The 57,671-nt window shown below is 43.5% G+C and carries 42 protein-coding genes; 25 read left to right on the top strand and 17 right to left on the bottom strand.

Annotated features, from left to right (window positions below; translation table 11 throughout):
• Positions 1-236: 236 nt before the first annotated feature.
• Together HYN43_RS16895 and HYN43_RS16890 are read right to left on the bottom strand one after the other, a co-directional pair.
• Positions 237-1,280, bottom strand: coding sequence for a sterol desaturase family protein (locus HYN43_RS16895; protein WP_119410464.1), 1,044 nt, complete (start codon positions 1,278-1,280; stop codon positions 237-239).
• A 322-nt stretch (positions 1,281-1,602) separates the two neighbouring features.
• The gene (locus HYN43_RS16890; protein WP_119410463.1) at positions 1,603-3,477 is read right to left on the bottom strand and encodes a M1 family metallopeptidase; all 1,875 of its coding nucleotides are present in this window, start codon (positions 3,475-3,477) and stop codon (positions 1,603-1,605) included.
• 139 nt (positions 3,478-3,616) lie between these two features.
• On the opposite strand from HYN43_RS16890, the gene HYN43_RS16885 reads away from it, so the two are divergent.
• Positions 3,617-3,859 carry a hypothetical protein gene (locus tag HYN43_RS16885; protein ID WP_162996529.1) on the top strand — a complete coding sequence of 81 codons (243 nt, stop codon included), beginning with the start codon at positions 3,617-3,619 and terminating at the stop codon, positions 3,857-3,859.
• Positions 3,860-3,881: 22 nt separating this feature from the next.
• Here the strand turns inward: HYN43_RS16885 and HYN43_RS16880 are convergent, their stop codons facing one another.
• Complete coding sequence (locus tag HYN43_RS16880; RefSeq protein ID WP_119410461.1) at positions 3,882-4,643, bottom strand: NUDIX hydrolase; 762 nt, start codon at positions 4,641-4,643, stop codon at positions 3,882-3,884.
• 189 nt (positions 4,644-4,832) lie between these two features.
• Here HYN43_RS16880 and bglX point away from each other — a divergent pair, with 189 nt between their 5' ends.
• From bglX to HYN43_RS16840, 8 genes are all read left to right on the top strand, one after another.
• Complete coding sequence (bglX, locus tag HYN43_RS16875) at positions 4,833-7,139, top strand: beta-glucosidase BglX (RefSeq protein ID WP_119410460.1); 2,307 nt, start codon at positions 4,833-4,835, stop codon at positions 7,137-7,139.
• 930 nt (positions 7,140-8,069) lie between these two features.
• On the top strand, positions 8,070-11,318 hold the full coding sequence (locus HYN43_RS16870) for a SusC/RagA family TonB-linked outer membrane protein (protein WP_119410459.1): 3,249 nt from the start codon (positions 8,070-8,072) through the stop codon (positions 11,316-11,318).
• Positions 11,319-11,346: 28 nt separating this feature from the next.
• Positions 11,347-13,119 carry a RagB/SusD family nutrient uptake outer membrane protein gene (locus HYN43_RS16865; protein ID WP_119410458.1) on the top strand — a complete coding sequence of 591 codons (1,773 nt, stop codon included), beginning with the start codon at positions 11,347-11,349 and terminating at the stop codon, positions 13,117-13,119.
• A gap of 77 nt (positions 13,120-13,196) precedes the next feature.
• Positions 13,197-16,808: a VCBS repeat-containing protein gene (locus tag HYN43_RS16860; protein ID WP_119410457.1), complete on the top strand. Its 3,612-nt coding sequence runs from the start codon at positions 13,197-13,199 to the stop codon at positions 16,806-16,808.
• Between the two features lie 10 nt (positions 16,809-16,818).
• Entirely contained in the window at positions 16,819-18,141 is a 1,323-nt protein-coding gene (locus HYN43_RS16855; RefSeq protein ID WP_119410456.1) for a vanadium-dependent haloperoxidase, read from the top strand.
• 17 nt (positions 18,142-18,158) lie between these two features.
• A complete protein-coding gene (locus tag HYN43_RS16850) occupies positions 18,159-19,724 on the top strand; it encodes an FG-GAP repeat domain-containing protein (RefSeq protein ID WP_119410455.1) in 1,566 nt (521 codons plus the stop codon).
• 18 nt (positions 19,725-19,742) lie between these two features.
• Positions 19,743-21,281, top strand: coding sequence for an FG-GAP repeat domain-containing protein (locus tag HYN43_RS16845; RefSeq protein ID WP_119410454.1), 1,539 nt, complete (start codon positions 19,743-19,745; stop codon positions 21,279-21,281).
• A 309-nt stretch (positions 21,282-21,590) separates the two neighbouring features.
• Positions 21,591-24,386 (top strand): glycoside hydrolase family 2 protein, encoded by a 2,796-nt coding sequence (locus HYN43_RS16840; RefSeq protein ID WP_119410453.1) that lies wholly within the window; start codon positions 21,591-21,593, stop codon positions 24,384-24,386.
• 213 nt (positions 24,387-24,599) lie between these two features.
• Here HYN43_RS16840 and tyrS read toward each other — a convergent pair whose 3' ends face one another.
• Positions 24,600-25,883: a tyrosine--tRNA ligase gene (gene tyrS / locus HYN43_RS16830; RefSeq protein ID WP_119410451.1), complete on the bottom strand. Its 1,284-nt coding sequence runs from the start codon at positions 25,881-25,883 to the stop codon at positions 24,600-24,602.
• A gap of 240 nt (positions 25,884-26,123) precedes the next feature.
• Here tyrS and HYN43_RS16825 point away from each other — a divergent pair, with 240 nt between their 5' ends.
• The 8 genes from HYN43_RS16825 (at position 26,124) to HYN43_RS30435 (ending at position 33,852) form a co-directional block, all read left to right on the top strand.
• A complete protein-coding gene (locus HYN43_RS16825; RefSeq protein WP_119410450.1) occupies positions 26,124-26,795 on the top strand; it encodes a hypothetical protein in 672 nt (223 codons plus the stop codon).
• A 201-nt stretch (positions 26,796-26,996) separates the two neighbouring features.
• The gene (gene rpsA / locus HYN43_RS16820; RefSeq protein ID WP_119410449.1) at positions 26,997-28,949 is read left to right on the top strand and encodes a 30S ribosomal protein S1; all 1,953 of its coding nucleotides are present in this window, start codon (positions 26,997-26,999) and stop codon (positions 28,947-28,949) included.
• Between the two features lie 171 nt (positions 28,950-29,120).
• Positions 29,121-29,516, top strand: coding sequence for an ACT domain-containing protein (locus HYN43_RS16815; RefSeq protein WP_119411262.1), 396 nt, complete (start codon positions 29,121-29,123; stop codon positions 29,514-29,516).
• A gap of 90 nt (positions 29,517-29,606) precedes the next feature.
• On the top strand, positions 29,607-30,155 hold the full coding sequence (gene pyrR, locus HYN43_RS16810) for a bifunctional pyr operon transcriptional regulator/uracil phosphoribosyltransferase PyrR (protein WP_119410448.1): 549 nt from the start codon (positions 29,607-29,609) through the stop codon (positions 30,153-30,155).
• A 165-nt stretch (positions 30,156-30,320) separates the two neighbouring features.
• A complete protein-coding gene (locus HYN43_RS16805; protein WP_119410447.1) occupies positions 30,321-31,253 on the top strand; it encodes an aspartate carbamoyltransferase catalytic subunit in 933 nt (310 codons plus the stop codon).
• Positions 31,254-31,268: 15 nt separating this feature from the next.
• Positions 31,269-31,811, top strand: a complete 543-nt coding sequence (locus HYN43_RS16800) for a hypothetical protein (RefSeq protein ID WP_119410446.1) — start codon at positions 31,269-31,271, stop codon at positions 31,809-31,811.
• A gap of 11 nt (positions 31,812-31,822) precedes the next feature.
• On the top strand, positions 31,823-33,241 hold the full coding sequence (locus tag HYN43_RS16795; RefSeq protein WP_119410445.1) for a serine hydrolase domain-containing protein: 1,419 nt from the start codon (positions 31,823-31,825) through the stop codon (positions 33,239-33,241).
• A 392-nt stretch (positions 33,242-33,633) separates the two neighbouring features.
• Positions 33,634-33,852 (top strand): hypothetical protein, encoded by a 219-nt coding sequence (locus tag HYN43_RS30435; RefSeq protein ID WP_162996528.1) that lies wholly within the window; start codon positions 33,634-33,636, stop codon positions 33,850-33,852.
• Between the two features lie 206 nt (positions 33,853-34,058).
• On the opposite strand, the gene HYN43_RS16785 is transcribed toward HYN43_RS30435, so the two are convergent.
• From HYN43_RS16785 to HYN43_RS16775, 3 genes are read right to left on the bottom strand one after another with little or no spacing between them, the layout of a single operon-like run.
• On the bottom strand, positions 34,059-35,192 hold the full coding sequence (locus HYN43_RS16785) for an efflux RND transporter periplasmic adaptor subunit (RefSeq protein WP_119410443.1): 1,134 nt from the start codon (positions 35,190-35,192) through the stop codon (positions 34,059-34,061).
• Positions 35,179-38,430 (bottom strand): efflux RND transporter permease subunit, encoded by a 3,252-nt coding sequence (locus tag HYN43_RS16780; protein ID WP_119410442.1) that lies wholly within the window; start codon positions 38,428-38,430, stop codon positions 35,179-35,181. Before HYN43_RS16780 ends, HYN43_RS16785 begins: the two co-directional genes overlap by 14 nt.
• Before the next feature lie 18 nt (positions 38,431-38,448).
• Complete coding sequence (locus HYN43_RS16775; RefSeq protein WP_119410441.1) at positions 38,449-39,852, bottom strand: TolC family protein; 1,404 nt, start codon at positions 39,850-39,852, stop codon at positions 38,449-38,451.
• Between the two features lie 90 nt (positions 39,853-39,942).
• On the opposite strand from HYN43_RS16775, the gene HYN43_RS16770 reads away from it, so the two are divergent.
• A complete protein-coding gene (locus HYN43_RS16770) occupies positions 39,943-40,893 on the top strand; it encodes a LysR family transcriptional regulator (protein ID WP_162996527.1) in 951 nt (316 codons plus the stop codon).
• On the top strand, positions 40,847-42,097 hold the full coding sequence (locus HYN43_RS16765) for a family 8 glycosyl hydrolase (RefSeq protein WP_119410439.1): 1,251 nt from the start codon (positions 40,847-40,849) through the stop codon (positions 42,095-42,097). Before HYN43_RS16770 ends, HYN43_RS16765 begins: the two co-directional genes overlap by 47 nt.
• Positions 42,098-42,234: 137 nt before the next feature.
• Here HYN43_RS16765 and HYN43_RS16760 read toward each other — a convergent pair whose 3' ends face one another.
• Positions 42,235-43,425, bottom strand: a complete 1,191-nt coding sequence (locus tag HYN43_RS16760) for an IS256 family transposase (protein WP_245447287.1) — start codon at positions 43,423-43,425, stop codon at positions 42,235-42,237.
• 147 nt (positions 43,426-43,572) lie between these two features.
• Positions 43,573-44,883: a flavin monoamine oxidase family protein gene (locus HYN43_RS16755; RefSeq protein WP_119410438.1), complete on the bottom strand. Its 1,311-nt coding sequence runs from the start codon at positions 44,881-44,883 to the stop codon at positions 43,573-43,575.
• Between the two features lie 162 nt (positions 44,884-45,045).
• Here HYN43_RS16755 and parS point away from each other — a divergent pair, with 162 nt between their 5' ends.
• Complete coding sequence (parS, locus tag HYN43_RS16750) at positions 45,046-45,540, top strand: type II RES/Xre toxin-antitoxin system antitoxin (protein ID WP_245446933.1); 495 nt, start codon at positions 45,046-45,048, stop codon at positions 45,538-45,540.
• On the top strand, positions 45,540-45,992 hold the full coding sequence (locus HYN43_RS16745) for an RES family NAD+ phosphorylase (protein WP_119410437.1): 453 nt from the start codon (positions 45,540-45,542) through the stop codon (positions 45,990-45,992). Before parS ends, HYN43_RS16745 begins: the two co-directional genes overlap by 1 nt.
• Positions 45,993-46,069: 77 nt before the next feature.
• Here the strand turns inward: HYN43_RS16745 and HYN43_RS16740 are convergent, their stop codons facing one another.
• Together HYN43_RS16740 and HYN43_RS16735 are read right to left on the bottom strand one after the other, a co-directional pair.
• Positions 46,070-46,795 (bottom strand): PH domain-containing protein, encoded by a 726-nt coding sequence (locus HYN43_RS16740; RefSeq protein ID WP_119410436.1) that lies wholly within the window; start codon positions 46,793-46,795, stop codon positions 46,070-46,072.
• A 195-nt stretch (positions 46,796-46,990) separates the two neighbouring features.
• Positions 46,991-47,977, bottom strand: a complete 987-nt coding sequence (locus tag HYN43_RS16735; protein WP_119410435.1) for a LuxE/PaaK family acyltransferase — start codon at positions 47,975-47,977, stop codon at positions 46,991-46,993.
• A gap of 217 nt (positions 47,978-48,194) precedes the next feature.
• On the opposite strand from HYN43_RS16735, the gene HYN43_RS16725 reads away from it, so the two are divergent.
• The gene (locus HYN43_RS16725) at positions 48,195-48,875 is read left to right on the top strand and encodes a lipid-binding SYLF domain-containing protein (protein WP_119410433.1); all 681 of its coding nucleotides are present in this window, start codon (positions 48,195-48,197) and stop codon (positions 48,873-48,875) included.
• Positions 48,876-48,935: 60 nt separating this feature from the next.
• Here HYN43_RS16725 and HYN43_RS16720 read toward each other — a convergent pair whose 3' ends face one another.
• From HYN43_RS16720 to HYN43_RS16710, 3 genes are read right to left on the bottom strand one after another with little or no spacing between them, the layout of a single operon-like run.
• Positions 48,936-49,274 (bottom strand): hypothetical protein, encoded by a 339-nt coding sequence (locus tag HYN43_RS16720; protein WP_119410432.1) that lies wholly within the window; start codon positions 49,272-49,274, stop codon positions 48,936-48,938.
• Between the two features lie 7 nt (positions 49,275-49,281).
• Positions 49,282-51,717, bottom strand: a complete 2,436-nt coding sequence (locus tag HYN43_RS16715) for a penicillin acylase family protein (RefSeq protein ID WP_119410431.1) — start codon at positions 51,715-51,717, stop codon at positions 49,282-49,284.
• Positions 51,718-51,749: 32 nt separating this feature from the next.
• Positions 51,750-52,328, bottom strand: coding sequence for a thermonuclease family protein (locus HYN43_RS16710; RefSeq protein ID WP_119410430.1), 579 nt, complete (start codon positions 52,326-52,328; stop codon positions 51,750-51,752).
• A 162-nt stretch (positions 52,329-52,490) separates the two neighbouring features.
• Between HYN43_RS16710 and HYN43_RS16705 the strand changes: the two genes are divergently transcribed.
• Positions 52,491-53,681, top strand: a complete 1,191-nt coding sequence (locus HYN43_RS16705) for an IS256 family transposase (protein ID WP_245447287.1) — start codon at positions 52,491-52,493, stop codon at positions 53,679-53,681.
• 171 nt (positions 53,682-53,852) lie between these two features.
• Here HYN43_RS16705 and HYN43_RS16700 read toward each other — a convergent pair whose 3' ends face one another.
• Positions 53,853-54,203, bottom strand: a complete 351-nt coding sequence (locus tag HYN43_RS16700; RefSeq protein WP_119410429.1) for a glyoxalase superfamily protein — start codon at positions 54,201-54,203, stop codon at positions 53,853-53,855.
• 114 nt (positions 54,204-54,317) lie between these two features.
• Between HYN43_RS16700 and HYN43_RS16695 the strand changes: the two genes are divergently transcribed.
• Together HYN43_RS16695 and HYN43_RS16690 are read left to right on the top strand one after the other, a co-directional pair.
• Positions 54,318-55,469, top strand: a complete 1,152-nt coding sequence (locus HYN43_RS16695; protein ID WP_119410428.1) for a DUF3095 domain-containing protein — start codon at positions 54,318-54,320, stop codon at positions 55,467-55,469.
• 80 nt (positions 55,470-55,549) lie between these two features.
• Positions 55,550-55,810, top strand: coding sequence for a (2Fe-2S) ferredoxin domain-containing protein (locus HYN43_RS16690; protein ID WP_119410427.1), 261 nt, complete (start codon positions 55,550-55,552; stop codon positions 55,808-55,810).
• Positions 55,811-55,932: 122 nt separating this feature from the next.
• Here HYN43_RS16690 and HYN43_RS16685 read toward each other — a convergent pair whose 3' ends face one another.
• Together HYN43_RS16685 and HYN43_RS16680 are read right to left on the bottom strand one after the other, a co-directional pair.
• Positions 55,933-56,463, bottom strand: coding sequence for a ferritin (locus HYN43_RS16685; protein ID WP_119410426.1), 531 nt, complete (start codon positions 56,461-56,463; stop codon positions 55,933-55,935).
• A gap of 131 nt (positions 56,464-56,594) precedes the next feature.
• Positions 56,595-56,954, bottom strand: a complete 360-nt coding sequence (locus HYN43_RS16680; RefSeq protein WP_119410425.1) for a hypothetical protein — start codon at positions 56,952-56,954, stop codon at positions 56,595-56,597.
• Positions 56,955-57,671: the final 717 nt, after the last annotated feature.

Here is a 57,671-nt window from a genome sequence, read left to right as displayed (position 1 = left end):
GGCAATATAGGGGCGACTGCTTGTCGCCTAAACCCGATATCTGGTTGAAGTTTAGCGATAGCGTAACTTCGACCTAAACTGTGTTAAGCTTTCAGCTTAACTTTTACAAATTTCACTTAATCTTTTCAGGCTTGGAAGGTATTTGATGCAGCAACCCGGAAGCAGAATGCTTCCGCCACTTTAGGACGAAGTTACGCTATCGCTAAACTTCGACCAGTGCTTTAATTCTTGCGATTTTATATAACCTCCGCCTTTTCTCCTTGCCCCACAGTGTCCTTTTCCTCTCCATCATTCTTAACCAACGATTCAAAATAAGCCTTCTTCACCACCGTAGTCATTTTATGATCGCCGGTATGGCTCCAGCCGGGAGGCATCACGATGTACAGGAATTTATTTTTAATGCCCGGTGCTTTATGAACATCTTTAGCCAGGGCGATGATCTCTCCAAAATAAGCATCCAAAAAACTGTTTTTAATCATTGGGCGACTGATGCCATATTCTATCGGGATCTTCCTGTCCTCATTCTGAAAAGTTCCGAACACTTTATCCCAAATGGGCAGCAAATTGCAAAAATTGGTATCCATATACAGCGGGTTACGCGCATGGTGCACCCGGTGGTGCGAAGGGGTAAGTACTATCTTATTTAAAAAACCTAAGCGCCCGTCTTCAATCAAATTTTCGCCTATGTGGATCATTGATCCCCAAAAACCATCCACAAACATAATTACAAACAGCATGGGCGGATTTACGCCTAATAAAATGCAAATGCTGGTGCGGATCAAATCGGCATAAGGAGCTTCTAAAAAGAAATGTGCAAAGGTAACCGAAAGATTCATGCTTTCGGGAGCGTGATGGGTGGAGTGGAGGCACCACAGGATGCGTACTTTGTGTGCAAGGTAGTGGTACCAGAAATGGGCAAACTCCCAAACAATATATCCGTAAATAAACCAGTACCAGGTAAAGGTGGTGTTGAATAAAGCAAACCGCGAGAAGAAGCCTATGCACAATGTTACCATAGCGATTGATAACACTGTGCCGATAAAAGCATTTAGCACATAAGTCCAGAACGAGATTTTGTAGTGGATAACCTTAAATTTTTTATAAAAGGCACCGCGGATAATTTCAACAACTAACAATACAGGCAGCATTGGCCCCAAAACGGCTGTAACACCATCCCAGGATAAAAATTTGCTATAATCGCCGGATTTGATGATGTTGTATAAGTTTCCTAAGCCAAAAAAGCCGGTTATATGATCATATATCGCCTTTAAAAAATCCATAAATAAAAATTTTTAGGTTAACTGGTGGATGCGTAATTCAAATTTATAAAATTTGATTGTAAGTATGTAAGTACATATACCTGTTTTTTTAAATAATTGATAGGTCAGGTCTGTGTATTGTAGATGCCTAAATAAAAAGGGATCGAAAAGCTCCCTTTTTATTCTCTCGCAGGTCCACGACTACAATCCTTTTAGCAACCGGGCGTGAAGACACGCCCGGTGAGGTGGAGGTGAATATTTTTCCCTGCGGCTCCTGTCTTCACGACCGCAAGCCTTTATAGCAGCCAGACGTGAAGACGCGAACTGCGAGGAGGAGAGCTAATTAGTTGGCTTTCATCCACACATTGTCTTTCTTGTTACTATCCGGATCATAAGTTGTACCTAACACCAGTTTTTTAACAGCTTTTTTAGCTGCAAAATCAACCCTGGTACTGGTGTTGCCTGTTCGCCATACGGCAATGCTTTTATGTACAAGTTGGGTGCTTCCATCCGCATAATAAACGGTTAAATTAACCGGTATGGGTTTACTGCCAACTTTGTTAATCACTACGCTGTATTTATCGCCTGTGTTATTTACTTTTCCAATACCCAAATCTGTTACCCCGTTATCAAAAAACCAGGCCTTCCAAAACCAGTTCATATTAACACCCGCACCAGTGTTCATGCAGTTAAAAAAATCATAAGGCATAGGGTGTTTACCATGCCATTGGGCAATGTAGTAGTGCAGGGCCTTGTTAAACAGTTCATCGCCCAGCATATCTTTAACATATAAATACGCCATTGCAGGCTTCGGGTAGCTATCGGTAAAACCGGCCGCGCCAATAAGGGCGGGGGTAAGCGTCATAACCGGCACATCAACTTCCTGTCCTGCAGTTTGTTCAACAGCGGCTACTCCGTAAGGGTCAACAATCGAGTGATCTATCTCGGGGCTTACCAGCCATTCGCCAATGGTGGCCCAGCCTTCGTCCATCCAGCCGTACTTGGTTTCGTTAATACCCATATAAAACGGAAACATGGTATGGAATATTTCATGATCGGTTAAGGTGATGGCATCTGTTTTATCCTCCAGCGGATTATCGTTCACCATCATGGGGTATTCCATCTGGTCTAATCCGTCAAAAACGGTTTCGTGCTGGTATGGAAATGGCCATTTCGGAAATTTGTAGCTCATCACCTCTACGGTTTTGCGGGCGTAATCAACCACGGCGTAGTAATCCTTGTGGCTGGGGTTAAACACAGCGTCAACACGTGTACGTCTGCCGGTTTTAGGATCGACAACCAGGCTGGATGCTTTCCATAAATAATGATTGCTTGTGGCAAAAACAAAATCGGTAACGCTGTCGGCTTCAAACTTCCAGGTATGGGTTGGCGCTTTTTTGGTGATATCGCCGGCTTTAACATCTTCCTCAGTAATTACGTCCGTCACTTTATCGCTTACACAAGCGTCGGCTATTCGTTTAATAATGCGGGAGTTGTAAACATCATCAGGGTTTTTCAAATCGCCGGTTGCCCATACTTTATAATCGCCGGGAACCGTGATCTCGGCGCTGAAATGGCAAAAATCGTTATAAAATTCCTGCGAACCTGTGTATGGATAATCATTCCATCCGTCAATATCATCATAAACGGCCACCCGCGGAAAGAAATATGCTACGAAGAATGCACCGGTATCAATTTGCCCGGTGCGGATATGCGAACCTTGATTTAAGGTATATGAGTAAGCAATATCAAAATGCACTTTTTGTTTCGGGGCGATGGGTTTAACGCGCAGCGTCATATTGGTGCCGTTAACGCGGCGATGGGTGCTATCCTGCGGCTGATTATTTATGCTTAGGCTACTGATGTGTACGCCATCGGTTAAATCGGCAGGTGAGATGTTTGACTGATGCGGAACAGCCTTTTTGTACAGGTTGGGATAAAGTTTAAACTGCACTCTTTTTAAACTATCGGGACTATTGTTAATATAATCGATACCAACGGTACCGCTTACCAGGTGTGTTTTGGGATCGAATTTTACTTTAATGGCATAGTCGGCAGTGTTTTGCCAGTAGTTTTTACCGGGGGCTCCGGCTGGGGTGCGTGTGCCTTTGGTGTAGGTTTTTTGCAGATTAACAGCAATAGGCAATGTTTGCTGCGCGAAAATTGTGGTGCTGCCAAATAATAAAAATACCGGCAGTAAATTTTTTATCCTGATCATTTATGCGGATGTATATGAGTTATATTTGAAGTAAATATAACAAACCCTATCCTAAAGCGTATATGCTATAATTTTGCGATTATACAGTTTGCGGTAAAAGCAACGGATGGGGTACTTCAACAACAATAAACTTAATACGATGACTGCCGAAAAAATGATCATAATAACAGGTAAGCAATATCTTGTACTAAAGCAACAATTAGAGAGCAGCGAAGGCCTTACCTATAATATAGGTACTGATAAACATCCCGAATTGGTGCGCATCACCAATATTTATATGGATACCGATGCCGATTTTACCCGTAACCCCAAACAATTTGCCAGCATGCACGAGGATTTGAATGTGCAGGTGAAACTGGAGTATACGCCCCCGGCCGTTTAAAGCGGGAGCGATAAGCAGATTTTTACCATCCCCCCTTAAATCCTTCGGTTAAAGCGTGCTGATAATTCTCCAAATCAAACGAATATAAATAAGGAGCCTTATGCGCGCCGCCTTTGCGTGGTTGTTCAGATCTGTTCAATATGCCGAAACCTAATATGCGGCGTTGAAAATTACGCCTGTCCAGCTTTTTACCCAAAATGGTTTCATATAGCTTTTGCAACTCGGGCATGGTAAACTCCTTAGGCATCAAGTTGTAACCTATGGGCTGATAGTTAAGTTGCAGCCGCAGTGTATCCAATGCAGTTTTGTAAATATTTTCATGATCAAGCTCCATTTCGGGCATGTCATCAAGGTCGCGCCAGGTACATAGTTCTGAAAACTGATCCTGTTGCGGGCTTACACCAAAAAAATCAACCAGGGCATAGTATCCGATGGATATAAACCGGCCCGAAAACCAGTTTTGTTCCTGGGGAATCAAGCCCTGGTACATGTCATTATGCACTTTTGAGCGGTCAGGATCGCCAAATACCTTGAATTGCTGTAAAAAAATCTTGTCCAAACCGGTGCGCTCCTTCAAAATCCTGTCGGCAGCATCGTCTATCGGTTCCTGTTTCAATACAAAACCTCCGGGCAGGTACCATTTCTCTTCGTTGTGAGTTTTTAATAACAGCACTTTCATTTGCCCTTCATGAAAACCAAATACAACACAATCAATAGAAATATGGTTCACGTAGTTTTTACGGGCATCCTCGCTGTATTCAATAAGTTGCTGTTTACTTAACATTTGCGCTATTGTACAAATAAAGTTTGATTTTTTAATTATAATATTTACAATTGTGTACTTAATACACTATGATAAATGCTGTAATTTCGACATTTAAAATTTACCAAAAATATTTATGCAGGTGCTGAAATGCCCTGATTATTAGTCATATTTGTTAACCAATTATTTACTACCCAATAAATTCAAAAAATGAAAAAGTATTTTTCGAGCCGGCTGGCCGTTGCCGTAATGCCGCTTTGCGTGGCGCTGTTGCCTTATAATAAGGTGTCGGCCCAAAACAAAACTGAAGACGCAAAAATGAACACCTATGTAAAAAGCCTGATGAGCAAAATGACGGTTGATGAAAAAATCGGTCAGCTTAACCTGGTAACAATCGGTGCGGCAACAACAGGTTCGGTAGTAAATAAAGGTGTTGAAGAAAATATTAAAAAAGGATCGATAGGTGGTGTGTTTGGTGTTTGGGGTACGGCGCAAACCCGACAAATCCAGGATATAGCAGTAAAAAACTCAAGGTTGCACATTCCGCTAATTTTTGGTTTGGATGTGATCCACGGTCACCGCACCATTTTCCCCATCCCTTTGGGTATGTCGGCAACCTGGGATATGAACCTGATTAAACAATCGGCACAAATTGCAGCAAAAGAAGCAACCGGCGAGGGCCTTAACTGGGTATTTTCGCCTATGGTTGATATAGCCCGCGATCCGCGCTGGGGCCGCATTTCCGAAGGTTCGGGCGAGGACCCATGGTACGGCTCGCAGGTGGCCAAAGCTATGGTGCAGGGTTACCAGGGTGCCAGCATGAAAAATGCCGATGCGGTTATGGCTTGCGTAAAACACTTTGCGCTGTATGGCGGTGCCGAGGCAGGTCGTGAATATAACACGGTAGATATGAGCCGTATTAAAATGTACCAGGATTACCTGCCGCCATACAAAGCTGCTGTTGACGCCGGTGCAGGTAGTTTCATGAGTTCATTTAACACAGTAGATGGAGTACCGGCAACCGGTAACCAATGGTTATTAACCGATTTGCTAAGGAGGCAATGGGGTTTTAAAGGTTTCGTAGTGTCTGATTATACTGCCGTAAACGAAATGACAGCCCACGGTCTTGGCGATCTGCAAACTGTATCTGCTTTAGCATTAAAAGCAGGTTTGGATATGGATATGGTGGGAGAGGGCTTCCTGAAAACACTGAAAAACTCGCTTGCACAGAAAAAAATCACCCAGCAGGAAATTGATCTGGCCTGCCAGCGTGTTTTAGAGGCTAAATATAAATTAGGCCTGTTCGAAAATCCATATAAATCGATGGATGCCGATAAGGAAGCTAAAGAAGAGTTATCGCCGGCAAATCGTGCTGCCGCAAGGGAGATCACCAAACATTCGTTTGTATTATTGAAGAACGATAATGAAACCCTGCCTTTAAAAAAATCGGGTAGCATAGCGTTGGTTGGCCCCCTGGCCGATAATCACCGCGATATGCTGGGTACCTGGGTTATTGCCGGCGAATGGCAAAAATCAGTTAGTGTGATGGAAGGTATCAAAAACGTAGTGGGTAACAATGTTGCCGTTAACTATGCAAAAGGTGCTAACATTACCGAAGATGCAGAATTTATTAAACGTTTAAATTTTGGCCCGGGAATGGTTTCTGTTGATCCTAAACCAGCCGACCAGCTTTTGCAGGAAGCAGTTGATGTTGCCAAAAAATCGGATGTGATTGTGGCCGTTGTTGGCGAATCGCAAAGCATGTCGGGCGAATCATCAAGCCGTTCGGATATTGATATTCCCGAAAGCCAGAAAAATATGCTGAAAGAGCTTTCAAAATTAGGCAAACCAATGGTGATTGTATTATTTAACGGCCGCCCGCTTACCTTAACCTGGGAGGATAAACATGCCAGCGCTATCCTTGATGTGTGGGCTCCGGGATCAGAGGCAGGTAACGCCATTGCCGATGTTTTATTTGGCGATTATAACCCGGCCGGTAAATTAACCGCTACTTTCCCGCGCAGCGTAGGCCAGATACCTATTTATTATAACCACAAAAATACCGGCAGGCCTTATAGCAGCGGTCCTACCAAGTTCAAATCTAATTATCTTGATATCTCTAATGATCCGCTTTATCCATTTGGTTATGGCTTAAGCTACACCACCTTTAATTACAGTGATGTTAATTTGAGCAAAACCAAGCTTAAAGGTAACGAAACATTAACCGCTACGGTTACCTTAACCAATACCGGTAAATATGCGGGCGAAGAGGTGGTACAGCTATACATCAGCGATCCTGTGGCAAGCATCAGCCGATCAGTAAAAGAATTAAAAAACTATCAGAAAGTAAATCTTCAGCCCGGCGAATCAAAGCAGGTGAGCTTTACAATTACTACCGAACTGCTTAAATTTTACAACAGCCAGTTGAAGTATGATTGGGAGGCAGGTGAATTTGTTGTTCAGATAGGCACAAACTCGTCAAATACCCACAAAGCATCGATTTGGTGGGCTAAATGAGGCTCAAAATGGTATAATACATTTTTAGCACTTTGTTAAAAATTGTAAAGGTATTTTTTTACCATAAAAATATTGCAGAGGCACCGGTAAGTAGTTTTACCGGTGCTTTTTTATTTTAACAAAAATGGCCAATACGTGATGTTTAGCGTTGTGAAATCGATTGCCATAAATGTTAATTAAACATTTATTGTTGAAAAAATACAGGGTGAGGAAATGTATTTTTAACATTTATTATTGATCATTAATAATAAATGTTGCCTTGACAGTATATGGCAGGTATGATGATATTTTAACACTTTGATGAATTATTGACAATGCTTCGTACGGGATTAAAATGAGATTAAAATTGAAGTGTAAAAGGCCCGTTACATGGATATTTATTGTTTTAATAACTTTTTAGAGGCGGGTATTTGATAATAGCAACAATTTAGCAATGCGATATTTTTAAAAAAATAGGTATCTTGTTAATAATGTTTTAACAAAGTGTTTGCAATTTGTAATTTTTACGGATAAAATGGGTTATAAATAATTAATTTGCAAATCTGTTTTTCCCACTTGTGTATACAGTACACACTATTTACATTAGTTCCATAGCCAATATAAATTTCTGCAAAAGCAGAAAGCGTACAGAATCTAATATTATTATAACATTTTAACCAGGGAGGTTTTCTGATAACGGAAGCCCCAAAATAGTGGTAACACGGTAAAAGTTTAAAAATTACGCGCGAGAAGATTATATGATAAAACCTTTACATTTTTCAACTTCCTGCATTTTATCTCACAAAAATCTGTTTAACGGAGCCCATCTCACAACTGCTCTGTGTAACCAGGTTTCATGCAGGTGCGTATCTTATTATCTCAAAACATAGCCCGCCAATTATCGACCAAAAAGCTTAAATCAAATATATTAATCAACTAAATCTCAATCTCATGTTTAAAAGTTTACTCCTAAAAGGAAGATTCCTGGGTTTGCTGCTATGCTGCCTGGTGTCTTCATTGGTAGTTACAGCCCAAACAAAGTACAAAGGAAAGGTTATCGGCTCAGACGATAAGCTTCCGGTGGTTGGCGCATCCGTACGCGTCAAAGGTACAAGTACAGGTACTGTAACTGACGTTAACGGTGAATTCACCTTAACCCTTAGCCCTGGCAATACCCTCGTGGTATCGTACATTGGTTATCAAAGTACCGAGGTTAAAGTAGGTACTGATGTTAACCTTCGTATTACACTGCAATCGGGCAGCAGCACGCTGAACGAGGTTGTGGTAACAGGTTACACCGCTCAGCGTAAAAAAGATATCACCGGTTCGGTATCGGTGGTTAACGTGGCCAACATGAAAACAGTTCCGGCATCAAATACAGCAAGCTTACTGCAAGGTACTGCTGCAGGTGTTACAGTGGTAAACTCGGGTAACCCCGGTGCTAATACCACTGTAAACGTACGTGGTGTGGGCTCTATTTTCAGTACTGCTCCGCTGGTTGTGATCGATGGTGTTCAGGGTTCGCTAAATGACGTAAACCCTAACGATATCGAAAGTATCCAGGTTTTGAAAGACGGCCAGGCATCTATATTCGGTGTTCGTGGTTCAAACGGTGTTGTATTGGTAACTACTAAAAAAGGTAAAAGTGGTGCCGCAACTATTAGCTACGATGCTTACTATGGTACACAAAGGCCTTTAAAAGATGGTTTTAAACTTGCCGACAGTAAAACTTATGTGCAGGCTATTTACGAATCGTACAAAAACAGCCCCAAAGCTGACGGTACAAGTCCATTGGCTGATGGCAACGTTCAGTATGACCCCGGAAAAACCGGTACCTGGACTATCCCTGATTATATCACTCCTGCAGGTGCTAAAGAAGGTGATCCTAAAACCAATCCCTCAACTTACCTGTTAAACCCCTTTGTAACGGATAACCAGATTACCCGCGCCAATAAACAAGGTACCGACTGGTTTCACGAAGTGTTCAAGCCAGCTCCAATACAAAGCCATAATATTACAGCAAGCGGTGGTAGCGAAAAATCTACCTATTTAATGTCAATCAGTTACCTTAATCAACAAGGTACTTTAATTGATACCTACTTTAAAAGGTATGCAGCCAGGATCAACACCAACTTTGCCGTAGGTCCGCACATCCGCGTAGGTGAAAATGCTTATATTTTTTACAAGCGTAACCCTAACGTAAGCAATAACCAAAACGAAGGTAACGCGATATCATATATCTATCGCGAACCACCGGTTATTCCTGTTTATGATATTAAAGGTAATTTTGCCGGTACCCGCTCGGGTAGCTTAGGTAACTCAAGTAACCCTGTTGCAGTTCAGGAACGTTCAAAAGACAACCGCAACAATAACTGGGATATTACCGGTAACGTTTTTGCCGAAGTTGACTTCCTGAAACATTTCACTATCCGTACGCAGTTTGGTGGTACTGTAGATAACTATTACTATTACTTCTTTAATAAACCGGCTTACGAAAACTCGGAAGGTAATACTTCAACCAATGGTTTTACCGAAGTTGCTGGTTATAACAGTCAGTATACCTGGACCAACACTTTAAACTACAACCAAACATTTGGTAAACATAAAATAGCGTTTTTAGGTGGCTCGGAAGCAATTACTACCTACCGTCGCGGTATCCGTGCAGGCGGTGGTAACTACAACATCTCTTTCGATCCTAACTATGTAACGGTAGCTAACGGTGCCAACCCACCAAGTAACGGCGTTGATCAGTTGTTTGATGCAGGTCTGCTATCATACTTTGCTAAATTAGATTACCAGTTTGATGAAAAGTATATTTTAGGCGCTACTATCCGTCGTGATGGTTCGTCATATTTCGCTCCTGGTCACCAATGGGGTACTTTCCCGTCAGTAACCGCCGGTTGGAGAATTTCGAAAGAGGCTTTCCTGAAAGATGTGAGCTGGCTTAATGATATGAAAATCCGTGGTAGCTACGGTAGTCTTGGTTCGCTTGCAGGTGTTGAGACCCGTTTAAGCAATGCTTACGACTTATATGCACAATCAAACGGTAACGCCAACTATGATATTACCGGTACAGGTAATTCAACCGTAACAGGTTTATACCGTGTTCAAATAGGTAACTTGGCTACTACATGGGAAACTGATAAGATCAAAAATATTGGTTTTGATGCTACCTTGTTCAACAACAAATTTGATTTCACATTCGAGTATTTCGAAAAATCTGTAACAGGTTTATTATTTGGTTCAACAGCTCCGGGTATTGCAACGGCACCAAGCGCTGTTCAAAACTTGCCGTACGTTAATGGTGGTAACATCAAAAACAAAGGTTTCGAGATTATTACAGGTTACCACGGTAACGCCGGTAGCGACTGGAAATATGACGTGAGCTTAAACGTGAGCCACTATTCAAACAACGTAACAAATTTAAACGGTGCCAAATACCAGGATCGTAACAGCTCAGGTTCAACCCGTCTGCAAAACTTTGTGAGGTTGCAACCTGGCCAGCCGGTTGGTGAGTTTTATGGTTATAAAGTTATCGGCTTGTACCGGGATGCTGCTGATATAGCTGCTTCTCCGACCGATGGTAATGCACGTCCGGGTTTATTTAAATATGCCGATGTTAATGGTGACGGAAAGATCAGTGCTGATGACAAAACTTTCATTGGTAACCCGAACCCTAAATTTACAGGCGGTTTTACTTTGAATGTTACTTACAAAAACTTTGATTTGAACGCCTTCCTATACGGTTCGTTCGGTGGCAAAATCTTTAACTATATTAAATACTGGACTTATTTCCCTCAGGTATTTACAGGTAACGTAAGTGCAGACATCTTAGGCCCTAAAGTTTGGAAACCAGGTGCTGATAACAGCAAAGCTACTATCCCGGTATTAACCCGTACAGCTAACGCTGATAACACAGGCGAGCCAAACTCATGGTACGTTGAAAGTGGTAACTATGTAAGGTTAAAATCATTGATGTTGGGTTATACCGTACCAAATGCTAAAATCAAAGCTTTAGGTATTAAAAGGATAAGGTTTTACGTGTTAGCTAACAACTTATTTACAATTACCAAATACTCTGGTCTGGATCCTGAACTTCAGCCTTCAAACCTGAGTGATAATACCAGCTTCGGTATCGACTTTGGTAACTACCCTGCCGGACAGAAGATATACAACATTGGTGTTAATGCATCTTTCTAAACATTGAGAAATTTTTAATATAAAAGTTATGAAAAAAATTCAAATGAAACTGATCATGCCAATAGTATTACTATTGGTGTGCCTGGTGTACGCATGTCGTAAGGATATGCTTAACCGGCCAATACTTCAAAGCTTAAGTCCGAATATTGTGGCCAACAAAACAGGTGTTGAGAGTTTATTGATTGGTACATACTCATTACTTGACGGTGTGGGCGGTAACGGTGGCGGTATCAACGCGGCCGGTTCAAACTGGTTATTTGGTAGTGTTGCTGCCGGTGATGCTTATAAAGGTTCTGAGCCGTCAGATGGTGGTAACGATGCTTTGCCGGTAGGTAATTTTACTTATTCAACATCAAATCCATACATCAGAGATAAATACAAGCTATTGTTCAACGGAGTAAGCCGTGCTAACGACGTTTTGCGTACCTTACCTTTAGCTAAAGATATCTCGGCTGATGATGTTAAAAGGATTACTGGCGAAGCGAGGTTTTTAAGGGGATACTACTACTTCGAGTTGAAGAAGCTGTACAACATGGTACCTTACGTAGACGAAACACAAGCCGATGCAAACCAGCCAAATGACAAAGACATCTGGCCAAACATTGAAGCTGATTTGCAGGCAGGTATTGATAATATCCCTGCGTTGCAAACGCAAAAAGGCCGTGCCAACAAATGGATTGCTATGGCTTATCTGGCAAAAGCAAAAATGTTTCAGCACAAATTTGCCGAAGCTAAAGCTTTGTATGATAACCTGATACCTAACGGTACCAAACCAAGCGGCGATCATTTTGCGCTTAATGATAATATGCAGAAAAACTTTAGCCCACAGGCTGGCCAGAAAAACAGCGTTGAATCTGTATTTGCTGCTCAATCTTCGGTTAATGATAACTCTGGTGGTAACAACGGTAATACCGGCGATGAGCTGAACTTCCCTTACAACAGCGGCCCTGGTGCATGCTGCGGTTGGTTTAACCCATCACAATCGTTAGGTAACTCATTTAAAACAGACGCTGTTACTGGTTTGCCATTATTCACTACCTTCAATACAGGTAAAAAAGTGAGTGGTAAAACAGATCCTTACACAGGTACTTTAGATCCACGTATCGATATCACCATGGGCCGTCCTAACATCCCTTACCTTGACTGGGGTAATCCTCCTGCAAGCTGGATCCGTGACCCTACAGATGGTGTTTTCAACCCACGTAAAAACGTTTATTCATCTGCCGAAAAAGGCACCAACTCAAGTACCGAAAACTACTGGGCAGCTAACGAGGTTACCTCGAACAACATCAACTTAATGCGTTGGAGCGATGTACTGTTAATGGCTGCTGAAGCAGAAGTTGAAGTAGGTAGTGTTGACAAAGCTTTAACTTATGTAAACATGGTGCGTAACCGCGCTGCCAATCAAAGCTGGTGGGTTTACAAAGGTTCGGCTTATGATCCGTCAAAATCTGAGTATACTGTTAAAACCGACGCAGCTGATAATTATTTAGTTAAACCTTACCCAGCCGGTGCATTTGCCGATAAAAACTACGCCCGTATGGCTATCCATTTCGAGCGTAAATTGGAATTAGCTATGGAAGGTCAGCGTTTCTTCGACTTACAACGTTGGGATCAGGGTACAGGCAGCATGGCTGATGAGATCAATGCATTCTTTGCTTACGACGTGAATGTTAACTCACAGCTTAACGGCGCTCACTTTACCAAAGGTAAAAACGAGTACTACGCAATTCCTCAAAGCGAAATTGACCTTTCAGGTTCAACCGGTGCTTCAAAACTTAAACAAAATCCTGGTTATTAATTAACGCTTGATTTTAAATATTCTAACTTTAGGTGGAGATATTTATCTCCACCTTTTTTTATAGCCTGATATCCATAATGAAGTATATTATCCCCTTTGTATTGCTGTTGGTATGTGCTGTTACTTCCTGTAAAAAAAATACACTGTTTGAACAGGTTCCGTCGTCGCATTCGGGCATTACTTTTAAAAATACCATTGTTGAAAACGATAGCATTAATCCGCTTACCAAGCTTAATCTTTATAACGGTGGCGGCGTGGGCATAGGCGATTTTAATAACGATGGGTTGCAGGATATATACTTTGTTGCCAATACCACATCAAACAAACTTTACCTTAATAAAGGCGATATGAAGTTTGATGACGTAACCGATGCGGCAGGCGTACGCGGTAGCGGCGGATGGGGCAGGGGCGTGGCTGTTGTTGATATTAATAACGACGGCCTGATGGACCTTTATGTATGCTATACTTTACTTGATGATTCGGTTAAGCGTACCAATTTGCTGTACGTAAACCAGGGGATTGGGAAAGACGGGGTACCCCGCTTTAAAGAAATGGCTAAGGAGTACGGCCTCAATGTAAAACTCCACTCAACCATGGCCTCGTTTTTTGATTATGATAACGATGGCGACCTGGATATGTACCTCACCGTTAATGAAGCGGTAGCAGGCGATAACCAGAGCACTTTCAGACCGATAATTACCAATGGCAGCCACCGTAGTACCGGGCAGCTTTACCGTTGCGATTGGGATGCAAAACTAAACCACCCGGTTTATACCAATGTATCCAAACAGGCAGGCATAGGTACCGAAGGATATGGCCACGCCGCCACCATTGTGGATATTAACCGCGATGGCTGGAAAGACATTTATGTAACTAACGACTTTTTAACCGATAACATTTTATACATTAACAACGGCAACGGCACCTTTACCGATAAGGTGCAGGAGTATTTTAAACACACCGCTTTCAGCTCGATGGGGCAGGATATTGAGGATGTGAACAATGATGGTCTTGCCGATGTTTTTGAGGTAGACATGAACCCGGAAGATAATTATCGCAAAAAGATGTTCATGCCGCCAAATAACTACCAGATCTTCCAGAATTTTGACCGCTATAAATACCAGTATCAATATACCCGCAACACTTTACAAATTAATAACGGACCGCGCCTTGGCGGGAACGACTCGATAGGTGATCCGTCATTCAGCGATGTGGCCTTTTTAAGCGGTGTTGGCCAAACCGACTGGAGCTGGGGCCCGATGATAACCGATTTTGATAACGATGGCTATCGCGATATCATCATAACCAATGGTTATCCGCGCGATGTAACCGATCATGATTTTATTACCTTCAGGCAAATGGCTTTTTCTGTTGCATCAACCCAACAGGTGCTGGAGCAGATCCCGATTGTTAAGATCCCGAACTACGCTTTTAAAAACACCAATGGTTTGCAGTTTGAAGATGTAACCAAAAGCTGGGGACTGGGTGTTCCGTCGTTTTCAAATGGCTGCGCCTATGCTGATCTGGATAATGACGGCGCTATGGATATGGTGATCAATAATATTAACGATGAGGCTTTCATTTATAAAAATACAGCCCGTAAAACAGATATCAACGGTAATAATTATTTACATATACAATTTCACGGCGGCCCGAAAAATATAAACGGTCTTGGCGCTTTTGCCGATATTTATTACGATCATGGCAAACATCAGTATTATGAAAATACGCCATACCGGGGCTACCTGTCAACCATTCAGGGCATAGCGCATTTTGGCCTGGGCAATATCAGCAAAGTCGATTCGGTGGTGATTAAATGGAACAATGGTAAAAAGCAGGTACTTGCTAATGTTAAAACCAATCAAACCCTGCAGGTTAAAATTGCCGATGCAAAACTTGATTATAACAATAATCACCCGGCCATAGATAATACCACGCTGTTTAAAGATGTAACACAATCGGCAGGTATTACCTATAAACACCAGGAACAGGACTATATCGACTTTAACGTTCAGAAAATGATTCCGCACAAACTATCGGAATACACCCCGGCGGTTGCAGTTGGCGATGTTGACGGTAACGGTTTTGACGATATGGTGGTTGGCGGTACAACCAAATATCCGGCGCAGTTGCTGTTACAGCAGGCCAACGGTAAATTTATTCAGCGCGACCTGGTATCTCAGCCTAAAATAATACAGGCTTCAAATGCCAACGATATGGCCCATATGATGTCGCCGGTACAGGTTAAGGATGAAGGCATGCTGCTTTTTGATGCCGATGGCGATGGCGACCTCGATTTATATGTAGCCAGTGGCGGCAATGAAAGCGAACCGGGATCAGCCAATTACCAGGACAGGTTATACGTAAACGATGGTAAGGGCAATTTTAAACTACAGCCGGATGCTTTACCTAAAAACCTTACCAGCAAATTGTGCGTGAAAGCAGCAGATATTAACCGCGATGGTAAAATGGACCTGTTTATATCCGGCCGGGTTGATCCATGGAATTATCCTAAGCCTGTATCAAGTTTCATTTTGCGTAACGACAGTAAAAACGGGGTAATTAAGTTTACCGACGTTTCCGCATCGGCAGCAAAAGAGCTGAATAACATCGGCCTGGTTTGCGACGCCACTTTTACTGATTTTGATAACGACGGCTGGCCCGATCTGATCCTTACCGGCGAGTGGATGCCTATCACTTTCCTTAAAAATAATCATGGCACATTTAAAAATATAACCGCCGCTACCGGAGTTGAAAATAAACTGGGCTGGTGGAACACCATTGCCGCCGGCGATTTTGATCACGATGGCGACACCGACTACATAGTAGGCAACACCGGGCTTAATACTTTTTATAAAGCATCAGATCAGTACCCGATATACATTACTGCTAAAGATTTTGATAACAACGGCAGCTATGATGCATTCCCATCAGTGTTTTTAAAAGATCAGGAAGGTAAGATGCAGGAGTTTCCGGCGTATGGCAGGGATGATGTTGTTAAACAGATGATTAGTATGCGTATTAAATTCCAAAATTACCGCTCGTTTGCAGTGGCAACCATGGATTCGGTGATAACGCCTAAAATGCGTGAGGGAGCAATCAGGCTAAAGGTAAACTACCTGCAATCGGTTTATTTGCGTAATGATGGTGGTGGCAAGTTTACAGCTTTGCCGCTGCCGGTTGAAGCCCAGATGTCTGAACTGTGCGGCATAACCGTTGACGATTTTGACGGCGACGGCAACCTGGATGTGGCACTTAACGGTAACGACTACGGCACCGAGGTTTCGACCGGCCGATATGATGCCTTTAACGGTTTGTTGCTTAAAGGCGATGGCAAAGGCGGCTTTAAACCACAAACCATTATGCAAAGCGGCATTTATATCCCCGGCGATGGCAAGGCTTTGGTTAAGTTAAGGGGGGCTAAGGGTAATTACCTGCTGGCAGCTACTCAAAACAAGGCGGCAATGAAACTATTTGAGCTTAAACGACCAATAAAAACGGTTAGTTTACAGCCTTTTGATGTATTTGCTACCATAAAATATAAAAACGGAAAAACCGCTAAACTGGAATTTTATAATGGTAATTCGTTCTTGTCGCAATCGGGCAGATTTTTTAATATTGAAAGTAATATGGCATCGGTAACCGTAACCGATAGCTATGGTCATCAACGAGCCGTTCCAATTAATTAAACTATTACAAATGAGATGCTTTAAGATATTTATAGCCCTTGCGGGGTTTGCTGTTTTATTGAGCTGTGGTGAAAAATCAAAAAAGATCCCCCTGCTTAAGGATGCCGATGTGATACACAATAATGTTGATCAGCTTACGCAGGTTATTATTTATGACGTGTTTACACCGCCGGTTGCCAGTCGTATTTACGGCTATACCACATTGGCTGCTTACGAGGCGCTACGTTATGAGCATCCCGAATACAACTCGATAACTGCGCAGCTCAAAGCATTCGGTAAACCGCCGGTACCCGAAAAAGGATTGAAATATAACTATACCCTGGCGGCTACCTCTGCATTTTTTACCGTGGCGCATAAGGTTACTTTCTCTATCGATTCGTTAAAAAAATACGAAGCTAAGATGTACGCCATGTACAAAAGCAATCTTGACGATTCGACCTATGCCCGCTCGATGGCTTTTGGCGAGAAGATTGGCAAGTATGTATTAAAAAGGGCATCGGTTGATAATTATCCGCAAACGCGCGGTAAGCCGAGATTTTTAGGTAATGATAATCCCGGAAACTGGCACCCAACCCCTCCTGATTACCTGGATGGCGTTGAGTTTTGCTGGGGAACGATGCATACTTTTGCGGTAGATACCTCAACCATGTTTCCGCTTCCTCCGCCTCCCGCCTTTAGCGAGGATAAAAACAGTGAGTATTTCAGGCAAACCCTTGAGGTTTACAACCTGAGCAAAAACATCACACCCGAACAAAGAGCCATTGCCAGGTTTTGGGATGACAACCCTTTTGTAATTGAGCACAAAGGACACATGATGTTTGCCAATAAAAAAATTACCCCTGGCGGGCACTGGATTGGCATTACGGCCATTGCCTGTAAACAGACACATGCTGATGCGTTAAAAACAGCGCAAGCCTACGCCCTTACATCCATTGCTCTGTTTGATGCCTTTATTTGCGGCTGGCAGGTAAAATATGAAACAAATTACATTAGGCCGGTAACCATTATCAATGATAAAATTGATCATGATTGGTTGCCGATGTTACAAACGCCGCCCTTCCCAGAATACCCCAGTGGTCACAGCGATATCAGCGCGGCATCTGCGGTAATGTTAACTCATTTGTTTGGTGATAACTTTGCCTACCAGGATACCAGTGATTTGCGTTACATCGGTATGCAGCGCCACTTTGATTCCTTTTTAAAAGCATCTGATGAAACGTCTATAAGTAGGTTTTATGGAGGTATCCACTTTAAAAACAGTGTAGACCAGGGTGCGGTTCAAGGCAGGGCTGTTGGTGAGTACATCTGGAAAAAAATAAAACTTAAAAACTAACACATTGAACTATTTATATGAGATTTAAAAAAGGAGTTTTAACCATATCATACCTTTTTTTATTTTCTGCAATAACGGCTGGTTTAACGCTGTTTAACGGTTGTAAATCAAAACCGGTTTATCAACCTTATAAATTTACCGGTGATGTGATGGTTGACGGTAAAAACCTGGTGCAATTAAAATGTACCCGCTGCCATGCACTTGTACCGGCAGATGCCTTGCCAAAAGATGTTTGGGTAAATCATACCCTGGCCAATATGGCTCCGCTGCTGCACATCTCAACGTATGGTGGCAATGGCTATTTTAAGGATAACCCGCTGGATACCGCAGGTGCAACAATTAATGAGTGGAATGCCATTATTGAATATTACAAAAAAGCTGCGCCGGATACTTTATTGCCCGCAAAAAAACCTATTCCGCTTATTGATGATTGGGCCGGCTTTACCTTAAAAAAGCCCGCACCCGTTAGCTATACAGCGTTTACAACCATGGTGGCTACCAATCCGGCTACACACCGCATGTACAGCGCCGATGCTGTTGACGAGAAGCTGAATAGCTGGGACAGCAACCTTAAAATGGATTCGCTGGCTAAATTACCGTCGGCTGCGGTGGGCGTTAGCTTTGGTACTGATAGCGCCGGGCATAATGTAGGCTTTTTTGCATGCATAGGCCGTATGGCCCCTATAGATTTTCCGAATGGTAAAGTAGTTAAAGTAAACCTTGATGCCGCACACGTTAACCAGGATCAAACCTATATCGCATCTGATTTACCCCGCCCTGTAAATACTACAACCGCCGACTTTAACAAAGATGGCCTGGCCGATGTAATAGTTTGCGGACAAGGGAAATTTAAAGGCGGCGTATACCTGCTAAAGCAAAATAAGGATCATACTTACGATCAGCAAACTATTTACGATAAACCCGGATCAGTACAAACCCAAACCGGCGATTTTAATAATGACGGATGGCCGGATATTATGCTATTGACGGGCAGCGGCGATGAAGGCTTATGGTTATTGCTGAATGATCAGAAAGGTGGTTTTACAACCCGCAACCTGCTTCATTTTCCGCCGGTGTATGGCTGCAGTAGTTTTCAGTTAAGCGATATCGATCATGATGGCAAACCCGACCTTATCCTAACTGCCGGCTATAATTACCGTGATTCGAGGATCCTGAAACCTTACCATGGTTTATACATTTTTACAAACACAGGCGACTGGAACTTTAAGCAGCGCTGGTTTTACCCGATAAATGGCTGCACCAAAGCCATAGCAGCAGATTTTGACGGCGATGGCGATCTGGACATAGCTACTATAGCCTTTTTTGCCGATATGAAAAATAACCCGGCCGAAGAGTTTATTTATTTTGAGCAGGATAAACCTTTCAGCTTTAAACCGCATGCCTTGCCCATTAGTCAATACGGACACTGGATGTGTATGGAAATGACCGACCTGAACAATGACGGCAAGCCCGATTTGGTTTTAGGTAATTATGCTGATGGTTTTATGTTTCAGGATGGATTTAAACCCAATTGGGATAAACATCTGCCGCTTATCGTACTCGAAAATCATACTAAGAAGTAAGCTTAACCGCGAATATAAATGAGGGAAGGAAGGGTAAGGCAGCGCGATTTATGGTTACTGATAAGCGGATTGGTTTTTACTATCGGGTCTATTCTGACCGGATGCGGAGATAACGAACCGACCGATGAAGAGCTTTTAGCCGGAGCGAAAAAGACAGCCGTAATTTATTGCGGCCGTTGTCACGAAGCTCCTGATGCGTCGTTACTGGATAGCGCCACCTGGAATAAATACATCCTACCGGCCATGGGCGCTAAATTAGGCATGCGGCCCTTTATGGATCAATACATAGCCGGGCCGAATGCTGCCTTATCATTAGCCGATTGGACAAAGATCCTGGTTTATTACCGGTACGCCTCTCCCAAAAAACTGAAGATCCCTAAACCCAATGCTGTAATTGATTCGGCTATATTTGGTGTTGAACAGCCAAAACAGGTTGACAGGAAACACGGTGAAGCCATGACCACCATGGTGGCCTTTAACCCGATAGATAAACATTTTTACACAGGTGACGCCGGCAATAAACTTTACCGCTGGAATAGTAACCTGAGCTCAACCCTAATCAAAACATTTCACTCGCCCATAACCGATGCTTCCTTTTATCAAACAGCTACCGAACCTAACAGTGCGGTGATCACCTGTATAGGTATCTTGCCGCCAAATGATGAGTTGAAAGGCTCATTACTGCATATCAACCTAAATAAAAAAGATACCACACTGTTAGAACACAGCCTGCCGCGACCGGTTAAAAGCGCGGCTGCTGATTTTAATAAGGACGGTTTAATGGATTACGTAACCTGTGGTTTCGGCAGAGATAGGGGAGGATTGTTCCTGGTAGAACAGCAATCCAATCATCAATTTAAAAGAAAAATTATCCGTGCTATTCCCGGCCCCGAAATAGTTTATACCGGCGATTACAACGGCGACGGCTGGCCCGATATAGCCTGCCTGTTTGCCCAGGCCGATGAAGGGATCTGGCTTTTTCTGAATGATAAAAAAGGCGGCTTTGTTACTAAAAACATCATGCGTTTTCCACCGGTATATGGCTCAAGCAGTTTTCAGTTAGTTGATTTTAATCATGATGGGAAATTGGATGTTTTGTACACCTGTGGGGATAACAATGATTATTCGCCGGTGTTTAAGCCTTATCATGGTGTTTACATTTTTACCAACCAGGGTAACTGGAAGTTTAAACAAACCTATTTTTACCACATTAACGGCTGTTCAAAGGCCATAGCTAATGATTTTGATAAAGACGGTGACCTTGATTTGGCTGTGATAGCCTTCTTCCCCGATTATGAATATCATCCTACCGAAGGGTTTACCTATCACGAGCAGGTAAGCCCCGGCAAATTTAAAGTGCACGAGATTCCCGTTAATAAATTAGGCCGATGGATTTCGATGGATGCCGATGATATTGATGGGGATGGGGATACGGATATTGTTTTGGGTAATTTTTCGGTTGGTGCGCAGGGTTTAATGAATCAAAAGGATTATAAACCTGATTGGGATTTATATGAGCCGGTTATTGTGTTGAAGAATAAGTCGGTTAAAAAATAAAACTTTTATCACCAACTTCATCTTGCGCTCGTTTGCAACGAGTGCTTAACATGATTTCGCGATTGCATCGCGCGGTTTGCGTTATAAACGCAAACCCACATTAAGCACTCGTTGCAAACGAGCGCAAGGCTGTCGTAAACAATTTATACACCATTTCTTCAAACATCATTCTGAAAATTCTAAAATCCTGTAAATTCTGATTCAGACAACAGTAAAACGTTTCATTTGTACAATAAATTGATAAATAAGTACATCTGTATCTGGCTGTAGGTTAAGTAGTTTTACCAAACCTATTTATCCACGTACTAAATGAAAAAAAGTATTTATTCGGCTTTAAGTGTTTTGGCAGCATGCCTTTTACCTGTATTTGCGCAGGCGCAGGCGGGTGCTGTTAAACAGGTTAAACTTGTTAATTTTGATCTGCAATCTTCAGCTTTGATCAACGCTTCGGGCGCTGAACTATCGGCAACAAACTATCATTCGCCGGTTTATTGGTTTCCGGTAAAAGTACCTTCAACGGTGTTGACAGGGCTGGTAGCCAACCATATCTATCCTGGTCCTTACCAGGGACTGAACAATATGCTAATCCCCGATGCATCCGATCAGTTTAATAAAGAATATAATCTGGAGCAGTACAGTCACCTGCCTAACGATCCTAACCCCTGGAAAAAACCTTACTGGTACCGCACCACTTTTAAAGTGCCTGCCGGGGATAGAGGCCGAAGGTTTCAGCTGATATTTAAAGGAATTAACTACCGTGCTGCCGTATGGCTTAACGGTAGGCAAATTGCAGATAGCACACAAATGGCAGGCATGTTTGCCGAACATAATTTAGATGTAAGCAGAGCTGTTAAGGCAGGTGCCAAAAATGCCCTGGCCGTAAAAATTTATCCTTTAGACTACCCCGGTTATCCCGCAAAAGAGCAACTCAAAGCCCTCGGTCCATTTTATGAAAACGGAGGCCCTACAGGCGATATCGGCAAAAACGTAACCATGCTTTGCTCGTCGGGCTGGGACTGGATTCCGCCGGTACGTGATCGTAATATGGGTATTTGGCTACCGGTTTATCTGCGTACTACTGGTGCGGTAACTATCGGGAAGCCAAAATTGGTAACCGATCTGCCTAATCTGCCTGATACCGGTACAGCCAAACTATCATTAAACCTAACGTTAACCAATAATACCGCGGCTATACACAATGGCAAGCTTACCATCAGCATAAAACCTGAAAACTTTGCGGGCGCGCCGGTACAATTTAACCAGGCTATATCAATAGCCGCCAATGCCGAAAAAGGGGTTGAGTTGACTGCCGATAAGATTAGTCAATTAATTATCCGTCAACCTAAATTATGGTGGCCTAATGGATATGGTAAGGCAAATCTTTATCGTATCCGTTTGCAATATGGCGAGGGTAATACCATTAGTGATGATACCACTTTTGTATTCGGTATCCGTAAGGTAGCCTCGAAAGCAGAAACAACTGCCAATGGCTTTGTACGCCGTAAGTTTTATGTGAATGGTAAAGAAGTGCACTTGGTAGGCGGTGCCTGGGTGCCGGATATGATGGTGAACCGCGATTCGGTCCGTTATGATTACGAGATGCACCTGTGCCGTACGGCCAACGTAAACCTGGTGCGCATTTGGGGTGGAGGAGTTACCGAGCCGGATGAGTTTTGGAATGCCGCCGATAAATATGGCCAGATGGTATGGTCCGATTTTTGGATTACCGGCGATACCCAGGGTGAGTTTAAAGGCTCGCCCGATTGGCCGTTGGAAGGTAATGTATTTATCAAAAACGTAGAAAGTACTATTTATCGCATCCGTAACCATCCAAGCTTATTGGTATGGACAGGCGGAAACGAAGGCCATGCGCGCAAGGAATTGTATGATGTGATGCGGAACGATATTATCACATTGGATGGTACCCGTCCGTTTATTCCAAGTTCATCGGGCTTTGCCAAGCTGCCTGCAGGTTGGAAAGGTTCATGGCCGGATGATATGCCGTCGGGTGTGTATAGCGGTGGCCCCTACGAGTGGAAGGACCCTAAAGATTATTATAGACTGGCCAATGATGCTAAGGATTGGGTATTTAAAGATGAAACCGGTTTGCCGTCGCAGCCGCCTTATACTACCCTGCCGAAGATCATCCCTAATTTAGTTTGGGATACCACTTTGCCTTTCCCGCTCAATAACTCATGGGGATACCATGATGCGGCAACCGGAGCAGGCAGGTATGATAAATACTACGAGGAAATGGCCAAAAGATACGGCCCACCAGGCAGCATCGTCAATTTTTCCGACAAAATGCAGCTGATGAACGCTGTTGGCTACCGCGGTATTTTTGAAGCCGATGGCCATAAGCTGAACGAAACAGGCGGCGTAATGCTCTGGAAACTGAATGCTGCCCTGCCAAGTGTGATCTGGCAGATTTACGATTGGTACCTGGAGCCTAACGCCGGTTTCTACGCCATGCAAAATGCCTGCGAGCCGGTACATATTCAATATAATTATGATAATTCGGCGATAGCCCTTATTAATCGTACACACCATGCAACGGGTAGCCTTACGGCTGCGGCTGATATTTACGATATCAACAGCAAGCTTATCAAATCGGTAAAAGTGGCAAATGTTGGTTTGGCACAAACAGGCGTAAAAGAAGTTATCCAATTAAAAGATGCTTTGGCTGCTACAAATGGTGTAAGCTTTGTGGTATTAAACCTTACCAATGCGCAAGGTAAAACGGTATCACACAATGTGTACTGGCTATCAGCTAATGATGATTTTAAAACATTAAGTGATATGAAGCATGCGCAGGTACAGGTCAAAATGATCAAAACTGAAAAAGGCACAAGCGAGAATAAATGGACGCTGCAATTCACTAATGCATCAAACCAATTGGCATTTTTTGTTCGCCCGCAATTGATGAAAAATGGTGAAGAAGTGATGCCAAGTTATTGGACAGGTAATTATTTCAGCCTTGCCCCGCATGAAAGTATTACGGTATCGGTAAGTGCGCCGTTAGCTAAGTTGGGAATTAGTTCGCCGACTGTGTTGTTGGAAGGATGGAATTTGGATAAGCAGGTGGTTCAGTTGCCTGCTAAATAAAGATTGCGTTTCAAGATTTACGAAGTTTTAAAAACTTCGTAAATCTGATCAGCAGATAAATAAATTTTATTCATTGCCGTTGGTTTTAACCAACGGTGAAAATTGCCAATAGAAAAGGGCTTTAGCCAAAATACCCCAGGCAGGTGGATTTTGGCTAAAGCCCTTTGTTTATTCCTTATTAATCCGTTGGTTAAAACCAACGGCAATGAATTTTTACTCAGCTATAACTAAAAAGTAGTTCCTCCTACCTTTTTGCACAATTATAAATTTGCCGTTAATTAATGCATCGGTTGTATATACGTCATCGGCAGTTGCAATTTTTACTTTATTGATAGCAGCGCCACCACCTTGTATCATTTTTTTAGCTTCACCTTTTGATGCAAAAATTGAAGTTTTGACAGCTAACAGGTCGGCAACGTTAATGCCTTGCTCTAAATCGCTTAACGCAATTTTATAGTTATCTACACCCGAAAATATCCCAACAACTTCGGTTTCATTTAATTCGCCTAAAAACTCAAGGCCAACGTTACCAAACAAAAACTCCGAAGATTTAATTGCTTTTTCATACTCAGCCTCACCATGTACGCGAATAGTAATATCCTTAGCCAAAGCTTTTTGCAAGATACGTGTATGCGGTGCAGCATCATGCTCAACTTCCATCGCTTCAATAACCTCACGATCAAGCAGGGTAAAAATGCGAATGTATGATTTAGCGTCAACATCGGTAGTATTTAACCAAAACTGGTAAAACTGGTATGGCGAAGTGCGCTCAGCATCCAGCCAAACCGCACCGCTTTCGGTTTTACCAAATTTGGTACCATCAGCTTTTTTAATCAGGTTGGTGGTTAAGGCAAAAGCCTCACCGCTATCTTTACGGCGGATCAGTTCAGTACCGGTAACAATATTCCCCCACTGGTCGCTGCCGCCCATTTGTAATGAGCAGTTATGGTTTTTCCAGAGGTAGTAAAAATCGTACCCCTGTACCAGCTGGTAAGTAAACTCGGTGAACGACATACCGGTATCGCCTTCCAAACGTTTTTTAACCGAATCTTTGGCCATCATGTAATTTACAGTGATGTGCTTGCCAACATCGCGGATAAAATCGAGGAAGGTGAAATCTTTAAACCAATCATAATTATTTACCATTTCGGCGCTGTTGGCACCGGTGTTAAAATCAAGGAAACGGGTAAGTTGTTTTTTTACCGATTCGAGGTTATGCTGCAGCACATCCTCAGATAATAAATTACGCTCGGCCGATTTGCCCGACGGATCGCCCACCATGCCTGTAGCACCGCCTACCAAAGCATAGGGCTTGTGGCCCGCGCGTTGAAAGTGGATCAGGGTCATGATCTGGGTAAGGTGGCCAACGTGTAATGAATCGGCAGTAGGGTCAAAACCGATATATCCCGAAGCCATACCTTTATTTAACATATCCTCGGTTCCGGGCATTTCGGTATGCAGCATGCCGCGCCAGCGTAATTCTTCAACAAAGTTCATATCAGGTTGTATTTCAAAAAGGTGCAAATATAATAGAATAATTGGGTGGATGGGCTTAATTTGGTAGCGAATCGCGCTACGTTTCTATGTATAGGATTTGCAGGTGCCTCCTTCCGCTTTTTGATTTTGAACCTTCTTATTGCATGTTGTTCAACGGTTAACTATAGGTAAAGCCAGTTTCAAATAATTACTTATATTTTGTATCTTGAGCAAAACCGGGTATTTTGCAAAGCAACGCTTATGAATTTTTTATCGCATTTTTATTTCGACAGGGATACCACCAACTGTTACCACGTGCTGGGAACGGTGCTGCCCGACCTGTTGAAAAATGCCGATAAAAATATCATACTTCACCCAGAAAAACTGCACCATACTGATAACGAGATCAATTCGATCATTGAGGGATGGAAAAAACACCTCGATGTTGACCGTTATTTTCACTCGTCGGATTTTTTTACCACCCGGTCTCACGAATTAAAGAAACTATTGCTGCCTGCTTTACAAGGTTCGCCGGTAAAGCCATTTTTTTTAGGCCACATAGCGCTCGAATTAATTATCGATAACCTGCTGCTTACCACCGGTAAAATAAGCGTAGCCGGATTTTATGATCACCTGAGCGGCTGCCGCGACGAAAAGATAGAAGCGTTTTTGAAATTTGCCGGACTGGAGGATACCGCCGTTTTCTTCAAATTTTACGAAGGCTTTAAAAAAAGCCAATACCTGCATACTTATGCCGAAACCCACCAGATAGCCTACGCGCTTAAACGCATTTGTATGCGCATCTGGAAAAATCCCTTCACGCCTGAGCAGGAGGTGTTAATGGATGAGATACTGAGTAATTACAGGGAAGAAATGCTGAACGATTTTATGCTGATTTTTAACGAGATTGGCGTGAAATTAACAAGTGTTTAAAGCGAATAACCATACGTTATCCATACCGCAAAGAGTTGTTTTACACGCCTATAGCCGGATAGTATCCTTAAAAGCCATCTTTTTTTATAAAAACACCTAAAATATAAGCAATTAACATTAAAAAATTTCTTTTTTCAATAAAATATATCCGTACCTTTGCAGTCCCAATTAACAAATTGGGAAAAGGAGATAAATTAATTAATGGCAAAAAAACAAGAAGCAGAAAAAGAATTAAAAGCGAAAGAAGCTGAACTGGGTGCAGTTAAAGCGTCTGGCGAAAAAGAAACTGTTGAATCAGAAGCTGATTCAATATCTATCGAAGAGATCAAATCAAAGATCGCCTTAACACCAAGCGAAGATTTCGACTGGGATGCAGACGATAAAAAATTTGGTAACTACAGCGATGACGACCGTGAGAAATTTGAGAAATTGTATGATGGAACTTTCAGCTCTATCACCAAAGGCGAAATCATCACCGGTACTGTTGTTAACGTTAACAACAAAGATGTTGTACTTAACGTAGGTTTCAAATCAGACGGTTTAGTATCAGTATCAGAATTCCGCGACACTCCAGATCTGAAGATCGGTGATAAAGTTGACGTTTTTGTTGAGTCACAGGAAGATGCTAACGGTCAGTTAGTACTTTCACGCAAACGCGCAAAAACTCAAAAATCATGGGAGCGTATTAATTCAGCACTTGATAACGATGAGATCATCACCGGCTTTGTTAAGAGCCGTACTAAAGGTGGTTTAATTGTTGACATCATGGGCGTTGAAGCCTTCTTACCTGGCTCGCAGATCGATATCAAACCTATCAGGGATTACGATGTGTACGTAGGTAAAACTATGGAATTCAAAGTTGTTAAAATCAACCACGAATTCAAGAACGTTGTGGTATCGCACAAAGTGCTTATCGAAGACGATCTGGAAAACCAAAAAACTGAAATTGTTGCACGCCTTGAAAAAGGTCAGGTATTGGAAGGTACCGTTAAAAACATTACCGACTTCGGTGTATTCATCGACCTTGGTGGCGTTGACGGCTTACTGCACATTACAGATATTTCATGGGGCCGTATCGAGCACCCACGCGAAATTCTTGCATTGGATCAAAAAATCAACGTTGTTGTGCTTGACTTTGATGACGAGAAAAAACGTATTGCTCTGGGCTTGAAACAATTAACCCCACATCCTTGGCAAAGCCTTTCTGAAGAAATTCAGGTTGGATCAAAAGTTAAAGGTAAAATCGTTACCGTTGCTGATTATGGTGCATTCCTTGAAATCATCCCTGGTGTTGAAGGTTTGATCCACGTATCAGAAATGTCATGGTCACAAAACCTGCGTAACCCTCAGGAATTCCTGAAAGTTGGCGACGAGATCGAAGCTCAGGTATTGACTTTAGACCGCGAAGAGCGCAAAATGTCATTGGGTATTAAACAATTAACCCCTGATCCTTGGCAAAATGCTGCTGAAAGGTATGCAGTTGGTACACAACACGTTGCTACAGTTAAAAACATGACCAACTTTGGTGTGTTTGTTGAACTGGAAGACGGTATCGACGGCTTGATCCACATCTCTGACCTTTCATGGTCTAAAAAAGTTAACCACCCTAACGAATTCACTAAAGTTGGTGAAAAACTGAACGTGGTTGTACTTGAACTTGATGTTGAGAACCGTAAATTAAGCTTAGGCCACAAACAGCTTGAAGAAAATCCTTGGGATACTTTTGAAACTATCTTCACTATCGATTCGATTCACGAAGGTACTGTGATTAAAGTAACTGATAAAGGTGCTATCGTAGCTTTACCTTATGGTGTTGAAGGCTTCGCGCCAACCAAACACCTGGTTAAAGAAGACGGCAAATCATTAAAAGCTGAAGAGGCTGCTGAATTCAAAATTATCGAATTTAACAAAGAGAACAAACGTATCGTTATTTCACACTCACGTATCTGGGAAGAAGCCCGTGCTGATGCCCGCGTACAAGAATTTGAAGCCCGCAAAAAAGAAGCAAAAGCTGCTACCAACGCGGTGAAAAAAGTGAAAGATTCGGTTGAAAAATCAACTTTGGGTGATCTGAGCGTATTAGCACAATTGAAAGAGCAAATGGAAGGTGCTGAAAACAAAGCACGTAAAACCGGCTCTGAAGAAGAAGCTTAATTAATAGCTTAACCACTTTTTATACAAGCCTCCCGATTTAATCGGGAGGCTTTTTTTTGTCCGTCCGTCATTGCGAGGAACGAAGCAATCGCGAACTGTACAGGGCGGATTTGCTTCCGTGCGATTGCTTCGTGCCTCGCAATGACGTTGTTAGTTTTTATATATTTGAAAATGCCCACCGGAGAAACCAACCTCAACACCCTGCTCAAAAACATGACACCCGTACTTAACCCCGGTGATTATGTTTACTGCACAACTACAACAGCAAACAATATCAACCTTAATGATATCATAGCCTTTTTTAAAGAAGAAGAAGCCATAACCCTCATCCTTAAAAAAGAAACAGCCGATGAGCTAAACCTTGAGTATAGTTACATTGCCGCCTGGATCACCTTAACCATTCATTCATCACTTGAGGCTACCGGGCTTACTGCAGCATTTGCCACCGCGCTGGCTAAACAGAGTATCAGTTGCAACGTAGTAGCAGCCTATTATCATGACCATATTTTTGTTGCGAAAAAGGATGCCGAAAGAGCAGTCAAGGTATTAAAGGGATTATCAAAATAAGTTCATGTTTAAAAAGTCTCCCCTTCCGGGGGAGATTTAAAGGGGGCTTTTGAAAACAAATTATTACTTTTGCCCAAATCCACCCATACGATGCAAAATCTGACACTGCTCGACGGACAAAAGTTTCAAATCACCATACAACGTTTATGTCGCCAATTAATTGAAAATCATAATGATTTTTCAAATACCGTATTAATTGGCATCCAGCCCCGCGGCATCTATTTATCAAGACGCGTGGCTGAAGAGCTAAGGAAAATCCTCCCGGATAAAAAAATACTGAACGGCGATCTTGATATTACATTTTATCGTGACGACTTCCGCCGCCGCGAATCGCAGTTGTTACCAAATCAAACCAAAATAGATTTTATCATCGAAGGAAAAAAAGTGATCATGATGGATGATGTACTTTGGACTGGCCGCACTATCCGTGCTGCTATGGATGCGTTACAGGCATTCGGTCGCCCGGAAAAAGTAGAACTTTTAGCGCTGGTAGACAGAAGATATTCACGCCACATTCCCGTATCGGCAGATTATGTGGGGATTGAAGTTGACTCTATTGCATCGCAAAAAGTAGTAGTAAGCTGGAGAGATACTGATGGCGAAGACAAGATTGTTCTTGTTTCGGAGGCAGCAGAATAAATAAAAGAGACATAAACACCCCGTCATTGCGAGGCACGAAGCAATCGCACGGAAGCAAATCCGCCCTGTATAGCATGCGATTGCTTCGCTCCTCGCAATGACGAATTACAATAACAACAATTTTAATTCAGAAATCGAACATCCGAAATCCGAAATCAAAATAACATGGCAGGACTGAGCACACGACACTTATTAGGTATTAAAGATTTAAACCGCGCAGATATTGAACTGATATTTGAAACTGCCGATACATTTAAATCTGTTTTGAACAGGCCTATTAAAAAAGTGCCATCGTTGCGTGATGTAACTATCGCCAATATCTTTTTCGAGAACTCCACCCGTACCCGTTTATCGTTTGAACTGGCCGAGAAAAGACTTTCGGCAGATGTGGTAAACTTCGCGGCCTCATCATCATCGGTAAGCAAAGGCGAAACCTTGATTGATACTGTGAACAACATCCTGGCTATGAAGGTTGATATGGTGGTAATGCGCCACCCATATGCAGGTGCCGGTATCTTTTTGTCGAAACATGTAAAAGCCCAGATTGTAAACGCCGGTGATGGCGCGCATGAGCACCCTACGCAGGCATTGCTCGATGCTTTCTCTATCCGCGAAAAATACGGCGATGTAGCCGGTAAAAAGGTGGTAATCGTTGGTGATATCCTACACTCGCGTGTAGCATTATCAAACATCCTTTGCCTGAAACAATTAGGTGCTGAGGTAATGGTTTGTGGCCCTACTACATTAATCCCCAAATACATTGGCTCATTAGGTGTAAAGGTTGAGCATAATTTAAGAAAAGCCCTTAATTGGTGCGATGTAGCTAATATGCTCCGCATCCAATTGGAACGCCAGGACATTAAATACTTCCCATCCTTAAGGGAATATACCATGCTGTTCGGCCTCAATAAAACGATATTGGATTCGCTGGATAAAGAGATCACCGTAATGCACCCCGGCCCTATTAACCGTGGTGTGGAGATCACCAGCGATGTAGCAGATAGCAAGCAATCCATCATCCTTGATCAGGTTGAAAACGGTGTTGCTGTACGTATGGCCGTGCTTTACTTACTGGCCGGACAAACTCCAACTATTTAAAAATGGCTTTCAGGTATGAGCATCGACAAATTCAAATCATATCTGAAAGTTAGTTACAAAGGGTACATCGTATCATTTGTGATAGCTTTATTGTGGTTTGTTTTTGACAAGCACAACTTGTTTTGGTTGATCTACTTTCCGTTGTCAATCGTTCAGGGTTATTATCGTTATCAACAAAGCCTTGTTGAGGAAGCCCGTTTAAAGGCTAAAGGACTTACTGCCGAGGACATCGAAAACATCCGCTTTGTTAAGCAATGGGAAACCGCCCGTAAACGGGGCATGTGGGATTATTGCATCATTAACGGCGGCTTTTTATATGGTTTAGCTATATCTATTGCAACAAGTACCATTATGCTGATCTGTACCGGTAAAGATATCCGGGATGGGATGGAGGTTTTTGGTGGTATGTTTAGTTTTATCAGCTACAACTATATTTTAGGTGCCATTATTGGCGTTATCATTTTCCGCAGGGTTTGGAAGTACAATGAACGCAGGTTTTTAAACCTGACCGACCCTTTGGCAGGTAACTACCTCACTGCGGATTTTAAAGATCTTTAACCAATAAATTAATGAAGTTTAAACTTTGCCTTATTGCATGGCTGTTTGCGGGCAACTTCGCCTTTGCCCAAAGCCATCAGCAGTTTAAAACCGACTCGGTTTTCGCGCTTGTGAAAACATATTTTAACGCTAAACAAGCCGATTCGATCTATAACTTAACCGGCGCTAATTTCAGGCATGCGGTGGGCAGCGGGCAGTTTCGCAGTTTGATGGAGCAGCAGGTGTTCCCCTTAAACCAGATCAAAGGCTCTACCGTGATCAGCTTTGTAAATAACAAAGTAAGCACTTACAAACTGGTATTTCAATCGGTAACGCTGCAATTACTCATGAGCCTTGATGCCGGTAATAAGATCGAATTATTCCTGTTTCAGCCATATAAAGAAGTTACTGCCGATAAAACCACACAGGCACTTACATCCAATAAAATGCTTAGCGATATGGATAAACAGGTTGATGAAATAGCCCGCCCTTATATTCAAAAACTCAACACCGTTGGTTTAAGCATTGGTATATTGAAAAACGGGCAACTCTCTACCTACAATTACGGCGAAACCGCAAGGACTAATAATCAGTTGCCGACGGCTAATACCATATTCGAAATAGGATCCATCACCAAAACTTTTACCGCCACATTGCTGGCCTGGTATGCTAACGAGGGCAAGATAAAACTAACCGATCCCATAACAAAATACCTGCCCGATTCTGTAAAAACAAACCCCGCGCTTAACGGCATTACCTTGTTGCAACTAAGCAACCATACCTCCGGCCTTGCACGTATCCCCGAAAACCTGCAATTTGATTCGGCTGGCGCGGCTAATCCATATAAAAGCTATAACAAGCGGCTTTTATACACTTATCTCAAAAAATGTAAGCTCAATAGCAAACCCGGTGAGCAGTATGCTTACTCAAACCTCGGAGTGGGGTTGTTAGGAACGATTTTATCGCAAATAAGCGGTAAAACTTTCGATCAGATGGTGCAGGAGGTTATTTGTACGCCGCTCGGGATGAAAAATACCGTACAACATTTAAGCCCTCTGCAACAACCCAACTTTACCAAAGTATACAGCCAGTACGGCGACCAAACCGTACCCTGGGATTTTAACGCCCTTGCCGCCTGCGGGGCGCTGCATTCAACGGTAAATGATCTGTTGATATACGCTAAGGCTAATATGAACGGAGGTGCAGATAAGCTTGCAAAGGCTTTTGCGCAAACGCATGAGGTTACTTATAGCAAGGATACCAAAATAGCTTTAGGCTGGCATATTATTGTGGTGGATGGGGTGGAATACATTTTCCATAACGGCGGTACTTACGGCAGCAGCAGCTTCTTGGCTTTTAATGCGGAGAAGAAGTTGGCTGTGGTGATATTGTCAAACTCGGCGGAGAGTACGGATGCGATAGGGACGGGGTTGATTAAGAAGTTGCAGTAAGATATAACACATTTACTGCTATACTGCTACTGCTGTCCGAAGTCTCTGACCTCGGATACGTTATGTTTGTAGTTTGCAACTACAGACTTTTGCAGTTTAGTCATGTAGTCGCAGACTACATGCATATTAGTCCGAAGTCGAAGACTTCGGACAGCGGAGTACGCCCCCGGTTTTTGATTCACTCGTAAAAAAATAATATGGTAAAGTATCTCATTATTCTGTGCGTTTGTTGTATCACTATGATCACAGGTTATTATTACGGAAAAAAAAACAATGCCTGCAACATTAACACATTCACCGAACTCCGGTTCAAAAAAACCGGACCGAATGAACATTCGATCCCAAAGTTTCAATATTTTCTGGCGACGAAGTTACGGGATTCGTTGATTAACATGAAACCGCCATACCGCAAAGAGAACATCCTGAACATCATTAAAAAGATAGAAGACCAGACCCGGTTGAAGGGCTGGACATTTCTGGCGCAGGTAAGCCCAAATTCGTTTCACATTGTTATCAGCAATATTAACTCCACTGCAAAAGATGAGAATATATACAGTGTCCGCGAGGACGGGATTTACTTCTTAAAACCATTAAAAATGGTATTTGAGTAGGGCTGTCAAAGGGTAAAACCTATATAAATAAACCTGGTGATCATTTGTATTGCTAAATTTGTGCGGGCGTCATCCCGGTACACATCAATAAGAACATCCTTGTTATACTGTATTGACTTCGCGATGATAATGTAAAAAAGCCCGAAAGCTTTCGCTTTCAGGCTTCCATATCCCTTCACAAATCCTTACTGAACTTAATCAGCCAACTAATTTTTAACTTTCAAATTCGATCCATTCCTGATCTCATCAGATGCTGCTTTAACCAGTTTATCTTCCGGCTTCAAATCGCCGCCGAAAATTTCGATGCTGTCGCCGCTGGTGAGGCCTTTTTTAACATCAACCCAAACGGCTTTATTGTTAACTACTTTAATTACAAATACCTTTTCGGTAGATGTGGCTACGGCGGTTTTAGGTACAACATAGGTGCTGTCGCCGGCCGGAAGTGGTACGCTCACTTCGGCAAACATGTGTGGCAACAGTTTTTTGCTTTTGTTGTATACGTCCATTTCCAGCCGTTCGGCGCGCAGTTTCTCGTCTAATGCTCCGGCTATACGGTTAACCTGTGCCGTAAATTTTTCGCTTGGTAAAGCCCTTACCGTAAAGTTGACTTCGCTTTTGCTGCTTAAAGCGCCGGTATAAATTTCGGGTACCGATACCACCAAACGCATCCGGTTTTGATCCTGCACGGTAAACAGCGGATCGGTACTTTTACCCCCCGGACCTACATAAGCGCCCAGGTTAACATTACGGCTGGTAACCACACCATCAAAAGGCGCGCGGATCTCGAGGTAAGCTAAGTTAGCCGACACTTCTTTTAAACCCGATTTAGCGGCATCAACATTGGCTAAATCGGCATTCTTTTTAGCTTCGGCCTGCTCCAGGTCGTTTTGCGAAACGGTACCCGGGGTTTTGCTGGTGCTCAGCAGCCTGTCGTAAGTGGCTTTGCTGGCATAGTAAACAGCCTCAAACTGTTTAATGCGCGATTGTGCCGAAGCCACCTGCGAATTAACTTCGGGAGCTTCCAGTACCGCCAATAGCTGGCCGGTGTGTACTTCTGATCCTATATCAACCAAAAGCTTTTTTACATAGCTATTGGTTTTGGCATACAGATCAACCTGTTGGTAAGGGAGTAATTCGCCAGGAATGGTGATGGCGCTGCTTAGCCTGCCTTTGGTTACAGGCACAACTTCAACAGTTGGGTTTTCAACAGCTTCCTGTTGCTCCTGCTCTTCCTGTTGTTCCTTTTTTTCTTTATCATCCGAGTGGCATGCACTCATTGAGCCTATTGCCATTGCTAAAACGGCAAGCAGCAATATCGATTTATTTTTAAGCTTGTTCATGGTGGTGCAAAGGGATATAAAATTTACTTTCTTTATCTTCCGGGTCTAACGAAACAGATTGGGTAGTGGCATTACCTTGTGCCCAGGCAAAAACCAATGGCAATATCAGCAATGCCGCGAAGGTTGAGGCAATTAATCCGCCAATAACCGCACGGCCTAAAGGTGATGTTTGATCACCGCCTTCACCCAGGCCTGATGCCATCGGGATCATACCTACAATCATGGCCAGGCTGGTCATCAAAATAGGGCGTAAACGTAAGGCAACAGCTTCGCGGGCCGATTTCAGGGCATCGCCATTATGGCGGCGCAGCTCTTCGGCATTGGTGATTAATAATACCGCGTTGGAGATGGATACACCTACCGACATGATCATCCCCATGTACGATTGCAGGTTAAGCGTAGCGCCGGTTATCTTCACTAAAAACAACGAACCGAATAACACGGCAGGCACTGTTGACAATACCACCATCGACATTTTGAACGACTGGAAGTTAGCCGCCAGCATCAAAAATATCACCAATACCGCCACCACTAAACCGCCCTGTAAGCTATCAAGCGTATCAGTAAGGGTTTGGCTCAGGCCTTTTAGCTCCACTTTTAAACCGCGTGGCGCTTCGCCTAAGCTATTGAGCGCTTTTTGCACATCGTTGGTAGCGGTACCCAAATCTTTTTTGTTGATGTTGGCCGTAACCGATAGCGTAGGCACCGCACCCACGTTATCGTTTTCGCCAAAGGTAGTGCCGGTTTTAACATCGGCCACATCGCCTAAAACCGGGCGGGCCTGGTTGGCCGATACCGGGATTTCCCTTACATCATTAAGGCTGGCCATCTGGTATTCGGGCACCTGCACCTGTACCAGGTAACTGAGGTTTGATTTTTCGTCAATCCAGTTATTTTTTTCGGTAAACCTTGATGACGAGGTTGAGGCTACCAGCGAGCGCGAAATATCATTCAAACCAACACCCAGCTGCGCTGCACGCTGCCTGTCGATATTGATATCGATAGTTGGGTAATTGAATGATTGGCCTATCTGCACATCGCGCAGGTAATCGATGCTTTTAAGTTTATCAATCACTTTAAAAGCGTACTCAACGTTTTGTTTTTTGTTTTTACCGGTGATGGCAACCTCGATAGGGGTTGGCGAGCCCTGGCTCAAAATTTTATCGGTTAACTCTATCGGCTCAAACGATAATTTAACCTCCGGCAACTGCTTAGCCATGCTGTGCCTGAATTTTTCTTTCAGTTCGTCGAGATTAACTTTATAATCTTCGGTTAAACTTACCTGCATAACAGCCTCCTGAGGGCCGGCCATAAACAGGTAAATAGGGTTGGTAGAAAACGACGATGGGTGCGAGCCAACAAATGTTGAGGTGATGGCAATGTGGTTTTTACCCACAATGTCGCCCAAAATATTTTGTGCTTTAACCGCTATCAATTCCGTACGCTCTAAACGCGTACCATCAGCAGCACGTAAACGCACCTGGAATGTGCCCGAATTTACTTTGGGCAACACATCACGTCCTATAGTAGCAAACAGTAAAAACGCAAGGCCGAATGCACCTAACAAATAAACTGTTACCAGTAATTTGCGCTTAGGCAGCATCCTGTCCATCAGGCGCATAAAGCTATCCCTGAATTTATCAAATTTGGTTGCATCCTTGCCTTTATGCTCAAGAGCGGCTTTCATGGCTTTCTCTTTTTGCTCCCATGGTTCGCCTTCATCTTCTAAAGCGAAACCATCTTTATGGCTATGGTCTTCGTGTTTGTTAACCATTATCCAGTTGGCCATGATGGGTACAAAGGTTTGCGCCAGGAAGTATGATACAATCATGGAGAAACCGATAGCCAAAGCCAATGGCAGGAACAACGCGCCAGGGATACCGTTCATGGTAAAAGCTGGTGCAAATACCGCCAGGATACAAAACAGGATGAGCAATTTAGGGAAAGCGATCTCCTTACAGGCATCCCAGATAGCCAGTGCTTTAGGTTTGCCCATATCAAAGTGCTGGTGAATATTCTCGATAGTTACTGTCGATTCATCCACTAAAATACCAATGGCCAGCGAGAGACCGCTCAGCGTCATGATATTGATGGTTTGATGCGTCAGCGACAGGAAGAATATAGCCGAAATGATACAGGTTGGGATGGTAAGGATTACAATAAGCGCGCCTCGTTTATCGCCCAAAAACAGCAATACCATTAAGCCGGTAAGTACCGCGCCAATAGCGCCCTCTTCGGCCAAACTTTTTACGGCGTTAATTACATATACCGATTGGTCGAACACGAAGGATAGTTTCACATCTTCGGGCAGTAAAGCCTGGAAACGGGGGAGGGCTTTTTTAAGATTTTGAACCACATCCCAGGTAGAGGCCGTGGCCGATTTGGTGATAGGCAGATATACTGAACGTTTACCGTTAATAAGTGCGTAACCGTTGGTGATATCAGCACCATCTTCAATAGTGGCTACATCCTTCATAAATACGGTTTGGATGCCGTTTTTATACAGGGGGATATCGCCAAAATCCTGAACTTTTTTTATGGTGGTGTTTGATGGGGCAAGGTAGTTGTAATCGCCAATACGTACGTTACCTGCCGGAGTGTTCTGGTTGTTTTCGCGCAGGGCGGCCACTACCTGGTCGGGCGTTAAATTGTGCGCACGCAACAGGTTAGGGTCGGCTTTGATCAGGATAGTACGTTGGTTACCACCAAAAGGTGCCGGAGCAACAAGGCCCGGAATGGAGGTAAATGACGAACGAACGTAAACCAAAGCATAATCCAGCAACTCGTTATTGCTGCGGGTGGCGCTGCTTAATACTAACTGGCCAACAGGCAATGTTGAAGCATCAAAGCGCAAAATAAAGGGCGGCTGCGATCCCTGCGGGAACGCCGACTGGGCCCTGTTGGTATACGCCGTGACCTCCGCCGCGGCCTGGGCCATATTGGTGCCCTCGTAAAAAGTAACTTTTATTAACGTTAAGCCCTGTATGTTTTTGGTTTCGATACTTTTTACGCCCGAAACAAAGAGCAACAGGTTAACATATTGCTTACCGAAGTAAGCCTCCATTTGGTTTGGGGTAAAACCGCCGTATGGGTGCGATACATATATAACCGGCAGGTTAAGATCGGGAAATATATCGATCTTGATGGTCCGTACCGCATTTATACCGAAGAAGAACAGCCCGGCTACTATAACCAATATGGTAATTGGTTTTTGCAGCGCCCCTTTTATCATTCCCATTGTATATGTGTGTAACTGTTAAAAATTATTAATGAATAACCCAAAATCGCCGGTTGATGCTGATTTAAACAGCAGCGCCTGCCATACGTTGTTCAGGGCTATGTATTTATCAACTTCGGCCCGGTTAAGGGTATAAAGTGCCTGCGTAAAATCAACTATGTTTGATAAGCCGTTTTTATACAGGGTATATTTTTGGATGTAGGCGTTGTTGGCTGCAGATACTTCGACAGGTACCTCGTTCACGTTTTTTAAAGCATTGGCAATACGTGTTTCGGCAAGCGATTGCTGTGCTTTCAGTTGCTTGTCAACCAACTCGTAATCATTTTTATATTGTTGCGAGGTGAATTTTTGCGATTGTACCTGGTAATGGGTTCTGAATACGCTGGTAAAGTTCCACACCACGCCCACACCAAGCAGGTAATTGAAACGGGTAGGGTCAACGCCTGCACCGTAGCTGCCGGTATAGCTATCCTGGTTGGTACCATAATCTGATTTAAAACCCGAACCACGGCCCTGGTAAACACCAAACAAGCTAAACGTAGGCAAGGCGAATGTACGGAGGTATTTAGCCTGCTGATCGCTTACGTTGATCCTGTTTTGGTAAAACTTAAGGGTAGGGTGATCGCTTTCTGCAACTGAACTTAAAGCCTCCAGGTTATTTGGCTGTTTGGTGATAAAAGCGCTATCCAGCTGAAACTCCTGTGGTGCGATGCCCAGGTAAATAGAAAGCTGGTTGCTTTGATCCTGAACGGTTTGCTGCGCGTTGGTTAAAGCTATTTTAGCGTTTGATACTTCGGCGTTAGCCAACGATGAATCTACTCCGGGGTTCAGTCCGTTTTTAACTCGTGCCACCACTACGGTTTGCAGTTGTTTGGCGCGATTAAGGTTATCCTGTTGTGCTTTGGCAAGCTGTTGTGCTGCCAGCAGGTTAAGATAAGTAGCTGCTACGCGTACCTGGTGCTGAAATTGCTCCTGTGCCAGATCAGTTTCATCGCGCGAAACGATGGTTTTTTGTACGCCGATACGCTGTTTAGATCTGCCGAAGGCAAAAAAGTCCCAGCTAACGTTGGTTAGATACAGGGCACCGAAGGCGGCGTTCCAGTTTTGCTTGGCCAAAGTTGGGCCCGATGAGGATACCGACAGGCCTCGGTAACCAAAAGATGGTCCGGTTTGGCCGTTCACTGTGCCGTAGTCCTGCTGTGCGGAAAAGTTGAGGTCCGGCAGGTACTCCGTTTTTGTTTCTTTGAGGTATGCCTTAGAGGCGTTAAGCTGGTTTGCCTTCGACTTGATGGACGCATAGTTGGCAAGGGCCATTTGTTCAGCATCCTTAATGGAAAGGGTTTGTTGCTGAGCTTGTACGTGTAAGACATATAAAACACTCAAAAAAAACAGGAGTAATTTTTTTGAATTAGTGTTTAACATGAGGGTGTATTTTATACACCGCAAATGTATAGGTATAGCAATCATGAAAAAAATGAATTAATTTTGTGTAAATCATTAGCAAAATTAATAATGAACATCGCGCTACATCATTTCAGGTTAGTAGATACCATATCAAGAGAGGGTTCGCTTACCAAAGCAGCCGCCTCTTTACACCTCACACAATCGGCCCTTAGCCACCAGTTAAAAGAGCTGGAAAAGGAGCTCGATATCGAGGTGTTCCATCGCCAGGGAAAGAAACTACAGTTAACCGAAGTTGGCTATCGTTTTTTACGAAGTTCGGAAAAAATATTGGCCGAAATACGTACCCTCGAAGAGGATATCAACAACTATAAAAATGGCAAAACCGGCAAGCTCAATATCAGTATGCAATGCTATACCGCATACCACTGGCTGCCCGGTGTAATTAAGGATTTTAAGAGCCAATGGCCTGATATTAACATAAATATAGTTTCCGACGCGAGCCGCCGGCCGCTCGAATACCTGATGCGCGGCGACCTTGACCTGGGCATTGTACGCACCCAAATGGTGAACACCCAAATAGTGTACGAACCCATTTTTGAAGACCGCCTGATCTGCATTTTACCTGCTGATCATCCCCTTGCAAAAAAGGCCGTAATTGACATCTGCGACTTCCAGGATCAGGAGCTTATTCTGGCCCTTTACGACCCCTCATACCAGGAGACCCCCATCATCGAAACCCTCATCCAGGAGCAGCATGTAAAGCCCAAAACATTGAGCCGGATTCACTACACAGATGCCACCATCGAGATGGTAAATGCAGGCCTCGGAATCAGTGTTATGGCCGACTGGATAGTGAAGCCATACCTGCCCGGTAAGCATATTGTTACAAAGCCATTGCACCATAGTATAGCAAAACGTACCTGGTACGCCGCCACCTGCCGCGATACCCCGGTAATTCAAAACTTTTTGACCTGCCTCAAAAATCATTTTTGCAAAACCGAAATGCTATGCAATGAATTTGACAATCTTGAAACCTACCAGGAACTGCGTGCGGGTTAGTATCGCGCTGATTTTATTATTGATGGTGGATGGCCTCCATGCTCAAACAGTATTGAGGCCGTTCCCACAGCATGTTGTTTATACATCGGGTAGCATCAAACCTAATCATCTATCTCAAAAACAGTTGGATACGCAGGTTGAACTGTTTTACAACCAGTGGAAAGCGCGTTACATTAAACCCGGTTGCGATAAACAGCAATTTTATGTTTGGTTCGAGAAACCGGGCAAAGAATGCGTATCCGAAGGGCAGGGATACGGCATGATTATCACCGCGCTGATGGCTGGTTATGATAAACAAGCCAAAGCCATTTACGACGGATTGTACAATTACTACAAAGTACATCCAGCAAGCAGATCGTCGTACTTAATGGCTTGGGCGCAAGGCAAAAACTGCAAAAGCCTTGACGGAAGCGCTGCTACAGATGGTGATATGGATATAGCCTATTCGCTGTTGTTGGCCGATAAACAATGGGGAAGTAAGGGGACAATCAACTACCTGCAAGAGGCTAAAAAACTATTAGCTGCCATTATGCGGTACGAGATAAACCAGGTTAGCTATTCGGTATTGCTGAGCGATGGCAGCGAGGGCGATAGCAAAGATTATTACGATATGCGCTCATCCGATTTTATGCCCGCTAATGTCAAAGCTTTTGAGGGATCTGTAAACACAGGGGAATGGGAAAAGGTGATCGATAATAACTATGCGCTTTTCAACTCTCTCCAAAAAAATTATAGTCCCGATGCCGGTTTAGTACCCGATTTTATACAGGGTATCAATAAAAAAGCCCGCCCCGCTAAACCAAACTATCTTGAATCGAAATATGATGGTTATTACAACTACAATGCCTGCCGTGTTCCATGGCGGGTAGGCGCCGATTATTTATTGTATGGCGATAAGCGCGCTAAGCTATTTGTGGATAAGATAAACCATTGGATAAAGGAAACTACAGAGAGTCACCCGGATAATATTTCGGCAGGATATACGCTGGAGGGTAATGATATTAAAGGCCGGTATTTTGAGGCTTTAAGTTTTATAGCGCCGTTTACGGTGGCTGCTATGGTTGATAAAGGTAATCAGCAATGGTTAAATAAGCTTTGGGATTATCTGCTGGCTTTTAAATTGAGGGACTACGATTATTATGATAACAGTATTAAAATGCTGAATATGATTATTGTAAGTGGGAATTATTGGAAGGTGGAATAATGCTCAACATCACGTCATTGCGAGGTACGAAGCAATCGCACGGAAGCCGAGGGGCTTTGCAAGTTTGCCCTGTATAGGGGTCTGTAAAATACACTGTGTCAGCCCCTGCCGGCCCATGGGCCGGCAGGGGCTGATTGCTACATCAAATCTAATATCATTCTCCCAGGAAACCAAATGGCCAGCTTCTGGGCCGTTGTCGCCCAATTAGAAAGTGGCATCGTCCATTTTTGTTTAATGTTGTTATGAGCCAGATAGATCAGTTTTAACAGAGCCATATCGGATGTGAAACCACCCTTGGTTTTGGTTACTTTTCTGATTTGCCGGTGAAACCCTTCGATGGTATTGGTGGTATAGATCAGTTTACGAATAGTGGTATCATACTGAAAATACGTGGTCAGCTTCGACCAGTTATTACGCCATGATTCCAATACCTTTTCATATTTCTTACCCCACTTTTCTTCTAATTGCTCTAAACGAAGTTCTGCCAGTTCGAGGGTTTCTGCCTGGTACACCGGCTTAAGATCTTTCATAAATACTTTTTGATCTTTAGAAGCCACGTACTTCAGGCTGTTGCGTATCTGGTGGACGATACAGGTCTGGATTTCTGTTTGAGGGAATACTGTATTTATGGCCTGTGGGAATCCATTGAGGTTATCAATGCAAGCAATCAGGATGTCTTTTACACCTCTGTTTTGAAGGTCGGTCAATACACTTAACCAAAAATTAGCGCCTTCGCTTTGAGATACATACATTCCTAACAACTCCTTGTGACCGTGACGGTCAATACCAAGAATGTTATAAACAGCATGCGCTACCATGCGGTGTTCCTCTTTAACCTTGTAATGCATCGCATCCAGCCAAACAATGGTGTAAAGTTCATCCAGCGGCCTTGATTGCCATTCTTTTACTTCAGGAATGATCTTATCTGTTATAGCAGATAAGGTACTGTGACTGATATCTGTATCATACATGTCTTTGATATGCTTTGATATATCGCGGAAACTCATGCCCAGTCCATACATGCCGATGATCTTGGATTCAAGACTTTCTGCTAATATCGTTTCCCGTTTGCGGATCAGTTCGGGTTCAAAACTGGAATTGCGATCACGAGGGGTACTAATAGATATGGTGCCATCAGAGGTTCGGATATTCTTACTGGTCTTACCGTTCCTGCGATTGCCTGAACTGCGTTCTGCTTCATCTAAATGGCTTTCCAATTCCGCCTCAAGGGCGGCATCAAGGAAACTTTTTAGCAACGGTGCAAAGGCTCCATCCTTGCCATAAAGCGATTTGCCCGAGCGGAGTTGCTCAAGGGCTTTCTTTTTCATTTGCTCGTATTCGAGCGATTCTTCTTCTCTCTTCATCTTAAACTGTGTTTTAAGTTAACATTTAACGCTTGACACAGTTTATTTTACACTCTCCTGTATAGTGTGCGATTGCTTCGTTCCTCGCAATGACATACTTTCTTAGGGCCATTACTTATACTCCAACAACATCTCCGCTGCCCTCAACCCACTTGTCAACGCTGCTTCAACAGTTCCCATTGCAGTTCCCTCATACAAATATTCCCCTGCAAAAAATAGTGTATCACCTATCGGATGGCTTAATATTTTCCGCGCTTCAGCAGTTTCCACAGTATCGTAGCTGTATGATCCGCGCGAAAACGGGTCGGCCGTCCAGTTCATTACATTCCAGGTTAATAGCTTTTCTTTTAGTTTTTCAAGATCTATCTTAAAAACATTGGAGATGGAACCCAGGGCCAACAGCAGCATATCTTCATCGCTGGTGTTTAAATGCTCGGCTGCGGGAGGGCCGCCAAGCCAGCCGGTAAGCAATGGGCGGTGTACGGGCATTTGTGTCCACCATACCGGTATGGCTTCTGCTGTGAAGAGGAAACCCATGTCTTCCAGGTCGGCCCCGGTCATTTGCCGCATTTCGTCGTTGTACCAAAAGGCTTCATCAAATTCAAGCAGCACTTTAATCACTGCGCCAAAGCCGAGCGATTTTAGCGCGTTGGTATAATAATCAACCGGCGGATCAAAACTAATGGTCGCTTTCAAACCGGGTTCTGCCTGCAGTAAACCCAGTGGCATGGCAACCAGGAGTTGGCGGGCCTGGTAGGTGATGCCGATATCCGTGCTTACGGTAACATGATATTGCCCCCAGTCGATGTCTTTGGCCACGGCATTTGTAAAAATATGCCCTCCGGCCTGTTTAAACTCATCGGCGAGGTATTGGATTAACATGCGATAGCCGCCTTCTATACGGTATTGGGCGTCCTCGTGTTCATTTTGCCATTCTTTACGTATAGAAAATGCGCTGGCCTTTTTAGGATCGGCATTATCATATCCGGCTACATATCCGCGTACCGATTCGCGCAGACCGGCATACTTCTCGCCCGGAAATTCCTGTAGTATAAAATCCTCCAGATTTGTATCATGCTTTAATTGCATAATACGTTCCATAAACTCCTCCCAGTGTTCAATAACATGGCCTTCGGCAGCAAATTTTCCGTCTTCATAGTTCCACATCGATGCTGAAGCAGAATTGTACTTAATACCGGCTTCATTAAGCAGTCCTTGTGTAATTGGCAGATCGCCGTGGATAAACTCGGCGCCCAGTTCGGCGTGTTGCAGCGAGGTGCCGTTTTCAAGTGTGTGAATGCGACCGCCGAGGCGGTTGCGTGCTTCAAGTAATACTACATTTTTGCCTGCTTTGGCCAACGTGCGCGCAGCCATTAAGCCAGCTGCGCCGGCACCTATAATGATGATATCGGTATTTTCCATAAAGATCAGGAGCGATAAGGCAAGATAGGGATTTTTGAGCCGTTTAATAGGAATTTAAGCAGAGTATTTGTAAAGCTTGAAGTTGAAAACGACAAAAGGTGGGTTGACATATTATTTAATTAAAATTTTCATTTGCGACAAAAGGTAATTATATTTGTATATATGTCGTATAAGCCAAAGCCCGATAAGGAGAATCTGTTGCATGAGCCCATGGTAGCTTATGGAGTGCAGCGCCCCGTGTTTTCTGTTTATGATTTGTTAGTTGGTTCCAGGCATTCAAATCCGTCTTCGGGTTTTGATATTATTAACCTGGCCCGCAAAGGCTTCCCAAAAAGCGTTTTGGTTTCCTTTGCAAAAAAGATATCGCTTAACATCCAGGAACTTGCGGGCATATTGCATATCTCAGAGCGCACTTTGCAGCGCTATGAAGATGATGCCATTATTAAAACTGAATACGCCGAAAAGGCCGTTGAGTTAGCCCGTTTGTATACTCGTGGCGAAGAAGTTTTCGGTTCGATGGATAAATTCAAGATCTGGATAAAAACGCCTTCGGTTATTTTTCGCGGTGAGGCACCTGTTACTATTCTGGATACATCTGCAGGCTTTGATATGGTATTTAAAGAACTGGGGCGCATTGAACACGGTATTTTTGCCTGATGATACTATATCGTATTGTTAAATGCAGTTACGCCAATGATTTGAGTGGCACAGGTGCGCGGTTATACGGAGGGCGATGGAACAGCGAGGGTAGGGCGATGTTATATACCGCATCATCAAGGGCGCTTGCCGTGCTTGAGGTATTGGTGCATTTGCAACCGTTAATTGTTCCGGATAATTTTTGCCTTACCGAAATTGCAGTGCCTGATGGCGAGGTTGCCACAATTGATATCGATCTGCTGCCGGTCAACTGGCAGGATGTAGATCCCCCTTTGATTTTGCGCAGCTTTGGAGACGCCTTTTTAAAAAAACAGGAACACCTTTTGATGAAGGTGCCATCATCTGTAGTGCCTGATGAATATAATTATTTGCTTAATCCGCTTCACCCCGATGCTGGTAAAGTTAAACTTATCAAACAGCAGTCGTTTCGTTTTGATGAACGGCTGTTTTGAGTAAACTAAAAAGGCGATGGATTTTAAACCCATCGCCTTTTTATATCTTTTTATATAATCCTGTTTTGCAATCGAGATTAAAAATCACTTAACAAATCTAATTTCTTAGCGTTATAATCTTCCTGAGATATCAGGCCGTTATCAAAAAGTAATTTCAGTTTCTTCAATTTCTCGGTAAGCTCATCGGTTTTTTGAGGTGCAGCTGGTGCGGGCGTTTCCTGTACAATTGGCGCTGGTGCTGCAACCGGCGCAGGCGGAGTTACCGGGGCAGCCGGCGCGGTATATCCATTTGGCTGAGATGATGCAAATGGCTGTGGCGATGCCGGGGCCACAAAGGCGGCGCGGGCGGGCGAGTTTTCCAACTGGATTGCTCCCGACTCGGCACGTTTTTGCTCAAGTTCGCGCTGGCGACGGGCTTCGCGTTCAACTTCCTTACGTTCCTGGGCGTATTGGTAAAGTTTGCGGCCTTGTACTTTGGGCAGGTAATCTACCGCCATTTCCGCACCACCGGTGGTACGTACGCTGAATACTGCACCTATAATCTCTTCCTTAGTATGCACGTCTACAATATCTTTCCAAACAAAATCAACAAACTTGATGGATAAACCCAGGTTGGCCGGGGTAAAAAACAACACGCGTTTGTTGGTTATGGCTATACAATCCGGAAAAAGGTTTACAAGCGGTTTTTTCTGTACGGCGATATAAATGATCTCCTCGCCGGTTGATAACAGATCAACCAAACGTGAATAAACCTTTTCAACTGCTTTAGGATCCTGTTCCTCGGTTAAAAATTTCTCAATCATGTTTTTAGCATTTTATGATGCGCGTCAAAAATAACAATTATACCTATCAAAGAGTCAAGAATCAGGAGCTAAGAATTAAGAAATCTTATCAACTATTGTTCGTGAGCCCGGGTATTTCTTATTTAGGGTGTTATTTTATTCTATGCGTAACAATTTTCTTATTTCTTGCTTCTTAACTCTTGCTTCCCGACGCTTCTAAGCTATCAGCAAATTACAGCCGCGGATATCACTCTGATCAAACCTGCCAAGCACTTCAAATGATCCATCAGGTTGTATTTTACCCAGATCCTGTGTGGCAATGAATGCGCATGAGTTGATATTTGCCAGATCGATAACACTGATACCGCCTGTTTTACCTGATTGTAACGTAGTTAGCGGATCGTTAGTATCGCGGATGATGATACGCATCCATGGCGGGCATTCAAAAATACCATCTCCTTTGGAGTAGGCTTGTGATAATAATTCGGTCATGCCATACTCCGAGTGGATCTGTTTCACACCAAAGCCGTTGCATAAAATTTCGTGCAGTTCTTCGCGGATCATTTCCTTGCGGCGGCCTTTCATGCCGCCGGTTTCCATCACAATCAGTTCGGGAAAATCAATCCGATAATTCTCAATAAAATCGAGGAGACCGAATGTTACGCCGATTAAAAGTGTTGGTTTTTCTGCTGCCTGTTGTTTTTTAAGCTGATGATAAAGCTCATCGTGATTATACAGAAAGAAGCCGCTATCGGAATTACTTGACTGTTTAATCAGGTCATCAACCATATAAATAAGTGATGAGCCTTCGCGCTCTAAATAGGATGGAAGCAGCGCAAGCACCGTATAATTCTTGATATCCCCATAAAACATATCGAATGCATTGCGAAAACTATCCTCGTACCATGTTTTATCCGTAACCTGGTGACTACTGGTAATCATACCGGTAGTGCCCGAACTGGTAAAGGTCACCTCAACGGGATCGGTAGTGCTGAGTATGGTATGCGATTTAAAAAACTCGATAGGTAAAAACGGGATTTGTTCAACAGAGGTAACAATATCTAAATCAATACCCAATCCGCTAATAAACTGCCTGTAAACGGGATTGTTCACAGCCTGGTACCTGAAAACCTGCAAAGCGGTTTCGTTAAATTGATGTTGGTTACTGATAGAAAATACCTGTTGTTTACCGGGGTTGTTCATTGCGTGCAAAGATAAACCGTTGATGGGGAATGATTACGTTGATTTCGCTGATTATTTCGGATTAGAAAAGAAAATCAGCGAAATCAACGTTATCAAAAAACATCAACGGTCGGTTTTGACGTTCCCATTACAAAAAATAAAAAAACAAGTGCGTGTTTTGGAGGTTAGTATGGTATTGAACGATACTATAATTGATGATATTAAATAATCAGACCCCATGAAAGCATTAAAATTTTTTAGTCTTCCCCTGTTACTGAGCCTCTTTTTTGTATTAACATCGGCCAAACCGGTAGATGACGACAGCAAGCAAACGGAACGTTTGCACAATGCGTCGAACGTATTGAAAGAATTTGCCAAAATGAAGGAAAGTATCCCCCACGATCTTCTTGACCAGTATGAAGGCATTGTAATTATCCCTAAGCTTATTAATGCCGGTTTCGGTATTGGCGGTAAACGCGGAAAAGGCGTTGCCATGGTGAAACTGGATAACGGTAAATGGAGCGACCCTGTTTTTGTTACACTTACCGGTGGTAGCTTCGGTTTGCAGATCGGCGTTCAATCTGTTGATCTGGTTTTGGTATTCCGTCATAAAGGTGTGTTAACCAAAGTTAAAAACGGCGATTTTACCATTGGCGGCGATATTTCGGCTGCTGCAGGCCCGGTTGGCCGCAGCTCTACGGCCAGTACCGATTATAAATTGCAGGCCGAAGTTTATTCATACTCCCGCAGTCGTGGTTTATTTGCAGGTATCAGCATTAATGGCTCAAACCTGGGTATCGATAAAGATTCGAACGCGGCGTATTACGGTGCCAAAGCTACCTCGCAGGATATTTTTGCGCAGGGAGCAAGCGATAAGGAAGCAGTGAAAACTTTAAAAGAAACTTTAGCTTCATTTTAAGTAATAAGTTCGACTGAGAAAATATGCCCGGCTGTAATTTTGCAACCGGGCATTTTTTGTTTATTGCTTTTGGATAGCCTGCCGGAGCCATAGCCCGGATAAAGCCGACATACCGCCTACTATGCCGCCAATAATACCTGTTATGGCTAATATGTATCCCCATGCGGGCAACATAAATAAATGGGCAATTTTAGTTGCCATAATATGCTCATTAGGCACACTTTTAAAAAGCGCCAATACTATCCAAACTATCAGCACGGCAGCAAAGCCTGACCAAAACGAGCCTTTGGCCGTGCGACCGATAACCAACGTGGTTAAAAACGAAATAAGTGCAACTATCCACCAGGGCAAGAAATATCCGCTGGCAAATGAAAGTATAAGAATAACAAGGAATACCATGGTGTATTTATTTAGCGGTTAATGTATAGGTTGATTTAATACGCGGCGACGCTTCGTTTACCGATTGCATGAAAAGCAGCTCTTTCAACTGCCCGGTTTGCCAGGTTTTAAGCATATCGCTGTAAAAGAAGCTGCCCGGATTGCCCGATTCGCCGCCGGGGAAGATGCCGTAACCTTTTACTTTCGGCCCCATTTGCACCACCATACGCCATGACGGGCCATGACCATCGTTCAATGCGTTAATTGTTGTGCCTGAGCCGCCTGCTTCAAAATTACCTGAACCAAACGCCGGCTGGCGCGAGAGGCTGGCTATTTCAAATGGCCTTACCTTGCCCCATTGCCAGTTAGGGCCAATTTTGCCTTGTTTATCAGTAAGCTGTTTAACGGCTGTGTTAAATGCTTTGCTGATGATGTCGGAAGCCGTCTCTTTCTCGGGCGTACGCACATCATCAAACCATTTGGAATTTGCTTCTTTCAGTATCAACTGCTCTGTTCTGTCGGCAGATGGGTAATTGGTTTGCAGGTTTTTATCTGCAAATTCATCTTCCCATATTGCATGATAGGTAGCCAACCACCAATAACCATAAATACTGGCACCTATGGAGTTGGCCGCCACATCCTTATTCCACATATTAATTTGGTGATAGGCGCTCAGCTGCGTGGCATCAAGCCTTGTTGGGTCGATGTATTCGAGCATGGCAGGCAAAATATCCTGCGCGCGGATGCTATAAGTATCGCTTTGCAGAATCCGCATGCTATCAACAGTGGCCTTGTTCATTGCAGCCAAACGATTGTTGATACGCTTGCCGCGCTCATAAGGCGCAAACGACCAGTTGATATAATACGGATAACTCGGATCGGTTGATGATTGGTTGGCCGAGCTTACAAAGCCGCGGGCCGGGTTTTTAACGGTCGGATCGTGCTCAAAGGGGATCCAGCCGTGCCAATCGTTTGCCGGGTCGGTACCATCTAAAATAAATTTGCCCTGGTCTTTAAATTTAAGCGGGTATTTCCCGTTTGGTGTGATGGCAATATCCGTTTTGCTGGCAAACACAAAGTTTGATGCAGGGGCGCTGAAGTAATGCAGGGCTTTGCGGTAATCATCATAGTTTTTGCCGGTGTTGAGCAGGTACATGGCCATCAATTCGTCCGATGGTTCGTGCGCTATCCACCGTAATGAGTGGCCTATCGGCACAAAATCATGACCATCATCCTGCTGGGTCTTGTTTTCATATACAACAGGACCATGATGCGTGTAAACTACGGTATCATATATTGGTTTCTCCCCTAATACATCTATCTTTTCAATACGGCGGGTAGTTTTGTTCCACTGGTTGTTGTACCAGTATTCGTTCATCTGGCCGTCTTTAAATTTTTCCTGGTACCAGTCCAGTACATCGGCATCAACATTGGTAATACCCCAGCTGATATCGTTGTTAAAACCTAAAATAACGCAGGGCGCTCCCGGTAACGAAACGCCGTAAACATTCATACCCGGTGCCGAAAGCTGTACCTGGTACCAGATGGATGGCAGGGTAAGGTTAAGGTGCGGATCGTTAGCCAAAATAGGATAGCCACTGGCAGTTTTGCTGCCGGCCACCGCCCAGTTATTACTGCCGATGCCTTCAACGCGGGGCTTGGTTTTGGCGCTATCCGTCATACTGGCTAAAAAGCCGGCAGACGGTTTGGGGATGGTTAAAGGCTTAAAATAATCCCATTTGGTACCTGCCGGGATAATAGGATCTTCATGCATCGGGTAATCGGGGAAGAGATCATTGGTAATTCCCGGGCCGAATTTTTTGAGGATGTTGCTCATCGCAAACTCGTTCGATCCTCCTGCTAACGTTTCAGACATCAGCTTCAGCAAAAAAGCGCAGTTGATGGGTTTCCAATCCTCCGGGGCATAATTTAAAAGCTTAAACTCGATAGGATAATCTTTTGGCGACAATGTGTGGATGTAAGCATTAATCCCATCGGTATAAGCCAGGATCATGTTTTTCACAATAGGATCGGCCATCATGGCGTTCAGCGTTTTTTCGGCTCCATAAACCATACCCATGCGGCGATGGTAGCGGTCGATATCCAATACCTTCGGACCAATAACTTCGGCCAACCTGCCTGCAGCCTGACGGGTTTGGATGTCCATTTGCCAGAGACGGTCGGTTGCCGTCATGTAGCCCTGGGCGTAATATAAATCATGCAGGTTATCGGCAAAAATGTGTGGAATATGGTTCTCGTCAAATTTGATGGTAACCTTACCTTGCAAACCTTTTAATTTAAGTTGATGTGTTTGCAGGATGTTTTTGCTTTCGGCATTTTGCCAGAATCCCTCGGCCGGGCTCAGGAACTTGCCTAATGGCGGAGCAATACCGAATTTTTTTTGAAGCGCCCAGATGAGCAGTAGTGTAAATGCTATAGATAATAACGCTTTGGTGATTTTCATTTGTTGAGGTTGATGCCTATAAAGTTAGGCTTTTAGGCTGCATATTCAAGCTTTGGCTTGAGCCTGTGGTAATGTTTTTTAGGTTTCGGGGTTTGAAGCGAATCTGCCTTAGGCTGTTTCTTTTCCCTTCGGAATTCCCACGGAGGGGTAGGATTGGGATCTTGCCAAAGACCAAGGTGACTGTTACGCGCCTCTTGCTCTAAACCGGCAAGCTCAATGCTTTTGGAGTAAGCTTTGTACTGCCAGGCGTAGCCGTTCTTTACCAGTTCGTGATTTACGTTGGTACCATCAATCAAAACAACCTGTGCTACTGTGCGGCCATAACGGTCATGTTCGCCGCCTATCAGCCTAACCTGTTTACCAAAACAAAGATCCGATGTGAATTTTTTAGCCGCCTGCCCAAAAGCCTGCGATTTTTCGGGGCAATCAATCTCGGCAAGGCGCACGGTAACTTCCTGGTTATCGCTGCTGAGCAGACCGAGTGTATCGCCGTCTTTTACTTTAACTACTTTGTAAACATCAGCTTCGGGTTGTTTGGTGTTGTTGGGGTTACAGCCGGCAAGGATGAGGAGTGTTAGTAAGAGGAAGAAGTAGGAGTGTTTTTTTAACATAGCGGATTAATGAACGGGGTTTAATTGTGCAAACTCAGTTGTCTGAATCAGAATTTACAGAATTTTTGAGAGAGTGTAAAATAAACTGTGTCAAGCGTTAAATGTTAACTTAAAACACAGTTTAAGATGAAGAGAGAAGAAGAATCGCTCGAATACGAGCAAATGAAAAAGAAAGCCCTTGAGCAACTCCGCTCGGGCAAATCGCTTTATGGCAAGGATGGAGCCTTTGCACCGTTGCTAAAAAGTTTCCTTGATGCCGCCCTTGAGGCGGAATTGGAAAGCCATTTAGATGAAGCAGAACGCAGTTCAGGCAATCGCAGGAACGGTAAGACCAGTAAGAATATCCGAACCTCTGATGGCACCATATCTATTAGTACCCCTCGTGATCGCAATTCCAGTTTTGAACCCGAACTGATCCGCAAACGGGAAACGATATTAGCAGAAAGTCTTGAATCCAAGATCATCGGCATGTATGGACTGGGCATGAGTTTCCGCGATATATCAAAGCATATCAAAGACATGTATGATACAGATATCAGTCACAGTACCTTATCTGCTATAACAGATAAGATCATTCCTGAAGTAAAAGAATGGCAATCAAGGCCGCTGGATGAACTTTACACCATTGTTTGGCTGGATGCGATGCATTACAAGGTTAAAGAGGAACACCGCATGGTAGCGCATGCTGTTTATAACATTCTTGGTATTGACCGTCACGGTCACAAGGAGTTGTTAGGAATGTATGTATCTCAAAGCGAAGGCGCTAATTTTTGGTTAAGTGTATTGACCGACCTTCAAAACAGAGGTGTAAAAGACATCCTGATTGCTTGCATTGATAACCTCAATGGATTCCCACAGGCCATAAATACAGTATTCCCTCAAACAGAAATCCAGACCTGTATCGTCCACCAGATACGCAACAGCCTGAAGTACGTGGCTTCTAAAGATCAAAAAGTATTTATGAAAGATCTTAAGCCGGTGTACCAGGCAGAAACCCTCGAACTGGCAGAACTTCGTTTAGAGCAATTAGAAGAAAAGTGGGGTAAGAAATATGAAAAGGTATTGGAATCATGGCGTAATAACTGGTCGAAGCTGACCACGTATTTTCAGTATGATACCACTATTCGTAAACTGATCTATACCACCAATACCATCGAAGGGTTTCACCGGCAAATCAGAAAAGTAACCAAAACCAAGGGTGGTTTCACATCCGATATGGCTCTGTTAAAACTGATCTATCTGGCTCATAACAACATTAAACAAAAATGGACGATGCCACTTTCTAATTGGGCGACAACGGCCCAGAAGCTGGCCATTTGGTTTCCTGGGAGAATGATATTAGATTTGATGTAGCAATCAGCCCCTGCCGGCCCATGGGCCGGCAGGGGCTGACACAGTTTATTTTACAGACCCATTTTTGAATTAACAGAATGTTGTTCTGTAGATCCTCCGTATTCTGAAAATTCTATAATTCTGCAAATTCTATAATTCTGCAAATTCTGATTCAGACAATTAATTCAGAAATTATTTCCCATGTAAACTCAACGCGTTCCCATCCGGGTCTTTAACAGTAGCAAACCTTCCCCACGGTGTCTTCTCAGCATCTTCTACTTCAAGCCCTTTGGCGCGTAGTTCTTCCACCTCTTTATCCAGATCATCGGTTTTAATTACAAAGCCGCGCACACTGCCGGCAGGCATCTGCGGGAACCAGTTTACGAGCGTTATAGAAACCGGGGCACCGGGAAACGACATCTGGATCCAGGTTTGATTTTCAAAATTGGCTTCCACCATTATTTCGAAACCAAGTTTGAGGTAAAATTCTTTAGCGGCTTGCTGATCGGTTACCGGTATGGAGATGATCTCGATAGCTTTCATATTTTATGTTGATTGGTTTACAATATTAGCAAACTATCGATGCATTTATAAAACGGCGGGAGCCTTTTTTGCGTAAATTTAAAAACATTATTATCCCCCAAACATTAACCTGTAATGTCTGCCAATAGTAACCATTTTTATACTGCGCTTGTAGTAAACAATATCCCCCTCGGAGAGCTTTTTATACGTTCCGATCTGTTTGAGAACGTACCTGAGGATTGGCACATTATTATCACCGATATCCGGAACAGTACCCAGGCGGTACAGAACGGCGAGCACGAGAATGTGAATTTTGTGGCTACAGGAAGCATTGTTACCGTGCTGAATATCGCCTTTAAGCAAGACATTACCGTGCCTTTCTTTTTTGGGGGAGATGGGGCTACCTTTATCATTCCGCCGCTTATTGTTGATGAGGTGATGAAGGCTTTGGCCTTATACCGCGAAAATACACAGCGTAATTTTGGATTGGAGCTACGCACCGGGATTGTGAATGTAAAGCAGGTTTATGAGCACGGATCTAAGCTATGTATCAGTAAATACTGCACCTCGGGTAATTTTACCATCCCGATAGTGCTGGGCAATGGCCTAAGTTATGCCGAAAAGGTAATTAAGGGTGATAAAGAAGATCCGCATCAGCACGCGGCCGGCGATGGCGAGCTTGACCTGAGCGGAATGAGCTGCCGATGGGATAAGATCCCTCCGCCCGAAAACACCGAAGAAGTTGTTTCCCTGTTGGTTGTTGCCCGGAACGAAAAGGATCAGGCTATGGTATTTAAAGATGTGATCTGCCACATCGACGAAATTTATGGTGCTCCTGAAAAGCGGCAGCCCATTTCCATCCCCCAGCTTAAACAAAACTCAACGTTTGCCAGGCTGCGGAAAGAAATGAAAGCACAGTTAGGCGAAATTAAAGTGCTCGAATTGTTGAAAGAATGGATAGTTATGCTTTACAGCCATATTTATTTCAGTACCAGCGACGGTAAAAAATATTTGAAACGCCTGGTTGAAATGTCAGATACGCTGGTGATTGATGGAAAGATCAACACCGTTATTTCAGGTACATCCGCGCAGCGCAAAAAATTGCAGGATGTGCTGGTGAAATTGGAAAATGAGGGTAAGTTGTTTTTCGGTTTCCATGTAAGTCGTGAATCGGTAATGTCATGCTATGTGCGCGACCTTGAGGATGGGCATATTCATTTTGTGGATGGTGCAGAGGGAGGATATACCAAAGCCGCCGGGTTTATTAAAAAGAAACTGGCCGGATAGTTACATTACGCTGATGGTGTAATTAATTAAAAATCACCTAACATATCCTTAACTTTACGGCCTGTAAAAAAATAAATCCCATGGGCAAATTCACCATACCTGATAAAGTGCTGTACGTATGTGTAGGCAGCAAATGCGGAAAACGGGGCGGCAAGGATATGTATAAACTGGCCAAATCGTACATTAAACATCACCACGGTCGCGAAGGAATAGAGGTGATAGAAACCGAATGCACCGACAGGTGCAAATACGCGCCAATCTGCAGCATCCAGCCGGGTAATACCTGGTTAAAGGAATATCATCCTAAAGAGGTTTTGCAGGCGATGGGGTTGATAGAATAAAAGCCCCGGCCCCCTCTAAATCTCCCCCGGTAGGGGAGACTTCGAAAATAAAAAAGGTCTTTTTGCATTTGCAAAAAGACCTTTTTTATAAGCCTCCCTTCCGGGGAGGGTTTGGGTGGGGCTTACGCCTCGCTATCGTATTTTATCTGACCAACGTGTTTATCAATTTGCCACCTGCCGGTACCTTCTTCGCCAATAACTTCGAATAGTTCGAGGGCGCGACGGGCTTTGTATTCTTCTTCGCGTTGTTCTTTCAGGAACCAGTTCAGGAACTCCATGGTAACAAAATCCTGCTCTTTTAAACATTTAGCGTAAATGTTTTTAATAGAGTTGGTTACACTGATCTCCTGATCCAAAGCCTCCTCAAACACTTCGCGGAATGAGTTGTATTCCTGTTTGATGCCGGTTACTTCTGGTGATACCGCGTTGCCGCCCATATCCAGGATGTATTTGTAAAATTTTAGTTGATGATGACGCTCTTCTTCAGCTTGTTTAAAAAAATAATCTGACGAAAAATCATAACCGTTACGGTTGCACCATGAAGCCATGGCTAAATATATAGAAGAAGAGAGTGCTTCTTTTTTAACTTGCTGGTTTAAAAGCGTTTCGATATCTGATGAGATCAGGCTTTTTATGCGGAGTAAATCTTTCATGATCTGTTTAAATTAAACGTTATATGCTTATAGCAAAAAATTATAATGCAATAATAATGCTGTTAAAGCATATTAGTTTAATTTAAATTTAATATGAAATTGATCTAAATTGTGTTGATAATTAGTCTAAATTACAGTGAGTTACTGTAAACACGGTCGTGGATAATGTGGTTCAGTTCCAGCATTACAAAAGTACCTTCCAAAAGCTCTTTCAGGTTAATAATTTGAGCCAATGAAAGTACATAACAATGATCGCAGGCGCAGATAAAAATGATCTCAACATCCGGATCGGTAGTGGTATTCAATAATTTTTGTTCGATATCGATGGCATAAACCGCCTTGCGCAGTTTCATAAAGCAACGATGATCAAACTTTGCCACCTTACCTGCGAAATCAACGTACCAGCAGCGCTCCGCATCGCACTGGTAAACCGCACCTGTTTTGGTGCTGAAAACGTCGGTCCATAAAGTTAGTTCGGTGGTCGCAATCATATAACGGGTACAAATATTGTGTTTATTTGTAATCAATCCAAATAAACATAGAAAAATATTTAATGTTTTACACGAATGCTTATCAGGGCGTGTAGAATTTAGACGAATTACACGAATGATGGCGTAGAAGCCGATTCGGGAAATTAGTTTGGTAGATGGGCGGATGGGTGAAGTGGTTTTATTAAATATATGTTGAATAGTAGCCGCGTTTCCGCAGCAGAGCAGCTTCGGGCGAAAACGGGCAGAACGATGGTGGCCTTGAGCGAGGGAAGGGGCATAGCTACTTTTTGCATAAAGGAGAGGAAGGAGCGAACGCAGTAGGGCAAAATTTAGCAGCCCGTGGTTCTGCCCGTTTTGCAGTGCAAGGCAAGCGGTGGGAGGGCGCGCGGGCCAGTGCGGCAAAGAAGCCTTTCTGCTGCAAGCCGTTTTGGGTACTTTTGCGGCTACAAAAGTACCTGGCCCCGCCCGGCCAAGAGGGCGACGATGTTTGTTAGTACACCAATGTTATCACTTGGTAAATACTTCACTCATGGGAGAATCTTAAAGAGTAAAGGAGTTAATCAATAATATTTTCGGCTACGATTGTAATTGGGGCGTTGCCTGCGGCCCGGGCTTTCCGCTGCAAATCCTCGCCCGGCCGACGCGCTATGGCCACCACGGGCTGTGGGTTTTCCGCTGCAATCCCTAACGCTGCCCACGCACTATCCCAAACCAAAC

It is taken from the genome of Mucilaginibacter celer (genome assembly GCF_003576455.2).
GTDB lineage: Bacteria > Bacteroidota > Bacteroidia > Sphingobacteriales > Sphingobacteriaceae > Mucilaginibacter > Mucilaginibacter celer.
Note: the sequence above shows the minus strand (reverse complement) of the source record. Positions and strands in the feature narration are given on the sequence as shown.

Bases quoted from the DNA above. Each gene is read 5' to 3' on its own strand.
- HYN43_RS16715 (WP_119410431.1), bottom strand. From the start codon at position 51,717: ATGAAAATCACCAAAGCGTTATTATCTATAGCATTTACACTACTGCTC.
- HYN43_RS16850 (WP_119410455.1), top strand. From the start codon at position 18,159: ATGAGATTTAAAAAAGGAGTTTTAACCATATCATACCTTTTTTTATTT.
- HYN43_RS16825 (WP_119410450.1), top strand. From the start codon at position 26,124: ATGAATTTTTTATCGCATTTTTATTTCGACAGGGATACCACCAACTGT.
- HYN43_RS16865 (WP_119410458.1), top strand. From the start codon at position 11,347: ATGAAAAAAATTCAAATGAAACTGATCATGCCAATAGTATTACTATTG.
- HYN43_RS16740 (WP_119410436.1), bottom strand. From the start codon at position 46,795: ATGATTGAGAAATTTTTAACCGAGGAACAGGATCCTAAAGCAGTTGAA.
- HYN43_RS16705 (WP_245447287.1), top strand. From the start codon at position 52,491: ATGAAAAAGAAAGCCCTTGAGCAACTCCGCTCGGGCAAATCGCTTTAT.
- HYN43_RS16800 (WP_119410446.1), top strand. From the start codon at position 31,269: ATGAGCATCGACAAATTCAAATCATATCTGAAAGTTAGTTACAAAGGG.
- HYN43_RS16870 (WP_119410459.1), top strand. From the start codon at position 8,070: ATGTTTAAAAGTTTACTCCTAAAAGGAAGATTCCTGGGTTTGCTGCTA.
- HYN43_RS16840 (WP_119410453.1), top strand. From the start codon at position 21,591: ATGAAAAAAAGTATTTATTCGGCTTTAAGTGTTTTGGCAGCATGCCTT.
- HYN43_RS16895 (WP_119410464.1), bottom strand. From the start codon at position 1,280: ATGGATTTTTTAAAGGCGATATATGATCATATAACCGGCTTTTTTGGC.
- HYN43_RS16680 (WP_119410425.1), bottom strand. From the start codon at position 56,954: ATGATTGCGACCACCGAACTAACTTTATGGACCGACGTTTTCAGCACC.
- HYN43_RS16710 (WP_119410430.1), bottom strand. From the start codon at position 52,328: ATGTTAAAAAAACACTCCTACTTCTTCCTCTTACTAACACTCCTCATC.
- HYN43_RS16720 (WP_119410432.1), bottom strand. From the start codon at position 49,274: ATGGTATTCCTTGTTATTCTTATACTTTCATTTGCCAGCGGATATTTC.
- HYN43_RS16880 (WP_119410461.1), bottom strand. From the start codon at position 4,643: ATGTTAAGTAAACAGCAACTTATTGAATACAGCGAGGATGCCCGTAAA.
- HYN43_RS16890 (WP_119410463.1), bottom strand. From the start codon at position 3,477: ATGATCAGGATAAAAAATTTACTGCCGGTATTTTTATTATTTGGCAGC.
- bglX (WP_119410460.1), top strand. From the start codon at position 4,833: ATGAAAAAGTATTTTTCGAGCCGGCTGGCCGTTGCCGTAATGCCGCTT.
- HYN43_RS16775 (WP_119410441.1), bottom strand. From the start codon at position 39,852: ATGTTAAACACTAATTCAAAAAAATTACTCCTGTTTTTTTTGAGTGTT.
- HYN43_RS16695 (WP_119410428.1), top strand. From the start codon at position 54,318: ATGTCTGCCAATAGTAACCATTTTTATACTGCGCTTGTAGTAAACAAT.
- HYN43_RS16735 (WP_119410435.1), bottom strand. From the start codon at position 47,977: ATGAACAACCCCGGTAAACAACAGGTATTTTCTATCAGTAACCAACAT.
- HYN43_RS16785 (WP_119410443.1), bottom strand. From the start codon at position 35,192: ATGAACAAGCTTAAAAATAAATCGATATTGCTGCTTGCCGTTTTAGCA.
- HYN43_RS16805 (WP_119410447.1), top strand. From the start codon at position 30,321: ATGGCAGGACTGAGCACACGACACTTATTAGGTATTAAAGATTTAAAC.
- rpsA (WP_119410449.1), top strand. From the start codon at position 26,997: ATGGCAAAAAAACAAGAAGCAGAAAAAGAATTAAAAGCGAAAGAAGCT.
- HYN43_RS16860 (WP_119410457.1), top strand. From the start codon at position 13,197: ATGAAGTATATTATCCCCTTTGTATTGCTGTTGGTATGTGCTGTTACT.
- HYN43_RS16845 (WP_119410454.1), top strand. From the start codon at position 19,743: ATGAGGGAAGGAAGGGTAAGGCAGCGCGATTTATGGTTACTGATAAGC.
- pyrR (WP_119410448.1), top strand. From the start codon at position 29,607: ATGCAAAATCTGACACTGCTCGACGGACAAAAGTTTCAAATCACCATA.
- HYN43_RS16755 (WP_119410438.1), bottom strand. From the start codon at position 44,883: ATGGAAAATACCGATATCATCATTATAGGTGCCGGCGCAGCTGGCTTA.
- HYN43_RS16885 (WP_162996529.1), top strand. From the start codon at position 3,617: ATGACTGCCGAAAAAATGATCATAATAACAGGTAAGCAATATCTTGTA.
- HYN43_RS16690 (WP_119410427.1), top strand. From the start codon at position 55,550: ATGGGCAAATTCACCATACCTGATAAAGTGCTGTACGTATGTGTAGGC.
- HYN43_RS16780 (WP_119410442.1), bottom strand. From the start codon at position 38,430: ATGGGAATGATAAAAGGGGCGCTGCAAAAACCAATTACCATATTGGTT.
- HYN43_RS30435 (WP_162996528.1), top strand. From the start codon at position 33,634: ATGAAACCGCCATACCGCAAAGAGAACATCCTGAACATCATTAAAAAG.
- tyrS (WP_119410451.1), bottom strand. From the start codon at position 25,883: ATGAACTTTGTTGAAGAATTACGCTGGCGCGGCATGCTGCATACCGAA.
- HYN43_RS16760 (WP_245447287.1), bottom strand. From the start codon at position 43,425: ATGAAAAAGAAAGCCCTTGAGCAACTCCGCTCGGGCAAATCGCTTTAT.
- HYN43_RS16745 (WP_119410437.1), top strand. From the start codon at position 45,540: ATGATACTATATCGTATTGTTAAATGCAGTTACGCCAATGATTTGAGT.
- parS (WP_245446933.1), top strand. From the start codon at position 45,046: ATGTCGTATAAGCCAAAGCCCGATAAGGAGAATCTGTTGCATGAGCCC.
- HYN43_RS16765 (WP_119410439.1), top strand. From the start codon at position 40,847: ATGAATTTGACAATCTTGAAACCTACCAGGAACTGCGTGCGGGTTAGT.
- HYN43_RS16725 (WP_119410433.1), top strand. From the start codon at position 48,195: ATGAAAGCATTAAAATTTTTTAGTCTTCCCCTGTTACTGAGCCTCTTT.
- HYN43_RS16815 (WP_119411262.1), top strand. From the start codon at position 29,121: ATGCCCACCGGAGAAACCAACCTCAACACCCTGCTCAAAAACATGACA.
- HYN43_RS16770 (WP_162996527.1), top strand. From the start codon at position 39,943: ATGAACATCGCGCTACATCATTTCAGGTTAGTAGATACCATATCAAGA.
- HYN43_RS16795 (WP_119410445.1), top strand. From the start codon at position 31,823: ATGAAGTTTAAACTTTGCCTTATTGCATGGCTGTTTGCGGGCAACTTC.
- HYN43_RS16700 (WP_119410429.1), bottom strand. From the start codon at position 54,203: ATGAAAGCTATCGAGATCATCTCCATACCGGTAACCGATCAGCAAGCC.
- HYN43_RS16685 (WP_119410426.1), bottom strand. From the start codon at position 56,463: ATGAAAGATTTACTCCGCATAAAAAGCCTGATCTCATCAGATATCGAA.
- HYN43_RS16855 (WP_119410456.1), top strand. From the start codon at position 16,819: ATGAGATGCTTTAAGATATTTATAGCCCTTGCGGGGTTTGCTGTTTTA.